Origin of the sequence: uncultured Bacteroides sp., from assembly GCF_947632445.1 — a bacterium.
Classification (GTDB): Bacteria; Bacteroidota; Bacteroidia; order Bacteroidales; family Bacteroidaceae; genus Bacteroides.
In genome coordinates this window covers 1-43,729 of sequence record NZ_CANRPM010000021.1, presented here as the reverse complement: position 1 = coordinate 43,729, position 43,729 = coordinate 1, and the positions used below count along the sequence as shown (strand labels likewise).

Genomic DNA, 43,729 nt, shown 5'->3' with positions numbered 1-43,729 from the left:
GATGCGTATCTGCCAACTTACAGATGCGTATCTGCCAACTTACAGATGCGTATCTGCCAACTTACAGATGCGTATCTACCAACATGACAGATGCGTATCTGTACTCCCCATAGATGCGTATCTGCAAATTTACAGTAGGCATAGAGCCGGTAAGGGATGTGGTTTGTCCGCAGGCAGGAATTTTTCTCTTGAGAGGATGGCATGCGTTAAGGTGTGCGGAGTTAGGCCAATGTCCTGCGGTATTCGCAAGGCGTATGTCCCACGTGCTTCTTGAACAGGCGGTTGAAGTGCTGGGAGTACTGGAACCCCAGTTCGTAGGCAATCTGGCTGACAGTCTTGTCCGTGCCGGCTATCATCTCTTTGGATAGGTCGATAATCTTGTCCTGTATGTATTCATGGGGCGATTTGCCCGTTTCCTTTTTAATCAGGTCGCCGAAGTAGTTGGGCGACAAGCAGACTTTGTCGGCAAAGTAACGGACGGTGGGCAGGCCGTGTTCTTGTGCCAGGTTGTCCAGAAAATAGCCGTCCAGCAGGTCTTCGAATTGGTTGAGGACATTCTTGTTGACAGCCGCGCGGGTGTTGAACTGGCGCTCGTAGAAGCGTAGGCAGTAGTCTAACAGGAGTTCGATGTTGCGTACAATGAGCCGTTTGCTGTGCCGGTCGGCCGGTCGTTCTACCTCCATGCGTATCTTGTCCAGGCAGTCGGTAAAGATGCCTTTCTCCGTTTCCGATAGGTGGAGCGCTTCGCTGGAGTTGTAGGAGAAGAAAGAATAATGCCTGATTTCGCGTTCCAACGCCGTGCCTCGTATGAGGTCGGGATGAAACAGAAGTCCCCGTGCCTGGGGCTGTTCTTCCAGTTGAATTTCGACTACTTGCCCCGGCGCAAAACTGGTTACGGTTCCTTCCTGGTAGTCGTAGGTTTGGCGGCCATATCGGATGTCTCCGCAACGGGTCTGTTTCAGGAATAGGGCGTAGACGCCATAGTTCATGGTGACGTGTGCAGGGAAGCGGGTAGCCTCTTTCAGGTCGACGATAGTAATCAGCGGATGCAGGCTCTTCAGGCCGAACATCCGGTTGTATGCTTCCACATTATCCAGTTTGACTATTTCTTTCATGGTTTTGCAAATCGGGAGTTGAGGTGCAAAAATACATATTATTTCTGTAAAATGAAGCTATCGGCGTCGTTGGTCACGGGAAATTTTTCGCGCAAGTGCTGTAGCGGAGTCAGTTCGATGTGGGTCGTGACTATGCCTTCCTGGCCGTCGGGCAGGGAAGCCAAGCGTTCGCCTTTGGGCGAGTAGAGGGCACTTCCGCCGTTGTGGAGTAGGTGATTTCCGTCTGTACCTGTGCGGTTCACGCCGCATACATAGCATTGGTTCTCCATGGCGCGTGCCTGAAGCAGGGTGTCCCATACGGCTCGGCGGGAGGCAGGCCAGCAGGCCACGTAGAGCGCCAAGTCGTATTCATTGGCCACGTTGCGGCTCCATACGGGGAAACGCAGGTCGTAGCACACTTGAGGCAGGATGCGGAAGCCGTGATAGCGGATGATGGGGCGTTCGTTGCCTGCGGTGAAGCATTCGTTTTCGTGCCCCATGCGGAAAAGGTGGCGTTTGTCGTAATAGGTAGTTTCTCTTTCGGGTGTAAAGAAGAAGAAGCGGTTACGGTAAGTCCCGTCATTATGACAGGCTATGAAGCTGCCTGCCAAGGCGGTGTCGTATTGGGCAGCCCATTGCCGAAGCTGCTCGATGGTGGGGCTGTTCAGCGGTTCGGCCAGCTGTTCGACGTTCATGCTGAACCCTGTTGTGAAGGTTTCGGGCAGCACTACAAGGTCGGTCTCTCCCTTCAGCTCTTCCAGACGGAGGCGCAAGCGGCATAGGTTTTCATGCTTGTCTTCCCAGGCAATGTCGGTTTGTATCAAGGTGATGCGCATGGTGGTGTAGCTGTTTTTATGAGAAACGCCCTTCGGATGGTGGCAGCTTTGTTCCTCTCTGTCTTATACATCTCCGGTGGAGAAGTATTCGGGGTGTTTGCCTTTAAAGTTTTTGAAATAAAGTTTTATCTCACGCATGTCTTTTTCGATATTGCCCGACGGAATGATAGTGCGGGTACACGAGATAGTCTTCGACGGATAGTCTATCCCGAAGAGCATGACGGGGACTTGTGCCTTTAAGGCAATGTAATAGAATCCTTTTTTCCACTCTGGGTTGGCCTTGCGTGTACCTTCGGGCGTAATGGCCAGATTGAACTGGCGGACGGTGGCAAAGCGTTCGACCATTTGGGCGACCAGCGAATTCTTCTTGCTGCGGTTGACGGGGATGCCTCCCATGACTTTGAACACCAAGCTAAGCGGAAAGAAGAACCATTCCTTTTTCATCATAAAGTAAACCTCACGTCCCAACGAACCATAGAAGAGCTTGCCGATAAGCAAGTCCCAGTTGGAAGTATGAGGGGCGGCACAAAGTACACACTTATCATGGAAAGGAACGGTAACATTCGTTTTCCATCCCAGCAGGCGATGATAGATAAAGCGGCAGAATTGTTGTTTCATTCTTTATTCTGTCGGCTTACTTCAGCTGGCCCATGCGATCGATGATTTCGTTTACTTTGGCGTTGAAGTCGGAGCGGAACTTCTTGTAGAAGCCCTTTACATTGCCGGGTTCGGTGTGGCTGATGCGGCTCAGAAACTCGTCCTGCATGGTTAGAATGTCGCCCATCAGGTCGTCGACCTTTTGTGAGTCGGTGTCGGGGACGTAGAGTTTGTTGACCAGACACTCGGTGAAGAGTTCACCTGCGATATAGTTTACACTTTTCTTCAATGCTTTTCTGCTTGCCATTGTATAGTCGTTTTAATGTTAGATTTTCGGGATAAAGATAGTGCTTTTCTTTTTGATAAGGCAAGCGGCAGGTGTTTTTTTCTGCTTTCTTATGGAAAAAGCATTGTTTTATCGTCGGGAAAAGGCCGTGTTGTCCATGACAAAGCATAGCTTTTACCGATTACATGGGAGGGTATTTTTCCCCGATTACGAAAAACATTTTTCCGATTGTTCAAAAAGAAATCTCCTGTTGACGGATATTTCGGAAAACTACTAACTTTGCATGTGATTAGAACGAGACGTATGACTAAACCTACTATTTCCAGAAAAAAGAAGAACGACGACCCTGCAAAAAAAACTGTACGCCGCCGCACGACTGCTTCGCATAGAAAGGCCAAGACCAAGCGGCAGGCCGAGGAGCACATTATGCCCGTATGGATGCGCAATGTGCTGGCTCTTTGTATCGTGGTGGTCTTTTCGGCTGGTTTCTACTGGTTATTCATCCGTCCCTATGCTTACCGCTGGAAGCCTTGCTACGGGTTGAAGGGTTATGGCGTTTGCATGCCCTGCGATTTCGAAGTGCATGGCGTGGACATGTCACATTATCAAGGACATATTGACTGGCCTCGCTTGGCGGAGCATCGGGCCGGTGAGTTTCCCATCCGTTTCATCTTTATGAAGGCCACTGAGGGCGGCGACCATCAGGACGACACATTCCGTCAGAACTTCGATTCGGCTAAGATATACCGCTTTATTCGCGGAGCTTATCATTACTTCCTTCCGCATACTGACGCGCTGAAGCAGGCAGATTTCTTTATCCGCACCGTGCCGCTGACGGCAGGAGATTTGCCTCCCGTACTCGATGTGGAAACAACGGACAAGAAAAACAAGGCCGAACTACAGGCCAATGTCAAGGCGTGGCTCGACCGTGTGGAGGCTTTCTATGGCGTGAAGCCTATCCTTTATACATCTTATAAGTTCAAGATGCGCTATCTGGACAGTCCTGTTTTCGATGCCTATCCCTATTGGATAGCCCACTATTATGTAGACTCCGTGCGCTACCAAGGGTCGTGGCATTTTTGGCAGCATACGGATGTGGGCACCGTGCCCGGTATTGAAAAGGAGGTGGATCTGGATGTATTCAACGGCACGCAGGCCCGGCTCGATTCACTTTTACTGAAGTAATGGATTATTATTGAGAATAGAAAAGCTCCATTCTCAATTTTTCAATTCAAACTTGACCGCTGCCCAGCGGTTCTTTTCCTTATGCTCCACGAACGTCAGACCGAGGCTTTCGGCTTCAGTACGGATAGCAGCGATGTCGTCGGTATAGAAGCCGCTCATCAGGAGGGTAGCGCCAGGGTTCATGCGGGCAATGTAATGTCTCATGTCGGCCAGCAGAATGTTGCGGTTGATGTTGGCTATTACTACGTCGAAAGGTCCCTTGTCGGCTATTGACGAAGCGTCTCCCTGGTAGACATGGATGCCGTTCAGATGGTTCAGCTCAATGTTTTCCAGCGAATTGCGTACACACCAGTCATCAATGTCCACTGCCGTACAATGGGCGGCGCCGCGCATACGTGCCAGGATGGCCAGGATAGACGTACCGCATCCCATGTCGAGCACCGACTTGCCTTGTAGGTTGCTGTCCAGCAACTCGCCGATAATGAGGCTCGTTGTCTCGTGGTGACCTGTGCCGAAGGCCATTTGGGGATTGATAACGATGTCGTAGGGCACCTGTGGCACGTCGTGATGGAAAGTGCTGTGGATGACGCAACGGTCTCCTATCACGATGGGTTGAAAAAAGTTTTTCTCCCATTCTTCATTCCAGTCCTTGTTTTCGGCTTCCGCATAACTATAGGTAATGGTTGTATCGGGTAGGGGAAAGTCGGCGATGGTCTGCCGTATTGTGTTTTCGTTGTACAGGTCTTTTTGAATGTAGGCGGCGATACCGTCAGTCTGCTCTGCAAAACTTTCGAAACCGGCTTCGCCCAAGACGGCGCAAAGCACATCGTTTACCGTCTCTGTGCATGGCTGAGTATGGAATGTAAATTCTAAATATTTCATTGTTTTAATGGGTTTTTGTTAAAATACGGGACTTGATAGCAGCTCGTCGCATAATTTTTTTTATCTTTGGATAAGATTGGCAGAAGCCTCTGTTTGCAAAGATAGACTGATTTAAGGAAATCCCTGTAAAGAGAGAGAAAAATCTTTAGGAAATTCGATACTTTGGTCTTATTTTTGTTATACGGAAATTAAGTGTATGTAAATTATAAACTGACAGAATATGAAAAAGATTGTTTTTATATCACTTTTAGCCTTGTGCTTCCCGTGGACACTTATGGCACAGAGTGCAGATGATGACCTCTATTATGTACCCTCAAAGAAGAAGACCGAACAGAAGACCGAGAGAACCGAGGAAAAAACCGTGCGGAAAGCTCCAAAGAACGTAATAGTTGTAGAAACGCAGGAACCTGTTGTTTGTACAAATTCGGGGACTACCACTGTTGTGGTAAAGGACAAGAAGGGGAATGTGCGCGACGTCGATGAATATAATCGTCGTTACAACTCGAATAAATATGACTTTTCGCAGAATGAAGATACTCTTTATATCGAAGAAAAGGCTGTGTCCAGTCCCGAAGGCGAGTGGGTAAACGGCTTCGATGGTTCAGAAGACGATTATGAATACGCCATGCGCATCATTCGTTTCCGCAATCCTCGCTATGCCATCAGTATCAGTAGTCCGCTGTATTGGGATGTGGTCTACGGATTGAATTCGTGGGATTGGAACGTTTATACCGACGGTCTGTATGCTTATGCTTTCCCGACATTCACCAATCGCCTGTGGTGGGACTGGCGCTATAATTCCTTCGGGTGGAGCTGGAGTTGGCCCTACTATGGATGGAACTGGGGATGGAGCGGCTGGCATGGCGGTTGGTACGGCGGATGGTACGCCGGTTGGGGAGGCTGGTATGGCGGTTGGGGATGGTATCATTACCACCATCCGTATTACTATCCGGGCTGGCATCATCCGGGACCGGGTTACTGGGCTTCGCACGATAGATATACTACACGCCGTTCTTATGGCGGCACACGTAGTGTAGCCACTACTCGGACAACGAATGGAGGTCGTTCTACTACCCGTACAACGGGTGGACGGCGTGTTACAGGACAGCAGGTAAGACAGACTACAGGCTCTTCTATCGGACGTGTAGTGGGTACACGTACAACTACTGCGCGTCAAAATTCAGGGACTGTCGTGCGCTCTACTTCGACTGATGCACGCCGTAGTACCTACACGCGTCCGAGCACTACACGGAGCAATTCGTACAGTACTGACAACCGTACTTCTACTGTACAACAGAGTGGAGCAAGCAATTCCAGCCGTCGTAGCGCAGCTACTTATAATCGTGGAAGTTCCAATCAGTCTTCGCGCAGTTATCAATCCCAGTCACGTCAGAACAGTTACGATGACAATTCGCGCAGCTTTAACAATACCACTACCCGTAGCAGCAGCCGGTCTTCTTTCTCGACGGGAGGAAGTACCCGTTCGTCGGGTAGCTATGGTACCAGCCGTTCCAGTGGCGGAGGTGGTGGATCAAGCCGCAGAAGATAAGAGAGCCTGTTGTGGAAAATCTTTTATGGATGCTAATATTAAAGGATGAATGATATGAAGAAAATAATAGTTGGTGTGTCTGTTCTTATACTTGCTCTGATGCAGGCACATGCACAGACGGTATATGATGCAGTAGATTTTGCTGCCAAAGATTTGAACGGTACGGCCCGTTTTATTGGGATGGGCGGTGCGATGGGAGCTTTGGGCGGTGATATTTCGACGATGGGAACCAATCCTGCCGGTATTGGCATCTATCGGAGTAATGATGCTTCATTATCCTTCAGCTATTCGGCTTTAAGTACAGAGGCAAAGTATTTGGGGAATACATACAATACATCGAAGAACCGTTGGAACTTCGATCACATCGGAGTTGTGTTTTCTACCAAGATCGGTAATCAAACACCCTTGCGATATGTGAATTTCGGCTTCAAATACCACAAGGCCAATACCTTTAATCGGAATATGTGGATGGCTGGCGACTTGCAGGGACATTCCCAATTATTTCAGATTGCAGGGATGACAGACGGCTTGACGCCGGAGCATTGGAATGATGGGGCTATCTTCAATAACAATGATATAGGATGGTTGTCGGCATTGGGATGGGAAGGTTATTTAGTAAGTCCGAGTATTACGGATGTGGAAACTGAAGATTACGATTTCTATACGACTGTAGCAGACGACCACCTGCCTTATCTCCGCGAATACCATTCTCACGAAAGTGGCGGGCTTGATCAGTATGACTTTAATATGGCTTTCAATCTGAACGACCGGATTTATTTGGGCCTTACCATTGGAGCTTACGACTTGGATTACAATAAGTACACCTTGTATAATGAAGACAGTCAGGGACGTGACGGTGCCGGCTATCAATTAGAAAGCTATAACAATATTAGCGGAGGCGGAGTCGATTTCAAGTTGGGTGCGATTATCCGTCCGTTCCAATACGCTCCGCTGCGCATTGGTTTAGCTATCCATACTCCTATCTTTTATAAGCTGACGCACACGACATCGGCTGTATTGATTTCGGATTTTGCAGAGAATGTAATTGATACGCGCGACTATCTGAATGGTGTTGACATGAAACTTGAATATCAGCTCAACACTCCGTGGACTTACAATGTAAGTTTGGGTTATACGGTAGGTCGCAAATTGGCTTTGGGAGCAGAATACGAATACAAGGATTATTCAAATATCGAGTTCCAATATCCTGATGGCATGGATATGCAATGGGAAACGCAGAAAGCCAAGAACTGCCTGAAAGGTGTGCATACCTTCCGGTTGGGTGCCGAATACAAAGTTATTCCGCGGTTCTCTTTGCGTGCAGGCTACAACTTAATGACTTCTCCCTATCAGGATAATGCTATCAAGGCTTTGCCAATCAATTCAATAAATACGGATACGGATTTCATGAACCTGAAAGCGCGGAATACTTATACACTGGGTATCGGTTATAGCGGTTCAATGTTTTATGCGGATCTTGCTTATAAGCTGAATACTCAAAAGGCCGATTTTTTCCCATTTGTTTATTCTGAGACAGATGGATATGAGACGAATTACATCAGTCCCTCAGCTACGAGCGTGAAGTTTAGTCGCAGTCAGGTATTGTTGACTATGGGCATGCGCTTCTGATTTACGCATAAGCTTGGGACACTTTTTTCAGGCACGAATTACACGGAACAACACGGAAGAGAGTTTGAAATCCTCCGTAAATCCATGTAATCCGTGCCTGAACTGTATTCGGTCAGTTTGGCTTACCAATACCAGGCGAAGCCGAAAGAATAAGGTGTCATGTCGGGCCCCTTATTGGTTTGGAAGAAAGAGTTCATCGAGTAGCGGAGGTAAACGCCAAGGTCTCCGTAGCCGGCCTGGAGTAACAGGTTGATACCTATAGGACGCACGTACATACCCTTGCCTACAGTCTGTTTCTTGCCTCCATTCACGTGACTGAAGGACTTTACGCTATGGCGTAGTTCAAGTTCAGGACCGAAGTTGAAGAATAAACATCCGTTGTTGATCCGTTGCTGCCATTCGAGCTGTATAGGCGTGCGGAAGAAGAAATGGCGCAGGCGGCTCTTGTGATAATAGGGAGTGGAGACGTCGCTGCCTTCGTCTATCATTTCCCGTCCATTGCGGAATATGGTTACTCCGTCTTGTTTGATGAGCGCATAGTCGCCATCTATACTGAACGAACGGTATCCCCAGCTGTGTCCGATATTGATTCCCCAGTGAGGATTTCTTTTGAAGTTATAGTGTGCAGCAAGAATATTGAAGCCGAATTCCCATGATTTTGACACGTCAAGATGAGCTTTGGGACTGGCTCCAAATCCCATGAAGTTGTCGGACAATAGTGAAAATCCAAGGAATACACCCGATACATGCGGTTCATAAGTATTTTGTTTCTTCTTTTTGGGAATAAAAGGCAGGGCATCGAGAAATGTGCGTTTATCGGCATCCACCTTCTCCAGATAGACTCCTTCAAAGATTTCCACTTCTTTCTGTTCATCGTCCTCTGTCTGTTGTTCATAGAGCCTGATGCGCATGTCTCCCTTTCCTCTCAGGATGATGATGGAGTCGCCCTGTGTTTCGACAACGGCTCTCTCGCGTTTGGGCTCGGTGGTTTGTTGGGCTTGTGTACAGACGGTGGCCAGTATCAGGCAGCCTGCTGTCAGGATAGTTTTTGTTTTCATGTCTATATAACGGTTAGTGGTTAGCAGTTAATGATAAATTCTTCACTCTTTATTGCTTGTACAGCATTTCCATAAGTTCGTCCTCATCCAGCGGGCCTTCGATGTAGACTAAGGTTGCCTTGTCTTCTTTGCCGACTTTGTAGAGGATGTAGCGGTTCACTTTTTTGCCCTTTTGGGCGGTAGTACGGCTCAGGCGATAGTAGGCGCTGCGCAGTTCACCGCTTTCGTTCACTTCTTGCGTCTTCTGTACCTGATAGGTATCGATGGCCTGTTTGAGGCATTGTAGGATTTCCTGTTTGTAGGGAGTCACTTGCTCGAAGACCAGGCTTTTATAGGCCGTCATGCGGTAGGAGCGGAGGATGCTTCCATTCAGTTCTACGTAGGTCACGTTCTTCTCGTCTTTGTATTTCTCGAACAAGGTGGCTATCTGCAAGCCCTTTTGGGCGTATGTGGTGAGGCTGAAACAGAGGGTCAGCAGCACGATGCCGATGAGGCGGCGATATGCGATGGTTTCTCTTGTCTTCATAATATTTTAGGGTAATATGTTCGGTAGAGTGATGGTTTCTTTCAGTTCTTTATCGGTGAAGCCCACGTTCCGTAGAGCCTCCAGTGCCTTGGCTTGTACCAGTTGAGGGTCGTCGCAGTAATGTCCGTCGATGATGGCGTAGCCGGTATGGTCGGTCGTAGCATGGGGAAGCAGGACTGCGATGCCGATGCAGAGTAGCAGGGCGGCGGCGATACCTGTGGTCAAGTAGTACAGACGGTACAGACGGGTCGGCTTCGGGGCTGTCTCCGGTTGTTTGGCCGGAACGATCTCCTCTTTCTGTGTTTGCCGGAAGGTTTCGGCTTCCCGGTCGATACAGATAAAGAGCGGGCGATACACCTCTAAATGTTCGGGCACCCGGTTCGAGGCGAAGAAGCGGCGCAGTGCACGTTCTTCTTCGCAGGTGGTCTGTCCGTCGAAATATTTTTCAAGCAGTTCTTCCGTCTTCATGGCTGTTTCCTCCTTTTACGTTCTTGTATGGTTTGCAGGTAGATGTCTCTCACTTTCTTTCGCGCCCTCGACAGGTTGCTGCGTATGGCCTCGGCGCTGCATCCGGTTATCTGGGCAATCTCTTCGCTCTCGTATTCCTCTACGTCCTTCATCCGTATGACGGTGCGTTGGAGCGGGGGCAGCGAGTCGATGATGGTCCGTATCAGCTTTACTTCATCTTTCAGCTCAAGCAGATGGTCGGGAGTTCCGCCTCCGGCTACAGTTTGCAGCTGATCAATGGAGCTATTGTCTCTGCTGCGCCGCCGTTGGTCCATGCAGACATTGTGCGTCAGGGTCATGGCGAATGCTTCGACGCTTCGGTATTGGTTCAGCTTCAACCGGTTGTTCCACAGTTTGAGCAGAACCTCCTGTACGGCGTCTTCGGCATCCTCCGGGCTCTCGGTCAGCTTGAGTGCATAGTTCAGCAGCTTGGGCCGAAGTGGCAGGACGGTTATTTTGAATTCGTTGAGTTCCATTTACACCTATAGGACGTTTGAGAAGACCAAACGTGACATCAAAGATGAAAAAAATAGGAGAAGCGGCAAAGAAAAAAGCGGAAGAAGCCTTAATCTTTTATTGAGAGGCAGTCGGACACAGTGCTTCGTGAGGTTGCAACACAGTGCTTCATGAGGTTGTGACACAGTGCTTTATGAGGAGGTAACGAAGCACTGCATGAGAGGGTGACAAAGTGCTTTGTGGGAAGGTGATGAAATGACGGGATAAAAAAGAAGAGAGGACATATCTCTTGACGATACACCCTCTCTCCATTCAGGGATATTCAGAATATTATTTCTTGAAGTAACGGTTGTACAGACCTTCAAAACCTTTGCCGTGACGGGCTTCGTCCTTAGCCATTTCATGGACTGTATCGTGGATGGCATCCAAGTTCAGAGCCTTGGCACGGGTGGCGATGCGCTTCTTGTCTGCGCAAGCACCGCTTTCGGCGTTCATACGCTTCTCCAAATTGGTCTTGGTGTCCCAAACGCAGTCGCCCAGCAGTTCGGCAAACTTGGCAGCGTGCTCAGCCTCTTCCCATGCGTAGCGCTTGAAGGCTTCGGCTACTTCGGGATAACCTTCGCGGTCGGCCTGGCGGCTCATGGCGAGATACATTCCTACTTCGGTGCATTCGCCCATGAAGTGGTTGTTCAGGTCTTTAATCATTTCGTCGTCGCAACCTTTGGCTACGCCGATTACGTGTTCGTCAGCAAAAGTCAGGGGGCCGCCTGCTACGGTTTCTTCCACTTCAACAAACTTGCTGGCAGGAGCTTTACACAAAGGGCATTTCTCTGGAGCGGTATCGCCTTCGTGAACGTAACCGCATACTGTACATCTAAACTTTTTCATTTTTACTCAGTTTTTTAGTTTGAATTAATTAGTCTTCTCTTTTTATTGTTTCAATCAATGACAATTTTCTTTTTTACAATGTTTGCATACACCTCTATAATATAGGTGGAGTTCCTGTATTTCGTGTCCTTCCGTTTCTGCATATCCTTCGACCGAGAGTCCGTTCGGACATGGCAGATCGTACACTTTGTTGCACACCTTGCAGAGGAAATGGGCGTGAGGTGTCGTATCGCCGTCGTAGCAGGTATTCCGTCCGTCAATGGTAAGGGTCTGGATAGCGGTATGCTCGTCCAGCAGTTTCAGGGTGTTGTACACCGTTGTTTTTGACAGGGTCGGCATACCCGGAGCAAGTGCCGTATAGATTTCGTCTACGGTAGGATGCGTATGATGATCCATCAGGTACTGCATAATGGCAATTCGCTGTACCGAGGGCTTTATGTTGTGGCTTTGCAAACGTTCAATGACATCCATATCCGCTCTTTTCAAAGTTGTAATAATTACATTTTTAATTCTGATGCAAAGATAACCACTTCTTTCTATATACCAAAGGTTTTCCTGTTTTTTTCGTGGTCATATTGATAAATTGGTTTATTTTTGCGGTAGTTAAACTTGTAGGATATGAATTACGGATATGTGAAAGTGGCGGCAGCCGTGCCCCGTGTCCATGTGGCCGACTGTAAGTTCAATGTCGGACAGATAGAGAAGGAAATCATCATTGCCGACGGAAAGGGCGTACAGATTATTGCTTTCCCTGAGTTGTGCATCACCGGATATACCTGTGGCGACCTGTTTGCCCAGCAGCTTCTGCTGGAAGAAGCCGAACTGGGGCTGATGCAGGTGCTCAATACGACGCGCCAACTGGATATTATTTCCATTGTGGGCATGCCCGTAGTGTGCGAAGGACAGTTGCTGAATGCGGCTGTTGTCATTCAGAAGGGGCGGGTATTGGGTGTCGTACCGAAGACCTATCTGCCCAATTACAAGGAATTCTACGAAATGCGCTGGTTTGTATCGGCTTCCGACGTATCGGTCCGGTCGGTGCGATTGTGCGGACAGATAGTGCCGATGGGCGATCATTTGCTTTTCGAAACGTCCGATACCACTTTCGGTATCGAGATATGCGAAGATGTATGGGCCGTTGTTCCCCCCAGTTCATCCTTGGCTTTGCAGGGGGCGGAAATCATCTTCAACCTTTCTGCCGATAATGAGTCCATAGGCAAGCATGCTTACCTTCGTTCACTCCTGAGCCAGCAGTCGGCCCGTTGTCTGGCAGGCTATGTATTCAGTTCGTGCGGGTTTGGCGAATCGACTACTGATGTCGTGTTTGCCGGTAACGGCTTGATTTATGAGAACGGTACGTTGTTGGCGGCCAATGAGAGGTTCTCACTGGAAGAACAGTTGGTGGTGAGCGAGATTGATGTGGAATTTCTGCGTTCTGAACGTCGGGTGAATACCACCTTTGCCGCCTGTCGCAGGCGGACAGCGCCCGAAACAGCGGTCAAAATATCGACGGAACCGGTTAACAGTCGTGAACTGAACCTGACGCGTATCTACGACCCGCATCCGTTTGTTCCACAAGGAGTTATGCTGAACGAACGTTGCGAAGAAATATTTTCCATTCAGGTAGCCGGACTGGCACAACGCCTGGCGCATACCAAAGCCAAGAGTGCGGTGATAGGCATTTCGGGAGGACTCGATTCGACACTGGCTCTGCTGGTCTGTGTCAAGACGTTCGACAAGCTGGGATGGCCGCGCAAGGGGATTATCGGTGTGACGATGCCCGGTTTCGGTACGACGGATCGTACTTACACCAATGCACTCGACCTGATGACATCGCTCGGCGTGACGGTACGCGAGGTCAGCATCAAGAAGGCCTGCCTGCAACACTTCGAGGACATCGGACACGATGCGGCGGTGCACGATGTGGTGTACGAGAATTCGCAGGCTCGCGAGCGTACTCAGATTTTGATGGATATTGCCAATCAGACGTGGGGACTGGTCATCGGTACGGGCGATCTTTCGGAGCTGGCCTTGGGCTGGGCTACGTACAACGGCGACCACATGTCCATGTATGGCGTGAATGCAAGCGTGCCCAAGACGTTGGTAAGGCATCTGGTGAAGTGGGTGGCCGAAAACGGTATGGACGATGCATCGCGCCGCACATTGCTCGACATTGTAGATACTCCTATCAGTCCTGAACTGATACCGGCTGACGAGAACGGCAACATTAGTCAGATTACCGAAGACTTGGTGGGTCCCTACGAACTGCACGACTTCTTCCTCTATTATTTCCTGCGCGGAGGGTTCCGTCCGTCGAAGATTTTCTATCTGGCGGCACGTACTTTCAAAGATGTATATGATGAAGAGATTATCCGAAAATGGCTACAGACTTTCCTGCACCGCTTCTTCAACCAGCAGTTCAAACGCTCCTGTCTGCCCGACGGGCCGAAAGTAGGCAGCGTTTCCCTCAGTCCGCGAGGTGACTGGCGCATGCCGAGCGATGCTTCGGACGAAGCATGGCTCAAAGAGTGTACTGACAGTAAGTCTATTTATAGTATTTCCGATGGATTTTCTGATATTTCCTGCTCTGTTTGAAGTCTTCGATCCACGTGTCGAGACTGTCGAGCAGGGCAGGCGACTTTTTGCTTACGGCCCATGAATAGAACTGTGTGAAACTGATGTCGGTCGAGATGTCTATTTGCGGCGTGCTTTCAGCAGCGGCGCGTGCTATCTGTTCGTCGCACACGGCGTAGTCGATGTCTCCGTGGGCCACCATCGCTATCAGCTGTTCGGGGCCATACATCTCCACTTCTTTAATATAGATGGTATCGGCTATCTCGTCGCCCAAGTGCCGGATGCGCAGGATGGAGGGCGAACCTTTTACTACGTGTAGTGTCCGTTTGGCCAAAGACAGGTGAGTACGGATGAAGAGTGAGTCGTTCTCTTCGGTCGGCTTGCGCTGTACCAGCACTTCTTTGGTCAATGCGATGGGTATGGTAAGCAACAGCGAGTCCTTCAGTTCGCTGGTAGCTAAAATGCCGTTGGCTATCAGATCGTACTTACCGGTTGCCAGTCCTTCCAGCCGCTTTTCAAAACTCATTTCAGGCGTGATGTCCACTTGCAAGTTGTGGTCACGGGCGAAAGCTCCTATCAATTCGTAGTCAAAGCCTGAAAGTGTGTCGCCTTCTTTGTGCAGGCTGATGGAATTATACTCCAATGCGGCTCGCAGGATACCGTCAGCAGCGATGGCCGGATAGTCGCGTGGAGTGTTGTCAACGGCCGGTGTGTCTTCGTGCTGGAGGACAAACGTTGTTATTAGCGAGCCTGCCAGGGCTACAGCCACGTATTTCCATATTTTCGGGCTCAGTCTTTTCAGGTACATGGTGCAGGTATTTTTCGGGGTTAGTCATAGAAAGTCCACGATAAACCCAGTTTCAGCAGACGTGGGTTGATGGGGTAGTGAGGAACGAGGAATGAGTTCCGGTTACCCATGCCTGCATTGACGTGGGACATCATCACGAAGATGCGGGTGCGCTTCAGGTGCAGGTTAGCATAAACGTTTACAATGGGATAGCCGCCTATCTTTACCCGATTTTCTTCAGGCTGCAGGACAAACTGTGACAGGGCGGGCTGGTAGGCAGGCGCGTCGTACTCGGTGAAGTAATGCACGTCGGCACCCAGCTGAACTGTCAGTACTTTCTTGAACAGGCGCGTCAGCAGATAGAGGTTATGGTAGAGTGAGAGGTCGGGTAGAGGCAGTACAGACTGATTGCTCGATTTCTGCCACGTTACTTCGTTGTCCAAATGGAGGACACCCAGTTTGAAGTCCTGCTTCAGCATGGCTGCTATCACCTGGACGCTGCCACTGTGCTGTAGGGGTAGTGAGGTGGGGCCGAGGTATGTGTAGTTTTTAATATTCTCCACGCCTGCTTTCAGGTTTGTGCGCCAGCGGTCAATGTTCAGCTCACCTTCTACGCGGGTGCGCAATTCCTTGTTTAGGTCGTTATCCCAGGCGAAGTGGTTGGAGTAGTAGTGGCGCATGTAGAACGACGGCAACGTGTTGCTGATGTAGCCGCGTGCCAGGAAGTTCACTGTGTCCTTACCCAAACGAAAGTTCAGGTCGAAGTCGCCGTCTACGCGGAACTGGCCGATGGCTTTGCCAGCCAGGCCTACTTCGCCGTTGACACGATAGTGTAGCAGGTTGCCTTCACGCTTGGCCAGTTCGCCGCCGGCGTACACTTCATGTTCCGTATAAATCTGGTTGGGCAGGGGAGGCTGTGTGGTCTGTCCGTCACCGTCGGCACGGGGTGCGGCCTCGCTGCCGCCTAAGTTCATCAGCGTATAGCGGCTTACTTTGTGCGAAGCGTAGGCCGTCAGGCCTGCCTTGGCATACTTGTTGAAACCTTCAAGTAGCGAAATGCCCAAAACGTTTTTCACACTCAGGGCCAGGGTAGAGTCGTTGCTCATGCCTTCTTGCAGGTAGGTGTTCTCGTAGGGACTGGAGTTGCCTGTAGGTTCTATGCCGGCACGGTAGTGATGGTTCGAGCGCTCGATGTGGAACGTATGGATGAAGCTGGTCACCGGTACGAACTCTTCCGTTATCAGCGTGTCTTGTGGCACAGCCGTACTATCGCGTTGTGCCCGGCGGCGTGCGTTCTCGTCCTTGGTTTCTTCTATTTTTGTTGTTTCACGGGTGAAGCCTAAGCGGTAGCTGTGTGTCAGGTGGATGTAGAAGTTATGGTTGCGGTTGGCTGTCTGTTCGAAGTTAACGGGAATGTAGATGGTTCCGCCCACTTCGGGCATGTTTTCCGGGCGGGTGATGTACTGGTCGTCTGTGATACCGCCGTTTTCGTTCATCTTCAGCGAGAAGTTGTTGTACATGGCCTGCATTTGATAGTGTTCGCCGATGTAGCTAGCAAAGAGGCCGGCATTAAAGAAGGCTGTCGCTTGGTCGGTATAGTAGCCACGGCCGTAAAGGTAGTCGATGTTGAATCCGAATGCTAAGCGTTTGTTGGCGTTCACCGAGAAATAGGACTTGAAGCGCTCTTCGCCATTCACTTTGCTTCCTGCCTTGTAGTAGGTCAAGTTCGAGAATGGGATGTTGCTATTCGTGAAGTGGAAGTCACTGGGACGGAACAGGAAGCTGGAGTAGGTGGACAGGAACATGGTCGGTTCCGATTTCCATTCTTCCCGTTCGAAGAATATGCGCGACAGGCGTGGGCTGCCTAAGTTGCCCAAGTAGTTATAGTGTCCCTCCATGCCTTCTACAAGGTTCGTGTTCTGGAAGTTCAGATTCAGTGTGTCGGCGGGAACGCGAGTGCAGCCGCCCAGACGCTCGTCTAACTGCCACTGGTAGAGACGTGGCGGTGGAGCCTGCACGTTGGTGCTGTCGTTCTTCAGGTTGTCCGGCTGGGTCGAGGGGTCTATCTGGTTGCCGTATGGGTCGCGCAGCGTCTGACCGTTCATATTTGTCAGCGTTTGCTGTGCCAAGGCGGTACTCAGTCCTAAGGTACACAGTAGCAAGTATGTCAGTGTGAGTTGTTTCAGTTTCATGGGGCAAAGATAGTGAAAGGTGAGAGGAGAACAAAATATTGAAACTTGTTTCAGCTATTTTTTCTCCTGAACCGCATCCTATCTTATCAAAAGATAATGTAGACTGAGCGTATAGCGTTTTGTACTGCCGAGATGTGCCTGCCTGAAAAGATAACTTATTTTTTAATCAAGTATAGTCTTCTTTCTTCATTTTCTTTTGTATTTTTGTCTGCAGAAACGGAAAACGAAGGAATTATGTCACATTTACCTACTTTGATAAGCGACTTGGCCCTCATCCTAGTGTGCGCGGGTCTGATGACACTACTTTTTAAGAAGCTCAAGCAACCGCTGGTGCTGGGCTACGTAGTGGCCGGTTTCCTGGCCAGTCCGCACATGCCTTATACGCCTTCGGTACTGGATACAACCAATATCCAGACATGGGCTGATTTAGGTGTGGTCTTTCTGCTTTTTGCTTTGGGACTGGATTTCAGCCTGAAGAAGATTGCCAAGGTGGGCGGAGCGGCTATTATCGCGGCGTGTACCATCATTTTCTGTATGATTCTGCTGGGGATGGCCGTGGGGTCGGGTTTCGGTTGGAAGCGGATGGACTGCCTGTTCCTAGGCGGGATGATAGCCATGTCGTCTACGACCATCATCTACAAGGCTTTCGATGATTTGGGGTTGCGGAAGAAAAAGTTTGCCGGCTTGGTACTGAGCGTCCTTATTCTGGAAGACATCTTGGCCATTGTGCTGATGGTAGTGCTCTCGACGATGGCGGCAAGCCACAATTTTGAGGGAGCGGAAATGATGGAAAGCATCCTGAAACTGATGTTCTTCTTGGTGCTTTGGTTCGTGGTGGGCATCTACTTGATACCGGGGTTGCTGAAACGCTGCCGTCGGCTGATGAGTGACGAAACGTTGCTCATTGTAGCGTTGGGCCTTTGTTTCGCAATGGTGGTGATGGCGGCTGAGACAGGCTTTTCGCCTGCGTTTGGTGCCTTTATCATGGGATCCATCCTGGCTGAGACAGCTGAGGCGGAGTCGATAGAACGGTTGGTGGCGCCGGTGAAGGACTTGTTTGGCGCGGTATTCTTCGTGTCGGTGGGCATGATGGTCGATCCGACGATGATCGTGGAATATGCTGGGCCCATTTTAGTCATTACCTTGGCAGTCATAGGCGGTCAGGCAGTGTTTGGCACACTGGGCGTGTTGCTTTCTGGCCAGCCGCTGAAGACAGCGATGCAGTGCGGCTTCAGCCTGACACAGATTGGCGAGTTCGCGTTCATCATCGCTTCGTTAGGTGTTTCGATGGATGTGACAAGCAATTTCCTCTATCCCATTGTCGTGGCGGTATCGGTCATCACGACCTTCCTTACCCCTTACATGATTCGGGTGGCGGGCCCGGCTTCGACGTTTGTAGACAGCCATCTGCCGGCAAAATGGCATACATGGTTGGAGCGCTATGCTACGGCAGGTTCGCCGACAATGAACCACGAAAGCCTGTGGAAGAAGTTTATCGTGGCATTAGTGCGTATTACGGTGGTCTACTCAGTGGTGAGTATCGCTATTATAGCGTTGGCATTTCGGCTGTTGGTGCCGTTGCTGCATGAGGCGTTGCCAGGCATTTGGGGACAGTTGGCTTCGGCGGTTATCATCATCTTGTGCATTGCACCTTTCCTGCGTGCTATTATGATCAAGAAGAATCATTCGGTAGAGTTTACCACTCTTTGGAAAGAGAGTCGGGCCAACCGGGCGCCGCTGGTAGCTACCATCGTGTTGCGCATTTTGGTGGCAGCGGGTTTTGTGATGTTTGTAATTGGCGGGTTGTTTAAGATGTCCGTCGGGTTGGTGCTGGGTGTAGCGGTGCTGTTGTTGATACTGATGATTATGTCGCGGCAGCTGAAGCGCCAGTCCATCCTTATTGAACGGACATTTTTTCAGAATCTGCGCTACCGTGACATGCGGGCGGAATATCTGGGTGAGAAGAAACCCGAATATGCCGGACGCCTCTTGTCGCGTGACCTGCACTTGGCAGACTACGTGCTACCCTCTGAGGCACGTTGGGCTGGGCGAACATTGGGTGAATTGAATTTCGGCCGCAAATATGGGGTTCACGTAGTGTCTGTGTTGCGCGGATATAGACGGTTCAATATTCCTGGGGCAAGCCTGCGTCTATTCCCTCAGGACACACTGCAAGTGATCGGAACGGATGAAGATCTGGCCGTCTTTAGCCGCGATATGGAGCAGGTTTCGGCTCTTGAAACCGATGTAGTGGAGAAGAGCGAGATGATTCTGCGCCAGTTCAGCATAGACGCCGGTTCACCCTTCCTGGGCAAGACACTGCGTGAGGCAGGTATCCGTGAAAAATATCACTGCCTCATTGCAGGCGTAGAACGTGGCGACGGCACTTTGCATGCCCCCGCTCCGGCCGAACCTTTCTTAGAAGGCGATGTGGTGTGGATTGTGGGCGAAAGCAACGATGTACGCCGCTTGGTAAAGTCAGAGGAGAAGGAAGAATGATTTCTAAACAAAATATAGTAAATCCCTAAAACGAAAAAGAAATGAAAAGCGATCCGAAAGAATGTCTCTACTGTCAGAACAATGAAACATTGCACAACTTAATGATCGAGTTTGCCCAACTGAGTGTATCACGTGCTTTTCTTTTCAAGGAGCAAACCTATCGCGGTCGTTGCCTTGTGGCCTATAAAGATCACGTGAACGACTTGAACGAACTGTCTGACGACGAACGCAATGCCTTCATGGGCGACGTGGCCCGTGTGACCCGCGCTATGCAAAAGGTGTTCAACCCGGAGAAAATCAACTATAGTGCCTATTCCGACAAGCTGTCGCACCTGCATTTTCATTTAGCACCGAAGTATGTAGACGGCCCTGATTACGGTGGTACATTCCAGATGAATCCTGGTAAAGTCTATCTTTCCGATGCCGAGTATCAGGAGATGATCGTGGCGCTGAAAGCAGCACTTTGAAAATAGAAATTTGATAATGGATAATTGAAAAATTGTAAACCTTCATTTTTTAATTATCCATCATCAATTAAATCTTTCCCAATATCTTGTCCATCACCCAATTTGTCAGCGTGGCGCTTTCGCCATTGCAGGTACAAACCGATTTTCCTAATAGGTGGTCTACGACGGCTTGGATGAGCGGTTGCTGTACATAGAGTGGATTAGCGATAGGAATCTCCTCGCGACCCTTTTCGGTATGCAGGGCGATAGGGTCGTAAGTAAAGACGGAAAAGCAAATCATACCTTTGTCACCGATGATTTCAATACGGTCCTCGCGGGCGGAATCATCGGCTACGAAACACCATGAACCACTGCCGACCAGCCCGTTATCGAATTGAAAGCAGGCGCTGATGGTATCTTCTGCTTGATAGAGTCCACCGCGATTGCTCTTGTAGCCGCTGGCTTCCAAAATACAGCCGAAGATTTCCTGTAGCAAGTCAATCTGATGGGGGGCCAAATCATAGAAGTATCCTCCTCCTGCTATGTCGGGTTGTACACGCCAGGGCAGGTTCTCGCGGTTGTAATCCAAGTTGCGTGGCGGTTGGGCAAAGCGTATTTGGATGTTGATGACATTGCCTATCGCACCTTCTTCGACGAGTAATTTTACTTTTTGAAAGTAGGGAAGATAGCGGCGGTAGTAGGCTACAAAACAAGGAACGCCCGTTTCCTGCGAGATACGGTTGATGCGGCAGCATTCTTCGTAAGTGACGGCCATGGGCTTTTCGATATAGACCGGCTTGCCTGCCTTCATGGCCATGATAGCATACGTGGCATGAGAGGAGGGTGGAGTGGCGATGTAGACGGCATTTACGTCTTCGTCGTCTATCAATTCCTGGGCGTCGTCATACCATTTGGGAATGTTGCGCTCCTTGGCATACGATTTGGCATTGGCGCCGTTTCGACTCATAACAGCCACTACTTCGGAACCTTCTATTTTCTGAAAAGCGGGGCCACTCTTGTATTTGGTCACTTCTCCGCAACCAATAAACCCCCATCTGATTTTATCTCTTTTCATTGTGCAAGACAGTTTTTGATCAATTACACTTTGTTTATTCATCTTCTTCTTCGTCGTCGAAGTCAAAATCGAAATTGAAGTCATCCATGAATTCGGGTGTAGTGAATTCATCGAGGCTGCGCCGATCCTTCTTCGTGGGACGTCCTGTACCTTTGGCGCGGTTCACGAAGCCATTGATACGACTCATTTCTAACAATTCGTACTGGTAGGAAGGAGTAACGTTTTCCATCATTTCAGGGACGAGCTTGGCTCCTACACGTTTCTCGATGGTTTGAAGTACCTTGAACGAATAGGTGATAGGCGGTTTACGTACCTGTACTATGTCGCCCAGTTTCACCATGCGGGCAGCTTTGGCTTGTACGCCGTTGATGCTGATGCGTCCTTTCTTACAGGCTTCGGCAGCGATGGTGCGTGTCTTGAAGATACGCACGGCCCACATCCATTTGTCTATTCTGGCTTCACTCATTTCCTATTGAATTGGTTCATAGTTATGTCGATGCCTGCCAAGCAGAAGCTTTTCACGATTTCGCCCGCCGTTTTCAGCCGTTCGGGCATGGCTTTCCAGTCCTCGTCCGAGAAGTGTCCCAGCACGTAATCTACCTGTCCGCCGCGCGGAAAGTCATTGCCGATGCCGAAGCGCAGGCGGGCATAGTTCTGTGTACCCAACGTAGCAGCGATATGCTTCAACCCGTTGTGCCCCGCATCACTTCCTTTTCCTTTCAGGCGCAAGGTGCCGAAGGCCAGGGAAAGGTCGTCCACAACGATGAGCGTATTCTCCAACGGAATGTTTTCCTTCTGCATCCAGTAGCGCACGGCATTTCCGCTGAGGTTCATATAGGTGGATGGTTTGAGCAACAGCAGCTGACGGCCCTTCACCGAGAAGGTGGCGGTGAAGCCGTAGCGTCCGTCTTTGAAGGTAGCACCTGCTTCCTGAGCCAGCGAATCCACGACCATGAAACCTATGTTATGGCGGGTTTCGTGATATTCGGGGCCTATGTTTCCAAGGCCTACAATTAGGTATTTCATTTTGTTTCAATTTGTATGGAAAGGAAAAGCATTGCTTCCCTTGGCATATTCTATTGTTTTCTTTCGAACATTCCATCGTTTTCCTCGGAGGAACTCTATGGTGTGTCCGATTGATAAAAAAAGGACGCGGATTAACGCAGTTTTCCGCGGATTGTGTAAACCAAACCTGCGTCTCTGCGTTAATCCGCGTTTCTTTTGTTTCGTTTATCCTTATCTCAGAAGGGAACGTTTCGATTAGTTGCTTGCGGCTGCAGCGGCACCTCTTGCGGCACGTGTCAGCTTAACGGCGCAAACGACAGCTTCCTTGGCGTTCATCAGCTCTAAACCTTCGTAGCTCAGTTCGCCAACCTTAACAGTCTTGCCCAGGCCCAAGTGAGAAACATTTATTACCAGTTTTTCAGGGATTACGTTATAGAGGGCTTTTACTTTCAGTTTACGCATCTGCAAAGCCAGCTTACCACCGGCCTTTACACCTTCTGCCAAACCTTCGAGCTGTACGGGTACTTCCATTACGATAGGTTTGGTCTCATCAATCTGATAGAAGTCGACGTGCAGGATGGTGTCCTTTACAGGGTGGAACTGGATGTCCTTCATGATAGCGTTGTACTTCTTGCCGTCGATTACGAGGTCTACGACATAGATGTGAGGAGTATAAACCAAGTTACGCAGGCCGTCTGCAGGTACAGTGAAATGGATGTTTTCGCCACCACCATAGAGTACGCAGGGTACACCGTTGTTTTTACGAATGGCCTTCAAGGCTCTTGCTTGTTCCGAAGAACGCTCTGCAATGGTTCTTGCAGTTCCTTTTACTTCAATTGATTTCATTTGAATAGTTTTTTGTGTTACTCTAAATTAAGTAGTTGTTTTTGCTTAATTCACCATCACACGATGCGGCCCGGCCGCACATGCTGTAAAAAAGCGGTGCAAAAGTACTGCTTCTTTTTGAATAATCAAAGAGTTGTGCTTAAAAATCAATGTCAATCTTGATTTCGCCTTCTGCCAGGGCTGCTGTATCACTGCCGGCCGTTTCCTGCTGAACGCTTGTATTTTGGGAGGTGTCGGCTTCTTTATTCTCATTTTTGGGTATGCAGGTACCTTGTTGTTCCTGAATGAAGCTGATAGACTGCTTCAAACCGTTCATAAACTTATCGAAGTCTTCCTGATAGAGGAATATTTTGTGCTTTTCGAAGCTCACTTGTGATTCTTCGCCTTCGCCGCTGATGATTTTCTTGCTTTCTGTAATGGCAAGGAACATTTCGTCTTTCCTGTTTTTCTTTACATCTAAATAATAGATACGTTTGCCGGCCTTGATGGCTTGGGAATATAAGATTTCCTTGTCACTGCTCTCTCCACCGTTTTTCTTTTTCCACTCTTCTTCCATAAATAGTCAGTAAATAAGTAATAGGTCGTTAATACTGTTTTAAACTCAATACTATCATGCGCTCGGTTCTTGTCGTTGGTAGAGCCGACGAAGCCGGGCGATTTGTATCGGGGTTCAAAATTGACGATTTTTTTTCAACTGTCAAAAGAAAATGGCTGGATTATCAAATTCTGCAATAAAAAAACAGATTTATTTATGCCAAGTCATTAAAAATGCCTACTTTTGCCCTTTGTTAAACAAACCTATTTATATAAGATATATGATTAACAGAGTTCTTATTCGTCTTAAAATTATACAGATTGTATATGCTTATTATCAGAACGGCAGCAAGAATTTAGACTCGGCGGAGAAAGAATTGTTCTTCAGCCTTTCCAAAGCTTATGATTTGTACAATTATTTGCTGATGTTGATGACGGCTTTGACGAACTATGCGCAAAAACGTATTTCGGCTGCAAAAGCCAAACTGGCTCCTACGCCGGACGAATTGTATCCTAACACTAAGTTTGTGGAAAACAAGTTTATCGCTCAGTTGGAGGTGAATAAACAGCTTTTGGATTACATGTCCAGTCAGAAACGTTCGTGGGACAACGACGAGGATTTCGTGAAAGGCCTTTATGAGAAAATCATTGCTTCGGATATATATAAAGAATATATGGCTTCTGACGACCGTTCTTATGAAGCCGACCGCGAATTGTGGCGGAAGTTCTACAAGAATTTTATCTTCAAAAACGATGCATTGGATTCCCTGCTCGAAGATCAAAGTCTCTATTGGAACGACGATAAGGAAATCGTAGACACGTTTGTGCTGAAGACCATCAAGCGCTTTGACGAAAAGAATGGAGCTAATCAGGAACTGTTGCCTGAATTCAAGGACGACGAAGATCGCGAATTTGCACGCCGCCTTTTCCGTCGCACTATCCTTAATTGTGATTACTATCGTCATCTGATCAGCGAAAATATTCGTAACTGGGACTTGAATCGCGTAGCTTTCATGGATGTTATTATCATGCAATGTGCCTTGGCCGAGATCCTGAGCTTCCCCAACATTCCTATCAGTGTGTCACTGAACGAATACGTTGAGATTGCCAAACTGTACAGTACAGCTAAAAGTGGCAGCTTTGTAAACGGCACATTAGACGGAATTGTTAATCAATTAAAAAAAGATGGAAAGCTGTCGAAAAACTGATTATCTTTGCTTTCCAAATTTATAAAAAAACAAACGGGAAAATCTTATGAATTTAATGACAGTATTTCTTTTGCAGGCTCCGGTCACCGGACCTGATGCCAGCTGGACATGGATCATGCTGATTGCCATGTTCGTTATCATGTATTTCTTTATGATTCGTCCGCAGAACAAAAAGCAGAAGGAAATCGCCAATTTCCGCAAGTCGCTTCAGGTGAACCAGAAAGTTATTACAGCCGGAGGTATTCATGGCGTGATTAAGGAAATAAATGATAATGATGTAGTGCTGGAAATCGCTTCGAACGTAAAAATCCGTATCGACAAGAATTCGATCTTCGCTGCTGCTGCCGATGCCAACAACAGCCAGGCTGCCAACAAATAAAAAACGATACTTATGTTCGAACAGAGGAACATAAAGCGGTTATTTTTGAAGACGAAGAAACAGGCAAAGGACTTCCTGCTCAGTACGAAGAGCCGGGAGTTCTTTGTTTTTTTGTGTTTCTTCTTCATTGCGGCTGGTTTTTGGCTGCTTCAGACGCTGAACAACGATTACGAGACAGAGTTTCCTATTCCGGTTCGGCTGAGAAATGTCCCCGAAAATGTAGTTATCACTTCTGAACCGATGTCTGAAGTCAGGGTAAGAGTACGCGATAAGGGTACGGTATTGCTCAACTATATGCTGGGCAAGAACTTTTATCCGGTAATCCTTGACTTCAGGAACTATAATAAGATGGGAAACCATGTTCAAGTACAGACTTCGCAAGTACAAAAAAGGATAACGGGCCAACTGAATGCTTCTACCGCGTTGCTTTCCATAAAGCCTGATACGTTGGAGTATTACTATTCTACAGGTGTGTCCAAGATGATACCGGTCAAATTGTGTGGAAGAGTGAGTGCGGGCGAACAATATTATTTGCCCGATACGCTTTTTACGCCGGATTCAGTTCGAGTCTATGCTCCTTCGGATGCTTTAGATACGATGAAGGCAGCTTATACCTTACCGTTGAGTTTGGATAATATTACCGATACTTTGAAACGTGAGGTTGTTTTGTCGGCCCCGAAAGGAGCAAAATATATTCCGGCTTCCGTAAAGCTGACGCTGCCAGTAGATATGTACACGGAGAAGACTGTAGAGGTGCCTCTGCGAGGTATCAATTTCCCTGCCGGCAAAGTGTTGCGGACTTTTCCATCAAAAGTGAAGATTTCTTTCCAAGTAGGCATAGGGCGCTTTCGTCAAATTACAGCCGACGATTTTCATTTGGTCGTTTCTTATGAAGAACTGGCGCGTCTGGGCAACGATAAGTATATAGTCAAGCTGAGAACTTTGCCTGAAGGAGTCAGTCATGTACGTTTCAATCCCGAACAAGTCGATTTCCTGATAGAACAAATGCCAACAGATTATGGCTATTAGAATAGGGTTAACAGGAGGAATTGGCAGCGGCAAGAGTGTTGTGTCACGTCTGTTGGAGGTGATGGGTATTCCTGTATATATTTCTGATATAGAGGCCCGTCGGTTGATGGTTTCAGATGAAGGTATCCGTCGTAAACTGACGTTATTGCTGGGAGAAGAAGTATATATCGGGGGAAATTTGAACAAACCGTTGTTAGCTTCCTACTTGTTTGGCAGTGCGGAGCATGCAGCCCAAGTGAATGCCATTGTACACCCACGGGTCAAGGATGATTTTCGCCTTTGGTGCTCTGCCCGTTCAGAACGTCCTTTGGTAGGTATGGAATCGGCTATCCTTTTGGAAGCAGGGTTTCGGGAAGAAATCGATAAAGTGGTTATGGTTTATGCTCCTTTGGATGTACGCATTCAGCGGATTGTCAGTCGTGATGCATCGTCGCGCGAGCTGATAGAGCAGCGCATCCGCCACCAGATGGATGATGAAGAAAAACGCAAGATGGCCGATTATGTCATCGTAAATGACGGCAATTCTCCTTTGATTTCTCAGGTTTTGACTCTTATTTCTTCACTATCTGAAAATATTGATTACCTTTGCGGGCGCTAATGCAGGCGGACTTTCCGAGGCAATATAGCAGTAATTTTTATTTGTCTAATATTAAATAAAATAGAACAGATTATGTTGAAGACTATTTTGTCCATTTCTGGCAAACCGGGATTGTATAAATTTATCTCGAGAGGAAAGAACATGTTGATTGTTGAATCAATCGCTGATAAGAAACGCTTTCCGGCATCCGGGAATGAAAAAATTATCTCTTTAGGTGATATTGCCATGTACACGGATGCTGAAGATATACCCTTGCGTCAAGTGTTTACTTCGATGAAAGAAAAGGAGAACGGCGCTTTGGTTACATTGAATCCGAAGAAAGCTTCTGCAAATGAACTGTGTGCTTATTTGGCGGAAGTACTTCCTAATTATGATCGCGACCGTGTTCATGTATCGGATATCAAGAAGTTGATTTCCTGGTATAATTTGTTGGTGACTGCCGGTTTGACGGATTTTGAAGAGAAGAACACGGAAGAGGAAACTGAAACGGAAGCTGCCGAATAATTAACCGGCAAAAGAAAAACTATAAGGTATATTCAGTACCTGTTCCTGAAAAAACAGAGAGTGTAAGATACCTGTGTCATACATTATTTTCTGTAAGGCTGTAAGGTATCTGAATGATGATATTAGGTAGATAATCATCAAATAAGATAAGGGAATTTGCTCAAAGGGTGAATTCCCTTTTTTGCTTTAAATAACGGAGTGGAGAGTGGCTGTATCATGCAGTGCTTCGTCAAGATCTGACGAAGTGCTTTATGAAGGTGTCATGCAGTGCTTTGTGAGGTGCTGAGGAAGCACTGTGTTAGGGTGTGAGAAAGCACTGTGTGACGGAGTGAGAAACAATGCTTTCGGCTTGTAAAGTCGGCCTTTTGTCGGATAAAAGGCATATTGGAGGCCGTGTCAGGATGTGCCTGTTCTTGGTGTGCAAATGTTTTCTTTTCTAAAACAACGCTTTTCTCCACTTTTTTTATAATTTTGCAGCCTTAAAACAGGAGGCCTTGTTCCGAAGCATCTGAAGGATGCGTGACCGGCGGCCTCCAGCAAGTAACGTTCAAAATAAAAACAAAAATAAAACCATGGGTAAATTTGCCGAACATTCAAAGTTTAATCTATCGGAAATCAACAAGGAAGTGTTGAAGAAATGGGATGAAAACCAGGTTTTCGCCAAGAGTATGACAGAACGTGAAGGATGTCCTTCCTTCGTATTCTTTGAAGGGCCTCCCTCGGCCAACGGTATGCCGGGCATTCACCACGTCATAGCTCGTACCATTAAGGATATCTTCTGCCGCTACAAAACGATGAAGGGCTTTCAGGTGAAGCGTAAGGCCGGATGGGACACGCATGGACTTCCCGTAGAGCTGGGCGTGGAGAAGGCGTTGGGCATCACGAAGGAAGACATCGGCAAGACCATTTCAGTGGCCGATTACAACGCCGCCTGCCGCAAGGACGTGATGAAGTTCACGAAAGAATGGGAGGATCTGACGCATAAGATGGGTTATTGGGTGGATATGAAAAACCCTTACATCACGTATGACAATCGTTACATCGAGACCCTCTGGTGGCTGCTGAAGCAGCTCTACAAGAAAGGCCTGCTCTATAAAGGTTATACCATCCAGCCCTATTCGCCCGCCGCAGGTACGGGACTGAGTTCGCACGAGCTGAACCAGCCAGGATGCTACCGCGACGTGAAAGACCTGACGGTGGTAGGCCAGTTCAAGATGAAGAATCCGAAGCCCGAAATGGCAGAGTGGGGGACGCCTTACTTCATTGCTTGGACCACCACGCCCTGGACCTTGCCCAGCAACACAGCCCTTTGCGTCGGCCCGAAGATCGACTACGTGGCCGTGCAGACCTATAACGGCTATACGGGCGAGAAGATGACCGTCGTGTTGGCCAAAGCTTTGCTCTACACGCACTTTAACAAGAAGGCCGAAGGTCTTGCATTAGAGGACTTTAAGCCCGGCGACAAATTAATTCCCTTCAAAGTTGTAGGAGAATACAAGGGCACAGACCTCGTCGGCATGGAGTACGAACAGCTCATTCCCTGGGTGAAACCCACTGAGTTGGACAGCGAGGGCAACTGGCAGGAAGCATCGGCCAAGGCTTTCCGTGTCATCCCCGGCGATTATGTAACGACCGAAGACGGTACGGGTATCGTTCACATTGCCCCGACCTTCGGTGCCGACGATGCCAACGTGGCACGTGCAGCCGGCATTCCTTCGCTCTTCCTAATCAACAAGCGCGGCGAGACCCGCCCTATGGTAGACCTCACGGGCAAGTTCTATCTGCTGGACGAACTGGATGAGAAGTTCGTGGCCCGGTGTGTGGACACCGAGGCTTACAAGGAATACGAGGGTCGCTGGGTGAAGAATGCCTATGACCCGCAATTCACCGTCGATGGCAAATATGACGAGAAAGCCGCTCAGGCAGCCGAATCGCTCGATTTCTACATCTGCATGATGATGAAAGCAGCCAATCAAGCCTTTAAGATAGAGAAGCATGTGCACAACTATCCGCATTGCTGGCGTACAGACAAGCCGGTGCTCTACTATCCGCTGGACAGCTGGTTTATCCGCAGTACCGCCTGCAAGGAGCGCATGATGGAACTAAACAAGACCATCAACTGGAAGCCTGAGTCAACGGGTACGGGACGCTTCGGCAAGTGGCTCGAAAATCTGAACGACTGGAACCTGAGCCGTTCACGCTATTGGGGCACGCCGCTACCCATCTGGCGCACTGAGGACGGCACGGAAGAGAAGTGCATCGAGTCTGTAGAAGAACTTTACAACGAGATAGAGAAGTCTGTGGCCGCCGGTCTCATGCCGGGTAACCCCTATAAGGAAAAAGGCTTTGTACCGGGTGAATATACGAAAGAAAACTATGACAAGATAGACCTGCACCGCCCCTATGTGGACGACATCATCCTCGTATCTGCGGACGGAAAACCCATGAAGCGCGAAACTGACTTGATTGATGTTTGGTTCGATTCCGGTTCCATGCCCTATGCGCAGATACACTATCCGTTCGAGAACAAAGAGCTGTTGGACAGCCATCAGGTATATCCTGCCGACTTCATCGCCGAAGGCGTTGACCAGACGCGCGGCTGGTTCTTCACGCTCCATGCCATCGCCACGATGGTGTTCGACAGTGTTTCCTACAAGGCTGTCATTTCCAACGGTCTGGTGCTCGACAAGAACGGCAACAAGATGTCCAAGCGCTTGGGCAATGCCGTCGATCCTTTCTCGACAATCGAGAAATACGGCTCCGACCCCTTGCGCTGGTACATGATTACCAACTCCTCGCCATGGGACAATCTGAAGTTCGATGTCGAGGGTGTAGAAGAAGTTCGCCGCAAGTTCTTCGGCACTTTATATAACACGTATTCCTTCTTCGCTCTCTATGCTAACGTTGATGGTTTCGAATACAAGGAAGCCGATGTGCCCTTAGAGAAGCGCCCTGAGATAGACCGCTGGATTTTGTCTCTGCTCAACACGCTGGTGAAGAACGTGGATACGTGCTACAACGACTACGAACCCACCAAGGCCGGCCGTCTGATATCCGACTTCGTCAATGACAACCTGTCCAACTGGTATGTGCGTCTCAACCGCAAACGCTTCTGGGGCGGCGGCATGACCGAAGACAAGCTCTCGGCTTATCAGACTTTATACACCTGCCTTGAGACGGTGGCCAAGCTGATGGCGCCCATTGCACCGTTCTATGCCGATATGCTTTATAGTGACCTGATTGCTGTGACCGGCCGCGATAAGGTGGTTTCCGTCCACCTCGCCAAATTCCCCGTTTACGACGAAACACTGGTCAATGCCGAGCTCGAAGCCCGCATGCAGGTGGCTCAGGACATCACGTCTATGGTACTGGCTCTGCGCCGCAAGGTGAACATCAAAGTGCGCCAGCCGCTTCAGTGCATTATGATTCCCGTAGTAGACGAAGAACAGAGTGCCCACATCGAAGCCGTGAAGACGCTCATTATGAACGAGGTGAATGTGAAGAGCATCAAGTTCGTCGATGGGGCTGCCGGCGTATTAGTGAAGAAAGTGAAGTGCGATTTCAAGAAACTGGGCCCGAAATTCGGTAAGCAGATGAAAGCTGTGGCTGCCGCTGTAGCAGAAATGTCACAGGAAGCCATCGCTGAGCTGGAGATGAACGGCCGCTATACGTTTGTTTTGGACGGTGCGGAAGCTGTAATCGAAGTTGCTGATGTAGAAATCTTCAGTGAAGACATTCCCGGCTGGCTGGTGGCCAACGAAGGCCGGTTGACTGTCGCACTGGAAGTTACCGTCACCGAAGAACTGCGTTGTGAAGGTGTGGCCCGCGAATTGGTGAACCGCATCCAGAACATCCGCAAGTCCAGTGGCTTTGAGATTACCGATAAAATAGATATTACATTGTCTAAAAATACACAGACAGATGATGCGGTAAACGAATATAAAGACTATATTTGCAACCAAGTTCTGGCGACCTCACTTACGTTAGTTGATGAAGTACAGGAAGGTACCGAATTGAACTTTGATGACTTCTCGCTTTTTGTAAAGGTTGAAAAGAACTGAGACAGAGACTTGGAAAAGAGAGAAAAGATAATAGAATACCAAAACAAACTAAACACATTAACAATTATGGCAGAAAAGACAAGATACTCAGATGTTGAATTGGAAGAGTTTCGCGCCATTATTTTGGAAAAGTTGGAGTTGGCGCAACGTGACTACGATTTGCTGAAAGCCAGTCTGACCGGAGCCGACGGCAATGATACGGATGATACGTCTCCTACATATAAGGTATTGGAAGAAGGAGCCAATACGTTGTCCAAAGAAGAGACTACCCGACTGGCTCAGCGTCAGTTGAAGTTTATCCAAGGACTTCAGGCTGCTTTGGTGCGTATCGAAAACAAGACATATGGCATTTGCCGTGAGACCGGTAAACTGATACCGAAGGAACGTCTGCGCGCCGTTCCTCATGCCACTCTGAGCATCGAAGCTAAGAATAACGGTAAAAAGTAATTTGAAACATTAGCAGGCTATAGGCTGTGCAAGGATCGGTATCTTTGTGATCCTATAGCTTGTGCTTTTAGGGAATGTATAAGGGGATGAAAAACTTTTGGACAAAAGGTCGGATAGCTTTGTTTGTGATATTCTCGGTATTATTGGTAGACCAACTGATAAAAGTGGCTGTAAAGACGGGAATGTATTGGCATGAAAGCATTAATGCCATCGGCTGGTTATATGACAAATTGGGCATTCACGCCGAACCTCCCACGTGGTTTTATATATTCTTTACAGAAAACAACGGAATGGCTTTTGGAATGGAGATTATCGGAAAGTTATTCTTGACGTCATTTCGTATCGTTGCAGTAGCTGTTATCGGATGGTTCCTTTATAAAATTGTACGGCAGAAGATGAAGACAGGCTTCATCGTATGTGTGTCGTTGGTTTTAACAGGAGCTTTGGGCAATATTATTGACAGTGTATTTTACGGCGTATTGTTCAGTGAAAGTACCAGTTACCAGCTGGCTTCATTTCTGCCGGGGGAAGGATATGCTCCTTTGTTTTACGGCAAGGTAGTAGATATGTTTTATTTCCCTATTATTGAGACTGATTGGCCCTCATGGATGCCTTTTGTCGGCGGAGATCATTTTATTTTTTTCAGTCCGATATTTAATTTTGCGGATGCGTCAATCAGTTGTGGTATTATCGCCTTGTTGTTATTCTATAGCAAATATCTGAATAAAGCTTATCATGAAGTGACGAAGAAAGGATGAAACGTAGCAGCAATCAAATTCAACGGTATGGCTTGGTCGTTTTCTTAGTCTGGACATTATTCGCGTGTCATGTAAAACGTCCTGAAACGGTATTGTCGGATACACGAATGGAGGATATACTTTATGACTATCATATAGCCAAAGCGCTGGGTGAAGCATTATCTTATAATGAGAATTATAAGCGTTTGCTTTACATAGAGTCTGTTTACAAGAAATATGGGATAACAGAGGCCGAATTTGATTCATCAATGGTTTGGTATGCTCGGAATCCAGAAGCGTTAAGTAAAATTTATGATAACATCAATGCACGACTGAAAGCCGAGAAAACGACCGTTGAGGAACTGTTGGCTTTACGTGAAGGTAAGCCTCAAACTTCAGTTCCCGGTGATAGTATAGATGTATGGTTTGGACGGGAACTTTATCGGTTGTCCGGGATGCCATTGAATAATAAAGTAACCTTTGCATTGCCTGCAGACAGCAACTTTTACGACCGTGATACATTATGTTGGAATGTTCGTTTCCTGTATCCCGACAAAGAGTTTGATAGTATTTCTGCTCCTATCATGGCCATGTCTCTCCATTACAAGAATGACAGTGTAATTAGTGCTTTTCGTAAGATTTTCGCTGCAGGTGATTATTCTATAACTTTGCAGAACGACACGATGGGAGAGCTTAAAGAAGTGAATGGTTTTATTTACTATCCAAGTTCTGAGAAAAAATCCTTGTTGCTTGATAAGATTTCTCTCATGCGCTATCATAGTGTAGATTCTGTAGTTGTTGCAGAGGCAGATACTTTGAAAGCAGCAGAAAAGGATACCCTAAATGTGAAAAAAGAACCGGAGAATATGGCTAAGGACAGTATAGAGCCGGATAAGAAAGAGTTGAAGACTGTTCCCCGCATGCGACCTAAACCCTCTCCTGCATTGGTCCAGCCACAAAAACAGGACGTTCGTCCTCGTTTGCAAAAAAGGTAAATTGAGTTGAAAGGAGTTGAATGATGAAACGGTATGCTTCTCATTACCTGTATTTACCAAGACATGGTTTTTTGTGGCATTATGTCGTACAGATGCATGAAAATCATGTAGAGGCTCTTTTCCCCATGTCTGACGAAATCGAGAGTACAGAATGGTATTCGGGAGTTATCGTTTTAGTCTCTTCGGAAGCAGACATCCCTACACTTTCGTTCGATACCAAGGAGATTCTTTCTGAAGTTCCTGTAGGAGTTGTAGAACGTATGTCATGTTTTGTGCCTGTCCTTTTGTCTCCTTTTGATTTTACAAAGATGGAATCCGTCTCCGAAACTCGGCACATACTATTGCAGTAGCAATGGCTACATTGAGCGATTCGGCAGTTTCCCGTCCGTTAGGGTAATTAGGAATATATAATCGTTTATTTATTAAGTGGCTAACTTCCCCGCTAATACCGTTTCCTTCATTTCCCATTACAATCAATCCATTCATCGACAGATTTTCTTTATAGATGTTTTCCCCATTCAGGAAAGTTCCGTATATAGGTGTTTCTGGCTTTATCGAATGTATTAGGTCGAGTAGAGATACATAGTGTATTCTTACGTGAGCAATGCCTCCCATGGTAGCTTGAACCGCTTTAGGATTATATATATCCGCTGTTTGTGGTGTGCAGAATACATCTTCAATTCCGAACCAATCAGCCAAGCGAATAATAGAGCCCAAGTTTCCAGGATCTTGTACACCATCCAGAGCCAGGCAAAGAGAACGATTGATGATTGATGTATCCATCGAATACTCCGGTTGGTCGAAAATAGCCAAAACTTGTTGAGGTGTTTTCAGCAGGCTGGCGCGTGAAAGTTCTTCTTCGCTTACTATCAACATTTCATCAATGTCGGTTGACTGTAGTTCTCTATTGTTCATGAACCATTTGTCCGTAGCAACCAGTAATCTGCAATGAAAATGCCCCAACAGATCCCCTACGAGTTTGTGACCTTCAGCTAAAAATGCCTTCTCCGTGTTTCGGCTCTTTTTGAGTTCCAGTGAATGGATATATTTAATTTTGTTTTTACTCAGTGTCATACTCTGCATCTTTATCTTTTTCGCAAATGTACGTTATTATTTTCAGATAATCAAAACCCTGTGCACCGTGAAGAACCATAAGTATCAAGTTCTGTTTTTGTTTTTGCAAACCGAAAAAATAAGGTATATTTGTCGCAGTTTATATGTGTGCTGATATGAGGAAAGGCTTGTATTGTATAATATCCGTTCTCGCTTTATTGCTGTCGGTCTCTTGTTCGTCTACTAAATATGTACCCGATGGCTCTTATTTGTTGGACGAAGTGAGCATACATACGGATAATAAAGAGGTAAAGCCTTCCGGCCTTTCTATGTATGTGCGACAGAATCCTAATGCCAAATGGTTCAGTTTGTTTAAAACTCAGCTGTATGTCTATAACTGGTCGGGGGCCGACAGTACCCGATGGGTAAACCGTGTGTTGCGTAAGATTGGTGATGCACCTGTGATTTATCGGAAAGAAGATGCGGATCGTACTCGTGAGGAGATGACCAAAGCTGTTCAGAACATGGGTTATATGGGAGCCTCCGTTGAAACTCAAAGTCATGTGAAAAAGAAAAAGATACGGCTTGTATATAATGTGACTACAGGGAAACCTTACATTGTGAGAAATATTCGTTATGATATTCCCGATGACAATATTCGCAATTTGATGCAGCTCGATTCGGCAGATACTTATTTATCTGAAGGTATGCGTTTTGATGTGAATCAGCTTGATGCCGAACGGCAACGTATTACGAATAATTTGTTGGGGAATGGTTATTATAAATTCAATAAGGATTTTCTTTCTTATACGGCTGATACTGCACGCAATACTTATCTTGTGGATTTGACTCTTCACCTTTTGCCTTACAGACAAAGGGGAGAGACGAGAAGCCAGGAACATCATCAATATACTGTGGGAAAAGTCGGTTTTGTGACCGATTACAATGTGTTGCAGTCTTCTGCTAATGGTATTGAGATTAATGATTCTCTTCGTTACAATGGCCTTTCTATTTATTATAAGGATAAGTTATATCTGAGGCCCCAACTTTTAGAGAATAATCTTCATATTATGCCGGGAGATTTATATGATGAGCGGGAAGTACAGCGCACTTATTCTAATTTTGGTCGTTTGCAGTCATTAAAATATACCAATATTCGTTTTGTAGAAGAACGGGAGGACAGTACTCGTTTGGATGCTTATATTATGTTGACTAAAAGCAAACACAAGTCTGTTTCGTTTGAGCTTGAAGGTACAAATTCTGCCGGTGATTTGGGTGCGGCGGCAGCGGTTTCTTTCCAGCATCGCAACCTGTTTAGAGGTTCCGAAGCTTTAATGCTTCGCTTCCGTGGAGCCTATGAAGCTATTTCACCATTGAAAAGTGGAAATAATCAAGAAAACTATATGGAACTGGGGGCTGAAGCGACGATTAATTTTCCTCGTTTTATGTTTCCTTTTTTAAGTAGAGATTTTAGGCGTACAATTAGGGCAACTACTGAGTTCGGGCTGCAATACAATTATCAAATGCGTCCTGAATTCACTCGTATTGTGGCATCTGGTAGTTGGAGCTATCGCTGGGGAATGCAACGGCAGCGTTCGCAACATCGCATAGATTTGCTTGATATCAATTATTTATATATGCCATGGATAGATCCTGCTTTTCGTGCAACCTATCTTGATAAGGAGCAGAATTATATTTTGGCTTATAATTATGAAGACCGTTTTATTGTCCGTTCGGGTTATAGCTATACTTACAACAGTGCAGGGCAGGCATTGATAAATAATGCATTGTTGGGTAATTCTTATTCAGTGCGCATCAATATAGAATCTGCCGGTTCTTTACTCTATGGTTTGGCCAAACTGACCGGGATGAAAAAGAATGAGTCAGGTGAATATACATTGTTAAATATTCCTTTTGCCCAGTACATAAAAGGGGATATTGATTATGCGAAGAATTTTGTAATAGACAATCGTAATTCATTGGCATTTCATGTAGGTGGAGGTATTGCTGTTCCTTATGGAAATGCCAACGTCATTCCATTTGAAAAACGTTACTTCTCTGGAGGAGCTAATAGTGTACGTGGATGGTCTGTTCGAGAACTAGGGCCCGGGTCATATATAGGCGATAAAAATAATTTCTTAAATCAGTCTGGAGATATCAAACTGGATGCCAGTGTGGAATATCGTACCTATCTTTTTTGGAAACTGCATGGGGCATTGTTTGTTGACGCAGGCAATATTTGGACTTTACGTGAATATGAAAGCCAACCGGGAGGACAATTTGAGTTTGATACTTTTTACAAGCAGATAGCTGTGGCTTATGGCATGGGAATTCGTTTGGATCTGGATTTTTTTGTTTTACGTTTTGATGCTGGTATGAAGGCTATCAATCCTGTTTATGAGAGTGGACGGAATCGTTATCCTATTGTTCATCCAGATTTCAGTCGTGATTTTGCTTTTCACTTTGCGGTAGGTTATCCTTTTTAGACAAATTGCATTTATTATGTTTTTGTATTTTTGCTATAAGTCTCCACTTTGAAGAAAACAGATTGTACTAAAACGTTATTTTTGCTTTTGTATTTCGCTATGTTTGCACTATCTTTGCATGGGTCGAACTTCTGGAGAAGATAGGCAACTAACTTTAGTATTGGCAGATTTATTTGTAAATGGATGGAGCTGAAGAATATTAGCTGATAATAATACTGTTAGCTCCCTTAAGTATGATGCTGAATGATGAAATATATTTTATTATTATGTGGATTGTTTGTTCACTTGGGGAATATATCTGCTAAATCATTTGCAGTATCGGGAGATACTGTCCGTTTTATAAATCCTTTTGTGCATCCTATTACTTTTAGCGGTAATTTCGGTGAACTCCGTGCTAACCATTTTCATGGAGGCCTTGACTTTAAGACGGAAGGAGTGACGGGTAAACCTGTACATGCGTTGGCTGACGGCTACATTTCGCGCATTCGCGTGACACATGGATCGGGCTACGTACTTGACGTGGTTTACAACAATGGTTATTCTACTATTAACCACCACTTGGAAGCTTTCGTGGGTGACATTGCTCGGCGTGTGGAGGATCTGCAATACGAACAGGAAAGTTGGGAGGTGGAGATTGTGCCCGAAGTTGGGGAATACCCAGTCAAACGTGGGCAAGTCATTGCATATAGCGGTAATACAGGCTATTCGTTCGGTCCGCATCTGCATTTGGATGTTATTGAAACAGCCACGAACGACTATGTGGACCCATTGCCTTTCTTTGCCGGGCAGGTGAAGGATCACACAGCACCGCGAGCGCAGGGCATCATGCTCTTCCCGCAACGGGGACGGGGCGTGGTGAACAGCAAGATGACAAGACAGGCTTTCGCTTTGAATCAGACGGCAGGTATCACTGCTTGGGGTGAAATAGGAGCGGGAATCTGTGCCTATGACTATATGGATGGGGTGCACAACCGCTACGGCGTGCATACGGTTATCCTCGAAGTGGACGGACAAGAAGTCTTTCGCAGTGTGGTAGACCGCTTTGCCTACGATGAGAACCGCTATATCAACTCTTGGACCTACGGGCAATATATGAAGTCATTCATTGACCCTGGCAACCGCCTTCGCCTGCTACACGCCTCCAACGGCAACCGTGGGTTGGTTACCATTGACGAGGAGCGTCCTTACCACTTTGTTTATACACTGCGCGACGCATTGGGCAATGAGTCGAAGGTACATTTCACTATACAGGGCCTTCGGAGCAGCATCCCAGAAGTAGAGCATCGTGAAAAATATCATTTCCGTTGGGATCGAGTGAATTATTTGCAGGAACCCGGTTTTGAGCTGGTATTGCCCCGAGGTGTGCTTTATGAAGATGCTTATCTGAATTATGCCGTTCGTGGTGACAGCGGCGACATTGCCTTTACCTATCAGCTGAACGACCGCAACATTCCCCTGCACAAGGCCTGTAACCTGCGCATCGGGCTGCGCCATCGTCCTTTGGCTGACAGCACGAAATATTACGTGGCTGGTGTCAGTGCCAAAGGTAATAAATACAATATGGGAGGCCGCTATGTGAACGGTTATATGGAGGTGAAAGTGCGTGACCTGACTACTTACACTGTGGCTATTGATACCGTTCCGCCGATACTGACTCCCGTAGGGCAGGCCAGTTGGGGACGCACGGGCCGTATCGTCTTCAAAGTGAAGGATGCGCAGACAGACATTGTATCTTATCGCGGCACCATCGACGGACAGTATGCCCTCTTCGGTAAGTTGAACTCGGTGAAGGACGAACTGGTGTGCCGGCTCAACCCACACCGTGTAAAGAAGGGTGGCAGCCACGTGTTGGTGATGAGTGTCACCGACACTTGTGGTAATGTTACTACCCGTCAATACCGCTTTGTATGGTAGGTGGGAAGAATGAATTATCTATTATCAATTAATAAAGCAACGATTATGAAGATTAGAAGATTGACCCTTGCCGTTGTTTGCATGGCGGCAGCTGTAGCCGATGCACTGGCTTGCACCAATCTCATCGTGGGCAAAAATGTGTCGGTCGACGGTTCGACTATCATTTCCTATTCAGCCGACTCCTATTCATTGTTCGGCGAATTGTATCACTACCCCGCAGGCATGCACAAGAAGGGGACGATGATCAACGTTTACGAGTGGGATACGAGTAAGTATCTGGGACAAATAGAACAGGTCCGACAGACCTATAACGTAGTGGGCAACATGAACGAATTCCAGCTGACTATCGGCGAGACCACCTTCGGCGGACGTCCTGAATTAGTGGACACGACGGGTATCATCGACTATGGCAGCCTGATTTACCTGGGTTTGCAACGTTCACGTACAGCACGCGAGGCCATTAAGGTGATGACCGAGCTGGTACAGGAATACGGCTACTACAGCAGCGGTGAATCTTTCACCATTGCCGACCCCAATGAAGTGTGGATTATGGAGATGATAGGTAAAGGTCTCGGCGTGCGCGGTGCCGTGTGGGTAGCGGTTCGGGTGCCCGATGACTGTATTTCGGCTCATGCCAACCAGAGCCGCATACACCAGTTCGACATGAACGATAAGGAAAACTGCATGTATGCACCCGATGTTATCTCCTTTGCTCGCGAGAAAGGCTATTTCAATGGAGTGAACAAGGACTTCAGCTTCTCTAAGGCTTATGCGCCCCTCGATTTCAGTGCCCGCCGTTATTGCGAGGCCCGCGTCTGGAACTATTTCAATATGTTCACCGATCACGGCGAGGAGTTCCTGCCCTACATCCAAGGTACGACCGATGAGCCGATGCCCCTCTATGTGAAGCCTAATCGCAAGATTTCCATACAGGACGTGAAGAATGCCATGCGTGACCACTATGAAGGTACAGCGCTCGACATCACGAAGGACTTTGGTGCCGGCCCTTACCATACTCCTTACCGTCTCTCACCATTAGAATTTGAAGTGAACGGACAGAAATACTTTAACGAACGTCCTATCTCCACTCAGCAAACCGGTTTCGTCTTCGTGGCACAAATGCGCGAGAACTTGCCCGACGCGGTGGGCGGTGTATTGTGGTTCGGCTTGGACGATGCCAATATGACGGTGTTTACGCCCGTCTACTGTTGCGCTACCCGTGTGCCTGAGTGCTACACCCGTGTGGATGGCGCCGACTATATCACCTTCTCCTGGAAGTCTTCTTTCTGGATATACAACTGGGTGGCCAATATGGTATATCCGCGCTACGACCTGATGATAGACGACGTGCGGGCTGTGCAGACCGAAATCGAAACTACTTTCAATCTGGCACAGGAAGGCATCGAGGCCGCTGCCGTGAAGCTGTTGGAAACCGACCCTGCCAAGGCCAAAGAATTCCTGACAAACTATACCGTGATGACGGCTCAAAGTACACACGACGCCTGGAAGCGTCTTGGTGAATTTCTGATTGTCAAATACAATGACGGCGTGGTGAAGCGCGTGAAGGACGGCCGATTCGAGCGCAATGCCATCGGCCAGCCTGCCGGTGTCATCCGTCCGGGCTATCCGAAAGAGTTCCTCGAAGAGTATGTGAAACAAACAGGTGACCGATATAAAATTCCTGAATAATTTGTTTCTTCGTTTTATCTGATTAACTTTGTCGACAGTAAAAACAGATAATGTATTAACCTATTAAATAATAGATTTATGGAGAATCAAGATTTAATTAAAGTGGTTACGGAGAAAGCTCAAGAGTGGCTGGGGCCGGCTTTTGATGTTGAGACTCAGGCCGAAGTGAGGAAAATGCTGGGGAACGATGACAAGACGGAGCTGATAGAAAGCTTCTATAAAGATCTGGAGTTTGGTACGGGAGGCTTACGTGGCATTATGGGTGCCGGCAGCAACCGCATGAACATCTATACTGTGGGTGCCGCTACGCAGGGTTTGGCAAACTATCTGAACAAGTGTTTTGCCGGCCAATCCATTTCGGTAGTGGTGGGCCATGACTGTCGTAACAACAGCCGTAAGTTTGCTGAAATCTCAGCCGACATCTTTTCGGCTAACGGCATCAAGGTTTATCTGTTTGATGACCTGCGGCCTACGCCCGAAGTGTCCTTTGCCATCCGTCATTTGGGCTGCCAGAGCGGTATCAACATCACTGCCAGCCACAACCCGCGTGAGTACAATGGCTACAAGGCCTACTGGGACGACGGCGCACAGGTGCTGGCTCCGCACGACACCGCCATCATCGACGAAGTGAACAAGGTGAAGGTAGCCGACATCAAGTTCAACGGCAACAAAGAACTCATCCAGATTATCGGTGAGGATGTGGACAAGGTATATCTGGAGAAAGTGCATTCTATTTCCATAGATCCCGAAGTCATCAAGCGTCAGAAGGATCTGAGTATCGTCTACACGCCGCTTCACGGTGCCGGACGCGCACTTATTCCCGCTTCGCTGAAGCTGTGGGGCTTCGAGAACGTACATTGCGTGGAGTCACAGATGGTGAAGGACGGTAACTTCCCGACGGTGGTGTCGCCTAATCCTGAGAATGCAGAGGCCCTGACACTGGCTATCGAGTTAGCCAAGGAAATCAATGCCGACATCGTGATGGCCAGCGACCCTGACGCCGACCGCGTGGGCATGGCCTGCAAGAACGATAAGGGCGAATGGGTGCTCATCAACGGCAACCAGACGTGTCTGCTCTTCCTCTACTATATCATCAAGAACCGTCTGGCTACGGGCAAGATGCAGCCGAGCGACTTTGTCGTGAAAACCATCGTGACGACCGAACTTATCAAGGCTGTGGCCGACAAGAACAAGATAGAGATGCTCGATTGCTATACGGGATTCAAGTGGATTGCCCGCGAAATCCGCCTGCGCGAAGGCAAACAGCAGTACATCGGCGGCGGTGAAGAAAGCTACGGCTTCCTGGCCGAAGACTTCGTGCGCGACAAGGATGCCGTTTCGGCCTGCTCGCTGTTGGCTGAAATCTGTGCATGGGCCAAGGATCAGGGCAAGACGCTCTACGACGTGCTGATGGGTATTTATGTGGAATATGGCTACTCAAGAGAAACCACCGTCAACGTGGTGAAGCCGGGCAAGAGCGGTGCTGAAGAAATCAAGGCCATGATGGACAACTTCCGTGCCAACCCGCCGAAGGAAATCGGAGGCTCGAAGGTGTGCATCGTTAAGGACTACAAGACGCTGGAGATGACCGGCGCCGACGGCAAGGTGAGCCGGCTCGACATGCCCGAACCCTCGAACGTGCTCCAGTACTTCACGGAAGACGGCACGAAGATTTCCGTCCGCCCCTCAGGTACGGAACCTAAGATTAAGTTCTATATCGAAGTGAAAGGCAAGATGGGTTGTCCGAAGTGTTACGCCGGAGCCAATGCCGATGCCGAAGAGAAGGTGAAGGCAGTGCGTGCATCGCTGGGCATTTGAATGAACTAATTTTTGTCGTCCTAAAGTTCCTCCGCTTCTGTTCTACTCTGAATGGGGAAGCGGAGGAAATTTTTTCTTTTATGGTATAACCGTTTTTGACTATGACAATGACAGAGAACAACTATAAACCTGCGGATACCCGTTACGAGGCAGGGATGAACTATCGCCGTGCAGGGCAGAGCGGCATTCTGTTGCCGGAAATATCATTGGGACTGTGGCATAATTTCGGCGATGTGGATACATTGTCGGAGAGCCGCCGCAAGTTGCATCATGCTTTTGATTGTGGAATTACCCATTTCGATTTGGCCAATAATTACGGGCCTTCGCCCGGCAGTGCGGAGGAGACCTTCGGATATGTGATGAAACACTCATTTGCTCCGTATCGTGACGAATTGTTCATATCGACCAAGGCGGGGCACGACATGTGGCCCGGACCGTATGGTACATGGGGCTCGCGCAAATCGCTTATGGCCAGTCTCGACCAAAGTCTTCGTCGTATGAACCTGGACTATGTGGATATTTTCTATTCGCACCGGTTCGACCCCTGTACGCCGCTCGAAGAGACAATGCAGACGCTGGTGGATATTGTCCGTCAGGGAAAGGCCCTTTATGTGGGCATCTCCAAATATCCGCCGGAAGAGGCGCGGAAAGCATACGATTATCTGAAAAGCCATGATGTCCGTTGCCTGCTTTATCAGGGAAGATATAATCTTTTGGACAGAAAAGTGGAAGAAACGGGTGTATTGAAACAGGCGGCCGAGAACGGTACGGGCTTTATCGCTTTCTCGCCATTGGCGCAAGGGCTGCTTTCGGGACGTTATCTGGATGGCATTCCGGCCACTTCGCGTATAGCCAGAGGCGGTTTTCTGAAGCCGGAGGCCCTGACAGACGATGTAATGCACAAAGTGAGAGCTTTGAATGAAGTCGCCCTGGGTCGTGGACAGACTTTGGCTGAGATGGCTTTGGCTTGGCTGTTGAAAGACAACCTGGTTACGTCCGTGATTGTGGGCGTCAGTTCCGTAGAACAATTAAACGACAATTTAAAAGCTTTGCGCAATACAGCTTTCAGCATGGAGGAACGGGAGAAAATCGAGAAGATACTCGCTTCTGTTGCAAAGTGAGTTTCTATCCCCCGATAAAGGGTATTCGTGACCCTTGATAAAGGGTATTTGTGACCCTTGATAAAGGGTGTTCGTGACCCTTGACGAAGGGTGTTCGTGACCCTTGATGAAGGGTGTTCGTGACCCTTGATGAAGGGTGTTCGTGACCCTTGACGAAGGGTATTCGTGACCCTTGATGAAGGGTGTTCGTGACCCTTGATGAAGGGTGTTCGTGACCCTTGATAAAGGGTGTTCGTGAC

The 43,729-nt window shown here is 47.8% G+C and carries 39 protein-coding genes; 20 read left to right on the top strand and 19 right to left on the bottom strand.

Annotation, left to right across the window (positions count from 1 at the left end; genetic code table 11):
• Positions 1-221: 221 nt before the first annotated feature.
• The 4 genes from Q0Z70_RS06255 to Q0Z70_RS06240 all read right to left on the bottom strand — a co-directional run bounded on the left by Q0Z70_RS06255 (position 222) and on the right by Q0Z70_RS06240 (position 2,834).
• Entirely contained in the window at positions 222-1,115 is an 894-nt protein-coding gene (locus Q0Z70_RS06255; RefSeq protein WP_298073254.1) for an AraC family transcriptional regulator, read from the bottom strand.
• A 38-nt stretch (positions 1,116-1,153) separates the two neighbouring features.
• The gene (locus Q0Z70_RS06250) at positions 1,154-1,930 is read right to left on the bottom strand and encodes an amidohydrolase (protein WP_298073253.1); all 777 of its coding nucleotides are present in this window, start codon (positions 1,928-1,930) and stop codon (positions 1,154-1,156) included.
• Between the two features lie 63 nt (positions 1,931-1,993).
• Positions 1,994-2,548 carry a 1-acyl-sn-glycerol-3-phosphate acyltransferase gene (locus Q0Z70_RS06245; RefSeq protein ID WP_298073252.1) on the bottom strand — a complete coding sequence of 185 codons (555 nt, stop codon included), beginning with the start codon at positions 2,546-2,548 and terminating at the stop codon, positions 1,994-1,996.
• Between the two features lie 16 nt (positions 2,549-2,564).
• The gene (locus tag Q0Z70_RS06240) at positions 2,565-2,834 is read right to left on the bottom strand and encodes a hypothetical protein (RefSeq protein ID WP_298073251.1); all 270 of its coding nucleotides are present in this window, start codon (positions 2,832-2,834) and stop codon (positions 2,565-2,567) included.
• Between the two features lie 405 nt (positions 2,835-3,239).
• Between Q0Z70_RS06240 and Q0Z70_RS06235 the strand changes: the two genes are divergently transcribed.
• Positions 3,240-3,998, top strand: coding sequence for a glycoside hydrolase family 25 protein (locus Q0Z70_RS06235; protein WP_298073258.1), 759 nt, complete (start codon positions 3,240-3,242; stop codon positions 3,996-3,998).
• Between the two features lie 33 nt (positions 3,999-4,031).
• Here Q0Z70_RS06235 and prmA read toward each other — a convergent pair whose 3' ends face one another.
• The gene (gene prmA / locus Q0Z70_RS06230) at positions 4,032-4,880 is read right to left on the bottom strand and encodes a 50S ribosomal protein L11 methyltransferase (protein WP_298073250.1); all 849 of its coding nucleotides are present in this window, start codon (positions 4,878-4,880) and stop codon (positions 4,032-4,034) included.
• Between the two features lie 220 nt (positions 4,881-5,100).
• Between prmA and Q0Z70_RS06225 the strand changes: the two genes are divergently transcribed.
• Positions 5,101-6,429, top strand: a complete 1,329-nt coding sequence (locus tag Q0Z70_RS06225) for a hypothetical protein (RefSeq protein ID WP_298073249.1) — start codon at positions 5,101-5,103, stop codon at positions 6,427-6,429.
• A 54-nt stretch (positions 6,430-6,483) separates the two neighbouring features.
• Positions 6,484-8,058 (top strand): outer membrane protein transport protein, encoded by a 1,575-nt coding sequence (locus tag Q0Z70_RS06220; RefSeq protein ID WP_298073248.1) that lies wholly within the window; start codon positions 6,484-6,486, stop codon positions 8,056-8,058.
• A gap of 122 nt (positions 8,059-8,180) precedes the next feature.
• On the opposite strand, the gene Q0Z70_RS06215 is transcribed toward Q0Z70_RS06220, so the two are convergent.
• From Q0Z70_RS06215 to Q0Z70_RS06190, 6 genes are all read right to left on the bottom strand, one after another.
• Positions 8,181-9,116: a hypothetical protein gene (locus tag Q0Z70_RS06215; protein ID WP_298073247.1), complete on the bottom strand. Its 936-nt coding sequence runs from the start codon at positions 9,114-9,116 to the stop codon at positions 8,181-8,183.
• Positions 9,117-9,165: 49 nt separating this feature from the next.
• A complete protein-coding gene (locus tag Q0Z70_RS06210; protein WP_298073246.1) occupies positions 9,166-9,642 on the bottom strand; it encodes a DUF6108 family protein in 477 nt (158 codons plus the stop codon).
• Between the two features lie 6 nt (positions 9,643-9,648).
• Complete coding sequence (locus Q0Z70_RS06205; RefSeq protein ID WP_298073245.1) at positions 9,649-10,110, bottom strand: hypothetical protein; 462 nt, start codon at positions 10,108-10,110, stop codon at positions 9,649-9,651.
• Entirely contained in the window at positions 10,107-10,625 is a 519-nt protein-coding gene (locus tag Q0Z70_RS06200) for an RNA polymerase sigma factor (RefSeq protein WP_298073244.1), read from the bottom strand. Before Q0Z70_RS06200 ends, Q0Z70_RS06205 begins: the two co-directional genes overlap by 4 nt.
• A 310-nt stretch (positions 10,626-10,935) precedes the next feature.
• On the bottom strand, positions 10,936-11,493 hold the full coding sequence (locus tag Q0Z70_RS06195; RefSeq protein ID WP_298073243.1) for an NADH peroxidase: 558 nt from the start codon (positions 11,491-11,493) through the stop codon (positions 10,936-10,938).
• Between the two features lie 54 nt (positions 11,494-11,547).
• On the bottom strand, positions 11,548-11,964 hold the full coding sequence (locus Q0Z70_RS06190; protein ID WP_298073242.1) for a Fur family transcriptional regulator: 417 nt from the start codon (positions 11,962-11,964) through the stop codon (positions 11,548-11,550).
• Positions 11,965-12,111: 147 nt separating this feature from the next.
• Between Q0Z70_RS06190 and Q0Z70_RS06185 the strand changes: the two genes are divergently transcribed.
• Positions 12,112-14,088, top strand: coding sequence for an NAD(+) synthase (locus tag Q0Z70_RS06185; RefSeq protein ID WP_298073241.1), 1,977 nt, complete (start codon positions 12,112-12,114; stop codon positions 14,086-14,088).
• Here the strand turns inward: Q0Z70_RS06185 and Q0Z70_RS06180 are convergent.
• Entirely contained in the window at positions 14,039-14,875 is an 837-nt protein-coding gene (locus Q0Z70_RS06180) for a transporter substrate-binding domain-containing protein (RefSeq protein ID WP_298073240.1), read from the bottom strand. The two genes, Q0Z70_RS06185 and Q0Z70_RS06180, sit on opposite strands and share 50 nt — an antisense overlap.
• A gap of 20 nt (positions 14,876-14,895) precedes the next feature.
• Positions 14,896-17,040, bottom strand: a complete 2,145-nt coding sequence (locus Q0Z70_RS06175) for a putative porin (protein WP_298073257.1) — start codon at positions 17,038-17,040, stop codon at positions 14,896-14,898.
• Between the two features lie 240 nt (positions 17,041-17,280).
• Between Q0Z70_RS06175 and Q0Z70_RS06170 the strand changes: the two genes are divergently transcribed.
• Together Q0Z70_RS06170 and Q0Z70_RS06165 are read left to right on the top strand one after the other, a co-directional pair.
• Positions 17,281-19,545: a cation:proton antiporter gene (locus tag Q0Z70_RS06170; protein ID WP_298073239.1), complete on the top strand. Its 2,265-nt coding sequence runs from the start codon at positions 17,281-17,283 to the stop codon at positions 19,543-19,545.
• A 41-nt stretch (positions 19,546-19,586) separates the two neighbouring features.
• A complete protein-coding gene (locus Q0Z70_RS06165) occupies positions 19,587-20,012 on the top strand; it encodes an HIT family protein (protein WP_298073238.1) in 426 nt (141 codons plus the stop codon).
• A gap of 67 nt (positions 20,013-20,079) precedes the next feature.
• Here the strand turns inward: Q0Z70_RS06165 and Q0Z70_RS06160 are convergent, their stop codons facing one another.
• From Q0Z70_RS06160 to Q0Z70_RS06140, 5 genes are all read right to left on the bottom strand, one after another.
• Complete coding sequence (locus Q0Z70_RS06160; RefSeq protein ID WP_298073237.1) at positions 20,080-21,066, bottom strand: Gfo/Idh/MocA family oxidoreductase; 987 nt, start codon at positions 21,064-21,066, stop codon at positions 20,080-20,082.
• A gap of 34 nt (positions 21,067-21,100) precedes the next feature.
• Positions 21,101-21,532 carry an RNA-binding S4 domain-containing protein gene (locus Q0Z70_RS06155; protein WP_298073236.1) on the bottom strand — a complete coding sequence of 144 codons (432 nt, stop codon included), beginning with the start codon at positions 21,530-21,532 and terminating at the stop codon, positions 21,101-21,103.
• Positions 21,529-22,092: an aminoacyl-tRNA hydrolase gene (pth, locus tag Q0Z70_RS06150; RefSeq protein ID WP_298073235.1), complete on the bottom strand. Its 564-nt coding sequence runs from the start codon at positions 22,090-22,092 to the stop codon at positions 21,529-21,531. Before pth ends, Q0Z70_RS06155 begins: the two co-directional genes overlap by 4 nt.
• Positions 22,093-22,326: 234 nt before the next feature.
• Positions 22,327-22,917: a 50S ribosomal protein L25/general stress protein Ctc gene (locus Q0Z70_RS06145; RefSeq protein ID WP_298073234.1), complete on the bottom strand. Its 591-nt coding sequence runs from the start codon at positions 22,915-22,917 to the stop codon at positions 22,327-22,329.
• Positions 22,918-23,056: 139 nt separating this feature from the next.
• On the bottom strand, positions 23,057-23,473 hold the full coding sequence (locus tag Q0Z70_RS06140) for a PUR family DNA/RNA-binding protein (RefSeq protein ID WP_298073233.1): 417 nt from the start codon (positions 23,471-23,473) through the stop codon (positions 23,057-23,059).
• Positions 23,474-23,732: 259 nt separating this feature from the next.
• Here Q0Z70_RS06140 and nusB point away from each other — a divergent pair, with 259 nt between their 5' ends.
• The 9 genes from nusB to Q0Z70_RS06095 all read left to right on the top strand — a co-directional run bounded on the left by nusB (position 23,733) and on the right by Q0Z70_RS06095 (position 33,409).
• Positions 23,733-24,659 carry a transcription antitermination factor NusB gene (gene nusB, locus Q0Z70_RS06135; protein ID WP_298073232.1) on the top strand — a complete coding sequence of 309 codons (927 nt, stop codon included), beginning with the start codon at positions 23,733-23,735 and terminating at the stop codon, positions 24,657-24,659.
• A 46-nt stretch (positions 24,660-24,705) separates the two neighbouring features.
• Positions 24,706-25,038 (top strand): preprotein translocase subunit YajC, encoded by a 333-nt coding sequence (yajC, locus tag Q0Z70_RS06130; protein WP_075317412.1) that lies wholly within the window; start codon positions 24,706-24,708, stop codon positions 25,036-25,038.
• A 12-nt stretch (positions 25,039-25,050) separates the two neighbouring features.
• Complete coding sequence (locus Q0Z70_RS06125; protein ID WP_298073231.1) at positions 25,051-26,067, top strand: CdaR family protein; 1,017 nt, start codon at positions 25,051-25,053, stop codon at positions 26,065-26,067.
• The gene (gene coaE, locus Q0Z70_RS06120; RefSeq protein ID WP_298073230.1) at positions 26,057-26,665 is read left to right on the top strand and encodes a dephospho-CoA kinase; all 609 of its coding nucleotides are present in this window, start codon (positions 26,057-26,059) and stop codon (positions 26,663-26,665) included. The genes Q0Z70_RS06125 and coaE overlap by 11 nt, the downstream gene beginning before the upstream one ends.
• A 72-nt stretch (positions 26,666-26,737) precedes the next feature.
• The gene (locus Q0Z70_RS06115; protein ID WP_298073229.1) at positions 26,738-27,169 is read left to right on the top strand and encodes a DUF5606 domain-containing protein; all 432 of its coding nucleotides are present in this window, start codon (positions 26,738-26,740) and stop codon (positions 27,167-27,169) included.
• Between the two features lie 572 nt (positions 27,170-27,741).
• Positions 27,742-31,230, top strand: a complete 3,489-nt coding sequence (gene ileS / locus Q0Z70_RS06110) for an isoleucine--tRNA ligase (protein ID WP_298073228.1) — start codon at positions 27,742-27,744, stop codon at positions 31,228-31,230.
• A 66-nt stretch (positions 31,231-31,296) separates the two neighbouring features.
• Complete coding sequence (locus Q0Z70_RS06105; RefSeq protein ID WP_298073227.1) at positions 31,297-31,677, top strand: TraR/DksA C4-type zinc finger protein; 381 nt, start codon at positions 31,297-31,299, stop codon at positions 31,675-31,677.
• Positions 31,678-31,763: 86 nt separating this feature from the next.
• On the top strand, positions 31,764-32,435 hold the full coding sequence (locus Q0Z70_RS06100; RefSeq protein WP_298073226.1) for a lipoprotein signal peptidase: 672 nt from the start codon (positions 31,764-31,766) through the stop codon (positions 32,433-32,435).
• Positions 32,432-33,409, top strand: coding sequence for a DUF4296 domain-containing protein (locus Q0Z70_RS06095; protein ID WP_298073225.1), 978 nt, complete (start codon positions 32,432-32,434; stop codon positions 33,407-33,409). The genes Q0Z70_RS06100 and Q0Z70_RS06095 overlap by 4 nt, the downstream gene beginning before the upstream one ends.
• Before the next feature lie 300 nt (positions 33,410-33,709).
• Here the strand turns inward: Q0Z70_RS06095 and Q0Z70_RS06090 are convergent, their stop codons facing one another.
• On the bottom strand, positions 33,710-34,483 hold the full coding sequence (locus Q0Z70_RS06090) for an RNA methyltransferase (protein ID WP_298073224.1): 774 nt from the start codon (positions 34,481-34,483) through the stop codon (positions 33,710-33,712).
• 155 nt (positions 34,484-34,638) lie between these two features.
• Here Q0Z70_RS06090 and Q0Z70_RS06085 point away from each other — a divergent pair, with 155 nt between their 5' ends.
• The 5 genes from Q0Z70_RS06085 (at position 34,639) to Q0Z70_RS06065 (ending at position 43,490) form a co-directional block, all read left to right on the top strand.
• Entirely contained in the window at positions 34,639-36,948 is a 2,310-nt protein-coding gene (locus tag Q0Z70_RS06085; protein ID WP_298073223.1) for a BamA/TamA family outer membrane protein, read from the top strand.
• 246 nt (positions 36,949-37,194) lie between these two features.
• Positions 37,195-38,862: a M23 family peptidase gene (locus tag Q0Z70_RS06080; protein WP_298073256.1), complete on the top strand. Its 1,668-nt coding sequence runs from the start codon at positions 37,195-37,197 to the stop codon at positions 38,860-38,862.
• Positions 38,863-38,907: 45 nt separating this feature from the next.
• The gene (locus Q0Z70_RS06075; protein WP_298073222.1) at positions 38,908-40,551 is read left to right on the top strand and encodes a C69 family dipeptidase; all 1,644 of its coding nucleotides are present in this window, start codon (positions 38,908-38,910) and stop codon (positions 40,549-40,551) included.
• 78 nt (positions 40,552-40,629) lie between these two features.
• On the top strand, positions 40,630-42,369 hold the full coding sequence (locus Q0Z70_RS06070; protein WP_298073221.1) for a phospho-sugar mutase: 1,740 nt from the start codon (positions 40,630-40,632) through the stop codon (positions 42,367-42,369).
• Positions 42,370-42,476: 107 nt separating this feature from the next.
• Entirely contained in the window at positions 42,477-43,490 is a 1,014-nt protein-coding gene (locus Q0Z70_RS06065; RefSeq protein ID WP_298073255.1) for an aldo/keto reductase, read from the top strand.
• The last annotated feature ends 239 nt before the right edge of the window (positions 43,491-43,729 follow it).

What these genes read in the sequence shown, in the direction of transcription:
- Q0Z70_RS06255 (WP_298073254.1), bottom strand. Translation starts at nt 1,115, where the DNA reads ATGAAAGAAATAGTCAAACTGGATAATGTGGAAGCATACAACCGGATG.
- Q0Z70_RS06250 (WP_298073253.1), bottom strand. Translation starts at nt 1,930, where the DNA reads ATGCGCATCACCTTGATACAAACCGACATTGCCTGGGAAGACAAGCAT.
- Q0Z70_RS06245 (WP_298073252.1), bottom strand. Translation starts at nt 2,548, where the DNA reads ATGAAACAACAATTCTGCCGCTTTATCTATCATCGCCTGCTGGGATGG.
- Q0Z70_RS06240 (WP_298073251.1), bottom strand. Translation starts at nt 2,834, where the DNA reads ATGGCAAGCAGAAAAGCATTGAAGAAAAGTGTAAACTATATCGCAGGT.
- Q0Z70_RS06235 (WP_298073258.1), top strand. Translation starts at nt 3,240, where the DNA reads ATGCCCGTATGGATGCGCAATGTGCTGGCTCTTTGTATCGTGGTGGTC.
- prmA (WP_298073250.1), bottom strand. Translation starts at nt 4,880, where the DNA reads ATGAAATATTTAGAATTTACATTCCATACTCAGCCATGCACAGAGACG.
- Q0Z70_RS06225 (WP_298073249.1), top strand. Translation starts at nt 5,101, where the DNA reads ATGAAAAAGATTGTTTTTATATCACTTTTAGCCTTGTGCTTCCCGTGG.
- Q0Z70_RS06220 (WP_298073248.1), top strand. Translation starts at nt 6,484, where the DNA reads ATGAAGAAAATAATAGTTGGTGTGTCTGTTCTTATACTTGCTCTGATG.
- Q0Z70_RS06215 (WP_298073247.1), bottom strand. Translation starts at nt 9,116, where the DNA reads ATGAAAACAAAAACTATCCTGACAGCAGGCTGCCTGATACTGGCCACC.
- Q0Z70_RS06210 (WP_298073246.1), bottom strand. Translation starts at nt 9,642, where the DNA reads ATGAAGACAAGAGAAACCATCGCATATCGCCGCCTCATCGGCATCGTG.
- Q0Z70_RS06205 (WP_298073245.1), bottom strand. Translation starts at nt 10,110, where the DNA reads ATGAAGACGGAAGAACTGCTTGAAAAATATTTCGACGGACAGACCACC.
- Q0Z70_RS06200 (WP_298073244.1), bottom strand. Translation starts at nt 10,625, where the DNA reads ATGGAACTCAACGAATTCAAAATAACCGTCCTGCCACTTCGGCCCAAG.
- Q0Z70_RS06195 (WP_298073243.1), bottom strand. Translation starts at nt 11,493, where the DNA reads ATGAAAAAGTTTAGATGTACAGTATGCGGTTACGTTCACGAAGGCGAT.
- Q0Z70_RS06190 (WP_298073242.1), bottom strand. Translation starts at nt 11,964, where the DNA reads ATGGATGTCATTGAACGTTTGCAAAGCCACAACATAAAGCCCTCGGTA.
- Q0Z70_RS06185 (WP_298073241.1), top strand. Translation starts at nt 12,112, where the DNA reads ATGAATTACGGATATGTGAAAGTGGCGGCAGCCGTGCCCCGTGTCCAT.
- Q0Z70_RS06180 (WP_298073240.1), bottom strand. Translation starts at nt 14,875, where the DNA reads ATGTACCTGAAAAGACTGAGCCCGAAAATATGGAAATACGTGGCTGTA.
- Q0Z70_RS06170 (WP_298073239.1), top strand. Translation starts at nt 17,281, where the DNA reads ATGTCACATTTACCTACTTTGATAAGCGACTTGGCCCTCATCCTAGTG.
- Q0Z70_RS06165 (WP_298073238.1), top strand. Translation starts at nt 19,587, where the DNA reads ATGAAAAGCGATCCGAAAGAATGTCTCTACTGTCAGAACAATGAAACA.
- Q0Z70_RS06160 (WP_298073237.1), bottom strand. Translation starts at nt 21,066, where the DNA reads ATGAAAAGAGATAAAATCAGATGGGGGTTTATTGGTTGCGGAGAAGTG.
- Q0Z70_RS06155 (WP_298073236.1), bottom strand. Translation starts at nt 21,532, where the DNA reads ATGAGTGAAGCCAGAATAGACAAATGGATGTGGGCCGTGCGTATCTTC.
- pth (WP_298073235.1), bottom strand. Translation starts at nt 22,092, where the DNA reads ATGAAATACCTAATTGTAGGCCTTGGAAACATAGGCCCCGAATATCAC.
- Q0Z70_RS06145 (WP_298073234.1), bottom strand. Translation starts at nt 22,917, where the DNA reads ATGAAATCAATTGAAGTAAAAGGAACTGCAAGAACCATTGCAGAGCGT.
- Q0Z70_RS06140 (WP_298073233.1), bottom strand. Translation starts at nt 23,473, where the DNA reads ATGGAAGAAGAGTGGAAAAAGAAAAACGGTGGAGAGAGCAGTGACAAG.
- nusB (WP_298073232.1), top strand. Translation starts at nt 23,733, where the DNA reads ATGATTAACAGAGTTCTTATTCGTCTTAAAATTATACAGATTGTATAT.
- yajC (WP_075317412.1), top strand. Translation starts at nt 24,706, where the DNA reads ATGAATTTAATGACAGTATTTCTTTTGCAGGCTCCGGTCACCGGACCT.
- Q0Z70_RS06125 (WP_298073231.1), top strand. Translation starts at nt 25,051, where the DNA reads ATGTTCGAACAGAGGAACATAAAGCGGTTATTTTTGAAGACGAAGAAA.
- coaE (WP_298073230.1), top strand. Translation starts at nt 26,057, where the DNA reads ATGGCTATTAGAATAGGGTTAACAGGAGGAATTGGCAGCGGCAAGAGT.
- Q0Z70_RS06115 (WP_298073229.1), top strand. Translation starts at nt 26,738, where the DNA reads ATGTTGAAGACTATTTTGTCCATTTCTGGCAAACCGGGATTGTATAAA.
- ileS (WP_298073228.1), top strand. Translation starts at nt 27,742, where the DNA reads ATGGGTAAATTTGCCGAACATTCAAAGTTTAATCTATCGGAAATCAAC.
- Q0Z70_RS06105 (WP_298073227.1), top strand. Translation starts at nt 31,297, where the DNA reads ATGGCAGAAAAGACAAGATACTCAGATGTTGAATTGGAAGAGTTTCGC.
- Q0Z70_RS06100 (WP_298073226.1), top strand. Translation starts at nt 31,764, where the DNA reads ATGAAAAACTTTTGGACAAAAGGTCGGATAGCTTTGTTTGTGATATTC.
- Q0Z70_RS06095 (WP_298073225.1), top strand. Translation starts at nt 32,432, where the DNA reads ATGAAACGTAGCAGCAATCAAATTCAACGGTATGGCTTGGTCGTTTTC.
- Q0Z70_RS06090 (WP_298073224.1), bottom strand. Translation starts at nt 34,483, where the DNA reads ATGACACTGAGTAAAAACAAAATTAAATATATCCATTCACTGGAACTC.
- Q0Z70_RS06085 (WP_298073223.1), top strand. Translation starts at nt 34,639, where the DNA reads ATGAGGAAAGGCTTGTATTGTATAATATCCGTTCTCGCTTTATTGCTG.
- Q0Z70_RS06080 (WP_298073256.1), top strand. Translation starts at nt 37,195, where the DNA reads ATGAAATATATTTTATTATTATGTGGATTGTTTGTTCACTTGGGGAAT.
- Q0Z70_RS06075 (WP_298073222.1), top strand. Translation starts at nt 38,908, where the DNA reads ATGAAGATTAGAAGATTGACCCTTGCCGTTGTTTGCATGGCGGCAGCT.
- Q0Z70_RS06070 (WP_298073221.1), top strand. Translation starts at nt 40,630, where the DNA reads ATGGAGAATCAAGATTTAATTAAAGTGGTTACGGAGAAAGCTCAAGAG.
- Q0Z70_RS06065 (WP_298073255.1), top strand. Translation starts at nt 42,477, where the DNA reads ATGACAGAGAACAACTATAAACCTGCGGATACCCGTTACGAGGCAGGG.